Origin of the sequence: Massilia sp. IC2-476 (assembly GCF_020707295.1) — a bacterium.
Classification (GTDB): domain Bacteria; phylum Pseudomonadota; class Gammaproteobacteria; order Burkholderiales; family Burkholderiaceae_D; genus Telluria.
In genome coordinates, this window is record NZ_JAJFER010000001.1 from 735,024 (window position 1) to 790,568 (window position 55,545).

The 55,545-nt window shown below is 66.6% G+C and carries 53 protein-coding genes, 1 other RNA gene and 1 pseudogene (2 of these 55 running past the window's edge); 33 read left to right on the forward strand and 22 right to left on the reverse strand.

Annotated elements, in window-relative coordinates:
• A protein-coding gene (locus tag LK539_RS03380; protein WP_227799491.1) for an HlyD family secretion protein crosses the window boundary here: on the reverse strand, positions 1-996 show its 5' portion. Its footprint begins 144 nt before the window's first position; the window shows 996 of its 1,140 coding nt (coding positions 1-996); it begins with the start codon at positions 994-996; its stop codon lies off the left edge, out of view.
• A 117-nt stretch (positions 997-1,113) separates the two neighbouring features.
• On the opposite strand from LK539_RS03380, the gene LK539_RS03385 reads away from it, so the two are divergent.
• Positions 1,114-1,776 carry a TetR/AcrR family transcriptional regulator gene (locus LK539_RS03385; RefSeq protein ID WP_227799492.1) on the forward strand — a complete coding sequence of 221 codons (663 nt, stop codon included), beginning with the start codon at positions 1,114-1,116 and terminating at the stop codon, positions 1,774-1,776.
• Positions 1,777-1,909: 133 nt separating this feature from the next.
• Complete coding sequence (locus LK539_RS03390) at positions 1,910-2,095, forward strand: hypothetical protein (RefSeq protein ID WP_227799493.1); 186 nt, start codon at positions 1,910-1,912, stop codon at positions 2,093-2,095.
• Positions 2,096-2,174: 79 nt separating this feature from the next.
• On the opposite strand, the gene LK539_RS03395 is transcribed toward LK539_RS03390, so the two are convergent.
• Positions 2,175-2,492, reverse strand: coding sequence for a hypothetical protein (locus LK539_RS03395; protein WP_227799494.1), 318 nt, complete (start codon positions 2,490-2,492; stop codon positions 2,175-2,177).
• Between the two features lie 194 nt (positions 2,493-2,686).
• Between LK539_RS03395 and LK539_RS03400 the strand changes: the two genes are divergently transcribed.
• The 6 genes from LK539_RS03400 (at position 2,687) to LK539_RS03425 (ending at position 7,798) form a co-directional block, all read left to right on the forward strand.
• Positions 2,687-3,307, forward strand: coding sequence for a hypothetical protein (locus LK539_RS03400; protein WP_227799495.1), 621 nt, complete (start codon positions 2,687-2,689; stop codon positions 3,305-3,307).
• A gap of 7 nt (positions 3,308-3,314) precedes the next feature.
• Positions 3,315-3,890, forward strand: coding sequence for a hypothetical protein (locus LK539_RS03405; protein WP_227799496.1), 576 nt, complete (start codon positions 3,315-3,317; stop codon positions 3,888-3,890).
• 120 nt (positions 3,891-4,010) lie between these two features.
• Positions 4,011-4,424 (forward strand): DUF2141 domain-containing protein, encoded by a 414-nt coding sequence (locus LK539_RS03410; protein ID WP_227799497.1) that lies wholly within the window; start codon positions 4,011-4,013, stop codon positions 4,422-4,424.
• Between the two features lie 10 nt (positions 4,425-4,434).
• Positions 4,435-5,886: a carotenoid oxygenase family protein gene (locus tag LK539_RS03415; RefSeq protein WP_227799498.1), complete on the forward strand. Its 1,452-nt coding sequence runs from the start codon at positions 4,435-4,437 to the stop codon at positions 5,884-5,886.
• Positions 5,883-7,028: a sensor histidine kinase gene (locus LK539_RS03420; RefSeq protein WP_227799499.1), complete on the forward strand. Its 1,146-nt coding sequence runs from the start codon at positions 5,883-5,885 to the stop codon at positions 7,026-7,028. Before LK539_RS03415 ends, LK539_RS03420 begins: the two co-directional genes overlap by 4 nt.
• Complete coding sequence (locus LK539_RS03425) at positions 7,025-7,798, forward strand: LytTR family DNA-binding domain-containing protein (protein WP_227799500.1); 774 nt, start codon at positions 7,025-7,027, stop codon at positions 7,796-7,798. Before LK539_RS03420 ends, LK539_RS03425 begins: the two co-directional genes overlap by 4 nt.
• Before the next feature lie 51 nt (positions 7,799-7,849).
• Here the strand turns inward: LK539_RS03425 and lpdA are convergent, their stop codons facing one another.
• The 3 genes from lpdA to aceE all read right to left on the reverse strand — a co-directional run bounded on the left by lpdA (position 7,850) and on the right by aceE (position 14,151).
• A complete protein-coding gene (gene lpdA / locus LK539_RS03430) occupies positions 7,850-9,694 on the reverse strand; it encodes a dihydrolipoyl dehydrogenase (RefSeq protein ID WP_227799501.1) in 1,845 nt (614 codons plus the stop codon).
• Between the two features lie 12 nt (positions 9,695-9,706).
• A complete protein-coding gene (gene aceF, locus LK539_RS03435) occupies positions 9,707-11,359 on the reverse strand; it encodes a dihydrolipoyllysine-residue acetyltransferase (protein ID WP_227799502.1) in 1,653 nt (550 codons plus the stop codon).
• A gap of 80 nt (positions 11,360-11,439) precedes the next feature.
• Positions 11,440-14,151 (reverse strand): pyruvate dehydrogenase (acetyl-transferring), homodimeric type, encoded by a 2,712-nt coding sequence (gene aceE / locus LK539_RS03440; protein WP_227799503.1) that lies wholly within the window; start codon positions 14,149-14,151, stop codon positions 11,440-11,442.
• Positions 14,152-14,485: 334 nt separating this feature from the next.
• Between aceE and folD the strand changes: the two genes are divergently transcribed.
• The 8 genes from folD to LK539_RS03480 all read left to right on the forward strand — a co-directional run bounded on the left by folD (position 14,486) and on the right by LK539_RS03480 (position 24,363).
• Entirely contained in the window at positions 14,486-15,394 is a 909-nt protein-coding gene (gene folD, locus LK539_RS03445; protein ID WP_227799504.1) for a bifunctional methylenetetrahydrofolate dehydrogenase/methenyltetrahydrofolate cyclohydrolase FolD, read from the forward strand.
• Between the two features lie 18 nt (positions 15,395-15,412).
• Entirely contained in the window at positions 15,413-17,515 is a 2,103-nt protein-coding gene (locus tag LK539_RS03450) for a M3 family metallopeptidase (protein WP_227799505.1), read from the forward strand.
• Between the two features lie 46 nt (positions 17,516-17,561).
• Positions 17,562-17,987 (forward strand): DNA polymerase III subunit chi, encoded by a 426-nt coding sequence (locus tag LK539_RS03455; RefSeq protein WP_227799506.1) that lies wholly within the window; start codon positions 17,562-17,564, stop codon positions 17,985-17,987.
• Positions 17,984-18,358 carry a hypothetical protein gene (locus LK539_RS03460; RefSeq protein WP_227799507.1) on the forward strand — a complete coding sequence of 125 codons (375 nt, stop codon included), beginning with the start codon at positions 17,984-17,986 and terminating at the stop codon, positions 18,356-18,358. The genes LK539_RS03455 and LK539_RS03460 overlap by 4 nt, the downstream gene beginning before the upstream one ends.
• Positions 18,359-18,455: 97 nt before the next feature.
• Positions 18,456-20,618 carry a gluconolaconase gene (locus tag LK539_RS03465; protein ID WP_227799508.1) on the forward strand — a complete coding sequence of 721 codons (2,163 nt, stop codon included), beginning with the start codon at positions 18,456-18,458 and terminating at the stop codon, positions 20,616-20,618.
• A gap of 84 nt (positions 20,619-20,702) precedes the next feature.
• Positions 20,703-22,259, forward strand: coding sequence for an FAD-dependent monooxygenase (locus LK539_RS03470; RefSeq protein WP_227799509.1), 1,557 nt, complete (start codon positions 20,703-20,705; stop codon positions 22,257-22,259).
• 99 nt (positions 22,260-22,358) lie between these two features.
• Positions 22,359-23,081: an SIMPL domain-containing protein gene (locus tag LK539_RS03475; RefSeq protein WP_227799510.1), complete on the forward strand. Its 723-nt coding sequence runs from the start codon at positions 22,359-22,361 to the stop codon at positions 23,079-23,081.
• A gap of 148 nt (positions 23,082-23,229) precedes the next feature.
• Positions 23,230-24,363 carry a branched-chain amino acid ABC transporter substrate-binding protein gene (locus LK539_RS03480; RefSeq protein WP_227799511.1) on the forward strand — a complete coding sequence of 378 codons (1,134 nt, stop codon included), beginning with the start codon at positions 23,230-23,232 and terminating at the stop codon, positions 24,361-24,363.
• A gap of 64 nt (positions 24,364-24,427) precedes the next feature.
• Here the strand turns inward: LK539_RS03480 and LK539_RS03485 are convergent, their stop codons facing one another.
• Positions 24,428-24,736, reverse strand: a complete 309-nt coding sequence (locus LK539_RS03485) for a c-type cytochrome (protein ID WP_227799512.1) — start codon at positions 24,734-24,736, stop codon at positions 24,428-24,430.
• Positions 24,737-24,915: 179 nt separating this feature from the next.
• Between LK539_RS03485 and LK539_RS03490 the strand changes: the two genes are divergently transcribed.
• From LK539_RS03490 to lgt, 3 genes are all read left to right on the forward strand, one after another.
• Positions 24,916-25,146, forward strand: coding sequence for a TIGR04438 family Trp-rich protein (locus LK539_RS03490; RefSeq protein WP_227799513.1), 231 nt, complete (start codon positions 24,916-24,918; stop codon positions 25,144-25,146).
• Between the two features lie 75 nt (positions 25,147-25,221).
• Positions 25,222-26,115 carry a LysR family transcriptional regulator gene (locus tag LK539_RS03495; RefSeq protein WP_227799514.1) on the forward strand — a complete coding sequence of 298 codons (894 nt, stop codon included), beginning with the start codon at positions 25,222-25,224 and terminating at the stop codon, positions 26,113-26,115.
• Between the two features lie 2 nt (positions 26,116-26,117).
• The gene (gene lgt, locus LK539_RS03500; protein ID WP_227799515.1) at positions 26,118-26,927 is read left to right on the forward strand and encodes a prolipoprotein diacylglyceryl transferase; all 810 of its coding nucleotides are present in this window, start codon (positions 26,118-26,120) and stop codon (positions 26,925-26,927) included.
• A gap of 133 nt (positions 26,928-27,060) precedes the next feature.
• On the opposite strand, the gene LK539_RS03505 is transcribed toward lgt, so the two are convergent.
• The 3 genes from LK539_RS03505 to LK539_RS03515 all read right to left on the reverse strand — a co-directional run bounded on the left by LK539_RS03505 (position 27,061) and on the right by LK539_RS03515 (position 29,848).
• A complete protein-coding gene (locus tag LK539_RS03505) occupies positions 27,061-29,217 on the reverse strand; it encodes an ATP-binding protein (protein WP_227799516.1) in 2,157 nt (718 codons plus the stop codon).
• 62 nt (positions 29,218-29,279) lie between these two features.
• Positions 29,280-29,624, reverse strand: a complete 345-nt coding sequence (locus LK539_RS03510) for a hypothetical protein (RefSeq protein WP_227799517.1) — start codon at positions 29,622-29,624, stop codon at positions 29,280-29,282.
• Positions 29,621-29,848 (reverse strand): DUF4287 domain-containing protein, encoded by a 228-nt coding sequence (locus LK539_RS03515; RefSeq protein WP_227799518.1) that lies wholly within the window; start codon positions 29,846-29,848, stop codon positions 29,621-29,623. Before LK539_RS03515 ends, LK539_RS03510 begins: the two co-directional genes overlap by 4 nt.
• A 66-nt stretch (positions 29,849-29,914) precedes the next feature.
• Between LK539_RS03515 and LK539_RS03520 the strand changes: the two genes are divergently transcribed.
• The 3 genes from LK539_RS03520 to LK539_RS03530 are packed head-to-tail and all read left to right on the forward strand — an operon-like array spanning position 29,915 to position 33,890.
• Positions 29,915-31,198 carry a cytochrome c gene (locus tag LK539_RS03520; RefSeq protein WP_227799519.1) on the forward strand — a complete coding sequence of 428 codons (1,284 nt, stop codon included), beginning with the start codon at positions 29,915-29,917 and terminating at the stop codon, positions 31,196-31,198.
• Positions 31,195-31,683, forward strand: a complete 489-nt coding sequence (locus LK539_RS03525) for a 2Fe-2S iron-sulfur cluster-binding protein (RefSeq protein WP_227799520.1) — start codon at positions 31,195-31,197, stop codon at positions 31,681-31,683. Before LK539_RS03520 ends, LK539_RS03525 begins: the two co-directional genes overlap by 4 nt.
• Positions 31,683-33,890 carry a molybdopterin cofactor-binding domain-containing protein gene (locus LK539_RS03530; RefSeq protein WP_227799521.1) on the forward strand — a complete coding sequence of 736 codons (2,208 nt, stop codon included), beginning with the start codon at positions 31,683-31,685 and terminating at the stop codon, positions 33,888-33,890. Before LK539_RS03525 ends, LK539_RS03530 begins: the two co-directional genes overlap by 1 nt.
• 9 nt (positions 33,891-33,899) lie before the next feature.
• On the opposite strand, the gene LK539_RS03535 is transcribed toward LK539_RS03530, so the two are convergent.
• Entirely contained in the window at positions 33,900-35,066 is a 1,167-nt protein-coding gene (locus LK539_RS03535; RefSeq protein WP_227799522.1) for a hypothetical protein, read from the reverse strand.
• 181 nt (positions 35,067-35,247) lie between these two features.
• Here LK539_RS03535 and LK539_RS03540 point away from each other — a divergent pair.
• Positions 35,248-36,168 (forward strand): annotated as a pseudogene (locus tag LK539_RS03540) (DUF2167 domain-containing protein).
• A gap of 173 nt (positions 36,169-36,341) precedes the next feature.
• On the opposite strand, the gene LK539_RS03545 reads toward LK539_RS03540, so the two are convergent.
• The 5 genes from LK539_RS03545 to LK539_RS03565 form a co-directional block, all read right to left on the reverse strand.
• Positions 36,342-37,145 carry a sulfite exporter TauE/SafE family protein gene (locus LK539_RS03545; protein WP_227799523.1) on the reverse strand — a complete coding sequence of 268 codons (804 nt, stop codon included), beginning with the start codon at positions 37,143-37,145 and terminating at the stop codon, positions 36,342-36,344.
• Entirely contained in the window at positions 37,145-37,612 is a 468-nt protein-coding gene (locus LK539_RS03550) for an EVE domain-containing protein (RefSeq protein ID WP_227799524.1), read from the reverse strand. Before LK539_RS03550 ends, LK539_RS03545 begins: the two co-directional genes overlap by 1 nt.
• Positions 37,613-37,679: 67 nt before the next feature.
• Positions 37,680-37,860, reverse strand: a non-coding RNA gene (ssrS, locus tag LK539_RS03555) — 6S RNA.
• Positions 37,861-37,916: 56 nt separating this feature from the next.
• The gene (locus LK539_RS03560) at positions 37,917-38,228 is read right to left on the reverse strand and encodes a cell division protein ZapA (RefSeq protein ID WP_227799525.1); all 312 of its coding nucleotides are present in this window, start codon (positions 38,226-38,228) and stop codon (positions 37,917-37,919) included.
• Positions 38,225-38,470, reverse strand: coding sequence for a hypothetical protein (locus LK539_RS03565; RefSeq protein ID WP_227799526.1), 246 nt, complete (start codon positions 38,468-38,470; stop codon positions 38,225-38,227). The genes LK539_RS03560 and LK539_RS03565 overlap by 4 nt, the downstream gene beginning before the upstream one ends.
• Positions 38,471-38,852: 382 nt before the next feature.
• On the opposite strand from LK539_RS03565, the gene groES reads away from it, so the two are divergent.
• A complete protein-coding gene (gene groES, locus LK539_RS03570) occupies positions 38,853-39,143 on the forward strand; it encodes a co-chaperone GroES (protein WP_027865155.1) in 291 nt (96 codons plus the stop codon).
• Between the two features lie 47 nt (positions 39,144-39,190).
• On the forward strand, positions 39,191-40,837 hold the full coding sequence (groL, locus tag LK539_RS03575) for a chaperonin GroEL (protein ID WP_227799527.1): 1,647 nt from the start codon (positions 39,191-39,193) through the stop codon (positions 40,835-40,837).
• 160 nt (positions 40,838-40,997) lie between these two features.
• Here the strand turns inward: groL and LK539_RS03580 are convergent, their stop codons facing one another.
• Complete coding sequence (locus LK539_RS03580) at positions 40,998-41,435, reverse strand: DoxX family protein (RefSeq protein ID WP_227799528.1); 438 nt, start codon at positions 41,433-41,435, stop codon at positions 40,998-41,000.
• Positions 41,436-41,508: 73 nt separating this feature from the next.
• On the opposite strand from LK539_RS03580, the gene LK539_RS03585 reads away from it, so the two are divergent.
• The gene (locus LK539_RS03585; protein ID WP_227799529.1) at positions 41,509-42,405 is read left to right on the forward strand and encodes a LysR family transcriptional regulator; all 897 of its coding nucleotides are present in this window, start codon (positions 41,509-41,511) and stop codon (positions 42,403-42,405) included.
• Positions 42,402-42,971 carry a YdeI family protein gene (locus LK539_RS03590; RefSeq protein WP_227799530.1) on the forward strand — a complete coding sequence of 190 codons (570 nt, stop codon included), beginning with the start codon at positions 42,402-42,404 and terminating at the stop codon, positions 42,969-42,971. The genes LK539_RS03585 and LK539_RS03590 overlap by 4 nt, the downstream gene beginning before the upstream one ends.
• Here the strand turns inward: LK539_RS03590 and LK539_RS03595 are convergent.
• Together LK539_RS03595 and gstA are read right to left on the reverse strand one after the other, a co-directional pair.
• Positions 42,963-43,637, reverse strand: a complete 675-nt coding sequence (locus tag LK539_RS03595) for a glutathione S-transferase family protein (protein ID WP_227799775.1) — start codon at positions 43,635-43,637, stop codon at positions 42,963-42,965. The genes LK539_RS03590 and LK539_RS03595 overlap by 9 nt on opposite strands.
• Positions 43,637-44,248, reverse strand: a complete 612-nt coding sequence (gstA, locus tag LK539_RS03600; protein ID WP_227799531.1) for a glutathione transferase GstA — start codon at positions 44,246-44,248, stop codon at positions 43,637-43,639. Before gstA ends, LK539_RS03595 begins: the two co-directional genes overlap by 1 nt.
• A 71-nt stretch (positions 44,249-44,319) precedes the next feature.
• Here gstA and LK539_RS03605 point away from each other — a divergent pair, with 71 nt between their 5' ends.
• A complete protein-coding gene (locus tag LK539_RS03605; RefSeq protein WP_227799532.1) occupies positions 44,320-45,216 on the forward strand; it encodes a LysR family transcriptional regulator in 897 nt (298 codons plus the stop codon).
• Positions 45,217-45,228: 12 nt separating this feature from the next.
• On the opposite strand, the gene LK539_RS03610 is transcribed toward LK539_RS03605, so the two are convergent.
• Entirely contained in the window at positions 45,229-46,590 is a 1,362-nt protein-coding gene (locus LK539_RS03610) for a serine hydrolase (RefSeq protein ID WP_227799533.1), read from the reverse strand.
• Between the two features lie 215 nt (positions 46,591-46,805).
• Here LK539_RS03610 and LK539_RS03615 point away from each other — a divergent pair, with 215 nt between their 5' ends.
• Positions 46,806-47,267, forward strand: coding sequence for a hypothetical protein (locus LK539_RS03615; RefSeq protein WP_227799534.1), 462 nt, complete (start codon positions 46,806-46,808; stop codon positions 47,265-47,267).
• Positions 47,268-47,427: 160 nt separating this feature from the next.
• Here the strand turns inward: LK539_RS03615 and LK539_RS03620 are convergent, their stop codons facing one another.
• Entirely contained in the window at positions 47,428-48,336 is a 909-nt protein-coding gene (locus tag LK539_RS03620; RefSeq protein ID WP_227799535.1) for a LysR substrate-binding domain-containing protein, read from the reverse strand.
• Between the two features lie 96 nt (positions 48,337-48,432).
• On the opposite strand from LK539_RS03620, the gene LK539_RS03625 reads away from it, so the two are divergent.
• Positions 48,433-49,206 carry an SDR family NAD(P)-dependent oxidoreductase gene (locus LK539_RS03625; protein ID WP_227799776.1) on the forward strand — a complete coding sequence of 258 codons (774 nt, stop codon included), beginning with the start codon at positions 48,433-48,435 and terminating at the stop codon, positions 49,204-49,206.
• An 8-nt stretch (positions 49,207-49,214) separates the two neighbouring features.
• A complete protein-coding gene (locus tag LK539_RS03630; RefSeq protein WP_227799536.1) occupies positions 49,215-49,832 on the forward strand; it encodes a LysE family translocator in 618 nt (205 codons plus the stop codon).
• 10 nt (positions 49,833-49,842) lie between these two features.
• On the opposite strand, the gene LK539_RS03635 is transcribed toward LK539_RS03630, so the two are convergent.
• Complete coding sequence (locus LK539_RS03635; protein ID WP_227799537.1) at positions 49,843-51,720, reverse strand: glucokinase; 1,878 nt, start codon at positions 51,718-51,720, stop codon at positions 49,843-49,845.
• Entirely contained in the window at positions 51,720-53,363 is a 1,644-nt protein-coding gene (locus LK539_RS03640) for an alpha-amylase family glycosyl hydrolase (protein ID WP_227799538.1), read from the reverse strand. Before LK539_RS03640 ends, LK539_RS03635 begins: the two co-directional genes overlap by 1 nt.
• 261 nt (positions 53,364-53,624) lie before the next feature.
• On the opposite strand from LK539_RS03640, the gene LK539_RS03645 reads away from it, so the two are divergent.
• Positions 53,625-55,205 carry an oligopeptide:H+ symporter gene (locus LK539_RS03645; RefSeq protein WP_227799539.1) on the forward strand — a complete coding sequence of 527 codons (1,581 nt, stop codon included), beginning with the start codon at positions 53,625-53,627 and terminating at the stop codon, positions 55,203-55,205.
• Between the two features lie 66 nt (positions 55,206-55,271).
• Positions 55,272-55,545, forward strand: partial view of an alpha-1,6-glucosidase domain-containing protein gene (locus LK539_RS03650; protein WP_227799540.1) — the beginning only. 2,435 nt of this gene lie beyond the right edge of the window; only the first 274 of its 2,709 coding nucleotides appear in the window; it begins with the start codon at positions 55,272-55,274; the stop codon falls past the right edge of the window.

The window sequence follows — 55,545 nt, forward strand, 5'->3', positions numbered from 1 at the left end:
CACGATCTTGGTGAAGTTGCCGGTTGCGTTATCGGCCGGCAGCAGCGCGAACTGGGCGCCCGAGGCCGGCGAGAAGCTGTGCACGCGACCCATCAGGTGTTTGCCCGGCAGCGCATCGACTTCGAGCGAGACCTGCTGGCCCGGCTCCAGGCCGGCCAGCTGGGTTTCCTTGAAGTTGGCGGTGACCCAGACCTCGTCCTCGACCACGGCCAGCAACTGCTGGCCCGGCTGCACGCGGGCGCCGACTTCGACGCTGCGCTTGCCGACGCGGCCCGCCACCGGCGCCACGATCTGGTTGTAGGCCAGCTGCTGGCGCGCGTCCTTCAGCTGCGCCTGCAGCACCTTGACCTGGGCCTTGAGCACGTCGCGGCCGGCGCTGGCGGCGTTCACCTGGGCCAGCGCGGCGCTGGCGCTCTCGCGGCGCGCCGCCACGTCGGCGGTGGCGGCGGCGCGCGCGGCGCTCGAGGCATCCACTTCGGCCTTGGAGACGGCCTTCATGGTGTCGTTATACAGCTGGCCGAAGCGCTCGGCGTCCTGGCGCGCACGCACCAGCTGGGCTTCGGACTGCTTGACCTGGGCGCCGGCGGCCGCGGCCTGCGCCTTCACCTGCGCCACCTGGGCGTCGGCCTGGCCGATCTGCTGCTCCGCGCTGGCAATCTGCGCTTCGATCTGTTCGATGCGCACGCGGTGGTCGGCCGGGTCCAGCTCGGCGATCACGTCGCCGGCTTTCACGATCTGGTTATCGTCCACCAGCACGCGCGTCACCACGCCCGCCACCCGGCTCGACACCGGGTGCACGCGCCCCGTGACGTAGGCGTTCTCGGTCTCGACGAAGTGGCTGCTGCGGTACCACATGCGCCCGCCCGCCCCGAGGGCGACCAGGGCGATCAGCGCCACCACGCCCAGCACGCGCTTGTTGGGCGGGGTTTTAACCGGTGCTGCCGGTACTGGTGCGGATGCTGGCGACTGCTGGGCCGGGGTGTGCGATTCTGCCATGACGGTCAAACTCCGAAGAAAAATGAAATGGGTCCATCGCATTATTCGACACGCTGTCAGCGAAGTCAAGAAATGAAACGGTTGCATTTCATTTTTAGGTGAATTACTCTATCCACCATGCGTAATGCCCATTCCGACATCCCTGATACTGCCAAGTCCGCTTCCAAATCCGCCGGCCGCCCCAAGGCCTCGGAAGTCGAAGCGCGCACGCGCGAACTGATCGACGTCGCCGGCTGCCTGTTCCTGAAGCACGGCTATACCGGCGTCAGCCTGGACACGATCGCACGCGAGGCGCGGGTCGCGGTGCGGACCATTTACGTCAAATTCGGCGGCAAGGCGGGGCTGCTGAAGGCAGTGCTGGCTGCGCGCCGCGCGCGCTTCTTTCCGGTCGGGAAGATGGATGCCGACCAGCGTCCGCTGCGCGAAGTTATCGGCGAATTCGCCGGCCATTTCTACGACATGCTGTGCGAACCCGATGCGATGGCCCTGCAGCGGGTGGTGATCGCGGAAGCCGGCAGCAATCCGGAACTGGCCGACGCCTTCTATGACGCCGGGCCGCGCGCCACCCGCGAGATGCTGGAACGCTATTTCGCCCGGCCCGATGTGCGCGCCCAGCTGCGGCCGGATGCGCCCATCGCCCTCCTCCCCGGCCACCTGATTGCCTGCATCAATGGCGACCCCGTCATGCGTTTCCTGTTCCCGGAACGGGAACCGGTGCGCGAAGAAGCGCGCCGGCAGCTTGCCGAGCGTTTAGAACTGTTTTACCGCAGCATTCTTTGACCACATGGTAAAACCCCGGTCTGTGCGTGATCGCACCGACCTGGTGCGCCCAATGTGACAATCTGACACCCTTATTACAGGAGGATGTCATGAACAATAAAACGACAGCGGCCGTTCGCCGCGAGGAGGAAGCATGAGCAAGTCTTCCCGATACGAATGGCGCGACCAGCAGGCGGCCCTGCAGGAACGCATGAAGGGTTTCCTGCAGAATCCGAACAACGAACAGCTTGAAGCAGTCGTTGCAGAAATGCGTGCCTACGCGGCCGCTGCCCAGGCCGGGACCATCGATATCCCGCAACGGTTTATCGCTTTTACCTGAACGCCGCTACCTGAGCGAACACGCACGCAAACAGCCGCCCCGCACAAGCCGGGCGGCTTTTTTACGTCCCTGCTCCGCCTCAGGCCATGGCCGGCGTGCGATTGCCCTGCGGCGCGGTATCGAAATCGAACAGCCGGGTCAGGCAATACACCTTGCGCGGGGCGCGGTGGCGTTCGTGGATTTCGCGGGTCATCACTTCGACCCGGCGCGGCTGCAAGGCCACCTGGCGCGGGTCGATCGGATCGGCGGCGCCGTCGGCGAAGCGCGCCGCGAGCTGCTGGGAAATGGTGCCGGTCACAATCGCCGCTTCCCCATGGACCATGGTCCTGAGCTCGAAGGAGCGGGTTTCGGGCAGCACGAATACCGTGCCGACGTATTCATTGCCATGTTCGTACATCGCAGCCTCCCTGTCGCTGACTCCATGGCCTTCATCATAGCGTCAATACGACGCCATGGCCCCGCGGCACGATTGGAATCCGCCTGCCTGCCTCGTCCGCCGCCACAAGTGAGAAAGTGAGATTTTTCGAGAGCAACGATTTGTTAAGCTCGTCGCCGGCCGCATGGCCACTTTACCAATTACAAAGGGATGAAATGAACTTCATGATCGCGCCTGGGCGCGCGCTGATGCGCCACGCCGCCACTGCCCTGCTGCTCGCGGGCTCGGCCCTGCTGACCGGCTGCGCCAGCTTCTATGTCGACACCGCGACCAAGGAAGTCGCCGCCGCCCAGTACAAGAAGGTCGCCCAGCCGCGCCCGGTCCAGCTGACGTTTGAATTCCAGAGCGCCGGCGCCCCGAACGCCCGCGCCACCGAACTGCTGCGCGGCCAGGTGACCGACCAGGTCATGGCTAGCGGCCTGTTCTCCGGCATCGTCGCCGACGGCAAGGCCCCGCTGCTGAACGTGACCGTCAACAACCTCCCGGCCGACACCGGCAGCGCGGCCGCCAAGGGCTTTGTCACCGGCCTGACCTTCGGCCTGGCCGGCAATGTCGTCACCGACTACTACGAATGCAAAGTCACCTACCTGGCGCCGGGCCAGACCACCCCGGTCGTGACCACTGCTCGCCACGCGATCCACACCGCCATGGGCGTCACCAGCGACCCGCCCAACGCCACCAAGTCGGCCAGCGTCGAAGACGCCGTGCGCAGCATGACGCGCCAGATCGTCTCGAACGCGCTGAACGACCTGTCCCAACAATCCGTCCTGAACTGAGCCCAACATGAACATCTCCCGTCTCTTCGCCATCGCCGCCGCCGGCGCCGTCCTGCTGCTGACCGGCTGCGCTTCGACCCCGATGGGTGTGCCGCAAGCCACCATCGAGAACACCGCGCGCCTGCGCAGCGCCCAGCTGGCCCCGGCCCGCGTCGGCAGCTTCACGCTCGACACCAGCAAGCCGGCCGCGCTCGACCAGTCGGTCAGCATCCGCGCCGCCAGCCTGAATTCGCCGATCGGCGGCTCGTTCGCCCAGTACCTCGGCGAGACCCTGCGCGTGGAACTGGCGGCGGCCGGCCTGGCCGATCCGAACGCGCCGACCGTCATCAGCGGCACCCTGCTTGACAGCGAGCTCGATGCAGCGATCGGCACCGGCAGCGGCAAACTGTCGGCGCGCTTCGTGGTCAAGCGCAACGACACCGTCCGCTATGACCGTACCCTGAGCGCCAGCGCCACCTGGGAGTCGTCCTTCGTGGGCGCGGTCGCGATCCCGCTCGCGGCCGGACAGTACCAGGGTCTGTACCGCAAGCTGGCCGGCCAGCTGTTCGACGACCCGGAATTCCGCAAGGCGCTCGCGCCCTGATCTGCAACTCGCGCTGCCCGGCTGCAACTCGCGCCGGGCAGCCGGTCCCTCGTCGCATCCCTCTTCCTGCGCTCCCGCGCATCGCTACAGTGGCTCTATCGACAACCGAAGGAGACCACGATGAACCCGATCCGCAGCGCCTGCCTCGCCCTTTCCCTGCTCGGCTGCACTGCCAGCGCCGCCGACCTCACGGTGCGCGTCACCGACGTCAAGTCAAGCCAGGGCAACATCATGGTCGCCGTCTACGATTCGCCGGGCAGCTTCCTGCGCCGCCCAATGCAGGCCGCCCGCGTGGCGGCGGCAGCCGGCAGCGTCGACGTGGTCATCAAGGACCTGCCAGTCGGCGCCTATGGCATCGCCCTGTTCCACGACGCCAATGGCAATGGCAAGATGGACAGCAATCCCATGGGCATCCCGGTCGAGGACCACGCCTTCAGCAACAACGCCCTCGGCAACATGGGGCCGCCAAGCTTCGAGCAGGTGAAGTTCGCGCTGCCGGCTGACGGCGCCACCGCCACCATCAGCCTGCGCTGAGGAAGCGGACATGGACCGCCGCCGCTTCCTCGCCGCCGCCGGCAGCCTGGCCCTCGCCGGCACTGCCCGTGCCGACGAGCAGACCTACCGGCGCTTCCACGCCGCCCTGGCGCGCGACCCGGCGCTTGCCGTCTACGCCGACACGGTCGGCAGCCAGGCCGGCGCGGCGGTGGTCTCCGGACGCCTGCCACGCGACCTGGAAGGCAGCTTCTATCGCAATGGGCCCGGCCGTTTCGAGCTGGGCGGAGAACGCTATCACCACTGGTTCGACGGCGATGGTTTCGCCCAGCGCTGGACCATCGCCGGCGGACGAGTCACCCACCAGGGCCGCTTTGTGGAGACCCGCCGCTACCTGGACGAGTCGGCGGCCGGCCAGTTCCTCTATCCCGCCTTCGGCACCTGGGTGGCGCGGCGCGGCTTTCGCGACAACGACACCCTGAACGCGGCCAACACCAATCTGCTGCCCTTCAATGGCCGCGTGTATGCGCTGTGGGAAGGCGGCTCGGCGACCGAAGTGGATCCGGAAACGCTGGCCACCGTCAGCGTGAAGACCTGGCGCGAGGACCTGCGCGCCATGCCCTTCTCGGCCCACCCGAAAGTCGACCCGCAGGGCGGCCTGTGGAACTTCGGCGCCCTGCCCGGCTCCGGCGGCATCGCGCTGTACCAGATCGGCGCCGACGGCCAGGTCCTGCGCACGGCTTTAATCAAGGTGCCGCAGCAGGCCATGGTGCATGACTTCGTGGTGAGCAGCAAACACCTGATCTTCATGATCCCGCCCTACGACCTGCTGCCCGGGAAGGACAAGAGCTTTGCCGAGCGCCACGCCTGGGCCGAGCGGCCGATGCGCATCGTCGTGGTCGCGAAAGACAGCCTCACCGTGCGCAAGGTCTTCGAACTGCCGCCGCGCATGGTCTTCCACTTCGGGAACGCCTGGGAAGACGGCGACTGCACCCGCTTCGACGTGGTCCTGCACGAGGGCGACGTGCTGGCCGAGCTGGGCAGCCTGATGGCCGGCGAGCGCCGCGCGGCCCAGTCGCGCAGCGAAGCGGTCCAGGTCTGCCTCGACTATGGGAGCGGCCAGGCGCACGTCAGCCGTCTGTTCGGCGACAGCGAATTCCCGCGCGTGGCGCCACAGGTAGTCGGTGGCCGCCATCGCAAGCTGGTGCTGCTTGGAGGAGCGGGACGGCTGTCCTCGGTCAACCTGGTCGACACCGACAGCGGCAAGGTGGACGGCTACCGCTTCGATGAAGGCTGGCAGGTCGAGGAACACGTGCTGGTCCCGCGCCGCAACGCGCGCTCGGAGAGCGACGCTTACCTGGTCGGCGTGGCCCAGGACCTGCGCCGTGGCGTGGGCGTGATGACGGTGTTCGATGCGGCGCGTGTGTCCGCCGGGCCGCTGGCGCTGGCGCGACTGCCCTATCGCACACCGCACTGCTTTCATGGTAATTTCCTATCAGCATGACTATCACCCCCTTACCTGCCAAGCACTGCGACGCGGAACGCGAACGCGGCCATCCGCTGGAACTGATTCCCCTGTTCCGACGCTGGCCGCCTTCGCTCGTGCGCAACCTGCTCTACACGGCAATCTGGAGCAGCATGCTTGGGCTTGGCCTGACGGTGCTGCAAAAGCTCTTCGGCCGCGAGTTGCCGCTCTGGCGCCTGCTGTTCGCCACCCTGGTGGTCAGCAACCTGATCGGTTTCATGATCCACGGCGCGCTGCAACTGCTCGAACGCTATCTGTCGCGCGCAAACATGCACGTGTTCCGCAGTGCCCAGCTCATCGCCATCACGATGGCCAGCGTAATCGGCATCCCTGTCGGAAATGCCCTGGTCGCCGGCAGGAGTCCCCTGCGCTTCTTCCAGTACAGCACCACGGTGATGTTCCTGCTCGCTTTCGGCCTGATGACGGCGGTGATGATGGTGCTGCTGCTGGCAGCCGGTGAGCGCCGCATGCGGCGCGCAGCGGAAGCCGCGCGCCAGCAGGAGCAGATCGCGGCCGCCGGGCGCCTGGTGGCCGAGGCCCGCCTGCGCGCGCTGCAGGCCCAGATCGAGCCGCACTTCCTGTACAACACGCTGGCCAATGTGGTCAGCCTCATCGACAGCCAGCCGGCCAAGGCGCGCCGCATGCTGGAGCGCTTCATCGACTTCCTGCGCGCCAGCCTGTCGGCCAGCCGCGCGGAGCACGCGACGGTCGGCGGCGAGATCGAGCTCGCCGGCGCCTATCTCGACGTGCTGGGCGTGCGCATGGAGCAGCGCCTGCGCTGGCGCTTCGAGCTCGATCCCGCGGTCGGCGGACTGCCGATGGCCCCGATGCTGCTGCAGCCGCTGGTCGAGAACGCAATCATGCACGGCATCGAGCCCAAGCTCGCGGGCGGCGAGATCGTGGTGCGCGCGCGCCGCGAAGACGCCGTGCTGTGCATCGAAGTATGCGACAGCGGTCTCGGACTGCGTCCCGGTGCGCCGCGTCCCGGCGGCGGCGTCGGCCTGTCCAACCTGCGCGAGCGCCTGCGCCAGCTGTACGGCGCCGGCGCGCAACTGCAGCTCATCGAAAACCCCGCGGGCGGCGTCACCTCGCGCCTGCTGTTACCTCTCCTGGTGCCATGACCGACCATCCACGCGCCCTGATCGCCGACGACGAACCGCATCTGCTCGACTACATGGAAACCCAGCTCGCGGCTGCCTGGCCCGAGCTGCGCGTCAGCCGCGCCGCCAACGGCATCCAGGCGCTCGAGCTGATCGACGAGCTGGCGCCGCAGGTGGTCTTCCTCGACATCCAGATGCCGGGCCTGAACGGCATCGAACTGGCCGCGCGCCTGTGCCAGGGCGGCAATCCGCCACGTGTGGTGTTCACCACCGCCTATGACCACTACACGCTGCAGGCCTTCGAGCATGCGGCCTTCGATTACCTGCTCAAGCCGATCGGGCTGGAGCGACTATCGCGCACGGTGGCGCGCCTCAAGCAAGCCTTGGGCACTCCGGCGCCGGCCCAGGTCCCGGAGGCGCTGGCGGCGCTGCTGCGCCAGCTGGGCGTGGGCGCACCCGCGCCGGCGCCGCTGCAATGGATCCGCGCGGCCAAGGGCCAGGAGACGCGGCTGGTGGCGATCGACGAGGTGATCTACTTCCAGAGCAACGACAAGTACACCAGCGTGTATCTGGCCGACGGCGAATGCCTGATCCGCACCCCGCTCTCCAAGCTGAAGGAGCAGCTCGATACGCAGCAGTTCTGGCAGATCCACCGCGGCGTGATCGTCGCGGCGAAGCATGTGGCGGGCACGCGCACGGATTTCCGCGGGCGGCTGCATGTGCGCCTGAAAGGACGGGACGAGCAGCTGGTGGTGAGCCGGAATTACGTGGACCTGTTCAAGCAGATGTAAAAAAACGGGACCCCGCGGGGTCCCGTCTTCATTGCGTCGCGACAGCGACAATCACTTCTTGCGCGCCGGCGGCAGGTCGGTGCAGACGCCCTTGTAGGCTTCCGCCGCCATGCCGATCGATTCGCCCAGGGTCGGGTGCGGGTGGATGGTCTTGCCGATGTCCACGCCGTCCGCGCCCATCTCGATCGCCAGCGCCACTTCGCCGATCATGTCGCCGGCATTGGTGCCGACGATGGTGCCGCCGATGATGCGCTTGGTCTCGGCGTCGAACAGCAGCTTGGTGAAGCCCTCGTCGCGGCCATTGGCGACCGCGCGGCCGCTGGCGTTCCACGGGAAGTGGCCCTTCTCGACGGCGATGCCCTTCTGCTTGGCTTCTTCCTCGGTCAGGCCGACCCACGCGACTTCCGGATCGGTGTAGGCCACCGACGGGATCACCTTGGCATCGAAGAAGGCCTTCTCGCCATGCGCCGCTTCCGCTGCGACGTGGGCTTCGTGGACCGCCTTGTGCGCCAGCATCGGCTGGCCCACCAGGTCGCCGATGGCGAAGATGTGCGGCACATTGGTGCGCATCTGGCCGTCCACGCCGATGAAGCCGCGGTCGGTCACGGCCACGCCAGCCTTCTCGGCAGCGATCTTCTTGCCGTTCGGGCTGCGGCCCACGGCGACCAGCACCAGGTCGTAGACCTGTGCCGCCGGCGCCGGCTGGCCCGCTTCAGCCGACTCGAACGTGACCTTGATCCCTTCCGGCAGCGCTTCCACGCCGACGGTCTTGGTCTTCAACATGATGTTGTCGAAGCGGTGCGCGTTGTACTTCTGCCAGACCTTGACGGCCTCGCGGTCGGCGCCCTGCATCAGGCCATCCATCATCTCGACCACGTCGATGCGCGCACCCAGGGTCGAGTACACGGTTGCCATTTCCAGGCCGATGATGCCGCCGCCGATCACGAGCATGCGCTTCGGCACCTGGCGCAGTTCCAGCGCGCCGGTCGAATCGACGATGCGCGGATCTTCCGGCACGAAAGGCAGCTTCACCACCGAGGAACCGGCGGCGATGATCGCCTTGGCGAACTTCACGACCTTCTTCGAACCATCGGCTGCGGTGACTTCGATGTGGTTCGGGCTGAGGAACTGGCCCACGCCCTGCACCACGTTGACCTTGCGCGCCTTGGCCATGAAATTCAGGCCGCCGGTCATCTTCTTGATCACGCCATCCTTGTAGGCGCGCAGCTTGTCGATATCGACGTCGGGCCTGGCGAAGCTCACGCCCAGGTCGGCCATGTGCGCGGTCTCGTCCATGATGTGCGCCACGTGCAGCAGCGCCTTGGACGGGATGCAGCCCACGTTCAGGCAGACGCCGCCCAGGGTCGCATACTTCTCGACCAGCACGGTGTTCATGCCCAGGTCGGCCGCGCGGAAGGCGGCCGAGTAGCCGCCCGGGCCTGCACCCAGCACCATCATTTCGCATTCGATGTCGACCTGGCCGCTGTAGCTGGCCGCGCCCGGCGCCGGTGCGGCTGCCGGGGTGGCCGCCGGCGCCGGGTGCGCCGGTGCGTACGAGTCCGTCGGAGCGGCAGCGGCGGTCGGCGCCACTGCCTGCGCGCCGATCTGCGCGGCCGGCTTGGCCTCAGGCGCAGGGGCGGCAGGTGCCGCGCCGGCGCCGGATTCCTCGATCATCAACAGCAGCGAACCTTCGTTCACCTTGTCGCCGACCTTGACCTTCACTTCCTTGACCACGCCGGCGTTCGTCGACGGGATCTCCATGCTGGCCTTGTCCGATTCGACGGTGACCAGGGACTGGTCGACCTTGATGGTGTCGCCCGGCTTCACCAGCAGCTCGATGACTTCGACGTCCTTGAAGTCGCCGATGTTCGGTACTTTTACCTCAACAGTGCTCATACTCGGCGCTCCTTACAGAAGGGTCTTGCGCAGGTCGGCCAGCACGTCCGCCAGGTAGGCGGCGAAGCGCGCGGCGCCGGCGCCGTCGATGACGCGGTGGTCGTAGGACAGCGACAGCGGCAGCATCAGGCGCGGCTGGAAGCTCGAGCCATCCCACACCGGCTTCATCGCCGACTTCGACAGGCCCAGGATCGCCACTTCCGGCGCATTGATGATTGGCGTGAACGCCGTGCCACCGATGCCGCCCAGCGACGAGATGGTGAAGGTTGCACCCTGCATCGCGCTCGGGGACAGCTTGCCGTCGCGCGCCTGTGCGGAGAGTTCGCCCATTTCGACGGCGATCTGCGAGATGGTCTTCTTGTCCGCATCCTTCACGACCGGGACCACCAGGCCGTTCGGGGTATCGGCTGCGAAGCCGATGTTGTAGTACTGCTTGACGATCAGGCTGCCGCCGTCTTCCGACAGCGACGAATTAAACTGCGGGAACTTCTTCAGCGCGGCGACCGAGGCCTTGATGACGAAGGCCAGCATGGTCAGCTTGACGGTCGACTTCTGCTTGGCCAGCGCGGCATTCGAATCGACGCGGAACTGTTCCAGGTCGGTGACGTCGGCATCCTCGAAGTGCGTCACGTGCGGGATCATGACCCAGTTGCGGTGCAGGTTCGGACCCGAGATCTTCTTGATGCGCGGCAGGGCCACGGTTTCGGTCGGACCGAACTTCGAGAAGTCCAGCGACGGCCAGGCCAGCACTTCCATGCCGCCGCCAGAACCGCCCTTCGCCGGGGCGGCAGCCGTTGGGCCGGCAGCCATCACGCCCTTGACGAAGTTCTGCACGTCCTGCTGGGTGATGCGGCCTTTCGGACCGGTGCCCGGCACGCGCGCCAGGTCGACGCCCAGTTCGCGGGCGAACTTTCGGATCGACGGCGAAGCGTGGGCTTTGGAGCCGGTGACACCCTGGCTTGGCGCCGGGGCAGGTGCAGCAGCCGCAGGCGCCGGAGCGGCGGCGGCCGGTGCAGGAGCGGCAACAGCGGGCGCAGGCGCGGCTGCGGCAGGCGCAGCGGCAGGCGCACCGCCGGTCGACTCGACCAGCAGCACCAGCGAACCCTTGGCGACCTTGTCGCCGACCTTCACTTTGATTTCCTTGACGGTACCGGCGTGGCTGGACGGGATCTCCATGCTCGCCTTGTCCGATTCGACCGTGATCAGCGACTGGTCGACCTTGATCTGGTCGCCCGGCTTGACCATCAGTTCGATGACTTCGACTTCCTTGAAGTCGCCGATGTCCGGCACGGTGACTTCGACGATACCGCCAGCAGCTGCGGGAGCAGCAGCGGCAGGTGCCGGTGCGGCTTGCGGTGCCGGTGCGGCAGCGGCCGGCGCAGGTGCAGCGGCAGCAGCGGCAGGTGCAGATGCGGCGGCCGTGCCGCCGGCTTCCTCGACCAGCAGCACGAGCGAACCTTCGGCGACCTTGTCGCCGACCTTCACTTTGATTTCTTTCACGACGCCGGCGTGGCTGGAGGGGATCTCCATGCTGGCCTTGTCCGATTCGACGGTCACCAGCGACTGGTCGACCTTGATCGTGTCGCCCGGCTTGACCATCAGCTCGATGACTTCCACTTCCTTGAAGTCGCCGATATCAGGGACTTTGACTTCCACAATGCTCATAGTGTTAGCTCCGTTTGTTCTTTGAGTTAGCGCTTAAGCCGCTCCCGCAGTTGCAAGTGTGCGAGAGCGGCTTCGAGCATTTACTGGGTCACAGGATTCGGCTTGTTCTGGTCGATGCCGTACTTCCGGATCGCCTGGCCAACCAGGGCGCGGTCGATCTTGCCTTCGTCGGCCAGTGCGCGCAGCGATGCCACGGTGATGTAGTAGCGGTTCACCTCGAAGAACTCGCGCAGCTTGACGCGCGAATCCGAACGGCCGAAGCCGTCGGTGCCCAGCACCTTGTAGGTGCGGCCCTTCGGCATGAAGCCGCGGATCTGCTCGGCGAACATGCGCATGTAGTCGGTGGTTGCGACGATCGGACCGGCGGTGTTCTGCATCAGCGAGGTCACGTAGGGTACGCGCTGCTCGGCATCCGGGTTGACCATGTTCCAGCGCTCGGCGTCCTGGCCGTCACGCGCCAGCAGCGTGAGCGACGGCGCCGACCACACGTCCGCATCGACGCCCCAGTCGTTCTTCAGCAGTTCTGCCGCGAAGATCGACTCGCGCAGGATGGTGCCGCAGCCGATCAGCTGGACGCGCTTGGCGTCGTCCTTGCTGCCCTGGATCGGGGCGCCTTCCTGCAGCAGGTACATGCCCTTCAGGATGCCCTCTTCCTGGCCCGGCTTGAGGCCCGGATGCGCGTAGTTCTCGTTCATGATGGTGATGTAATAGAACACGTCTTCCTGTTCTTGCACCATCCGGCGCAGGCCGTCCTGGATGATCACCGCCACTTCATGGCCGAAGGTCGGGTCGTACGGAATGCAGTTCGGGACCGTGGCCGCGATGATGTGGCTGTGGCCGTCCTCGTGCTGCAGGCCTTCGCCGTTCAGCGTGGTGCGGCCGGCGGTGCCGCCCATCAGGAAGCCGCGCGCACGGATGTCGCCTGCCAGCCAGACCAGGTCGCCCACACGCTGCATCCCGAACATCGAGTAGAAGGTGTAGAACGGGATCATGGTGCGGTTGTTCGACGAGTACGAGGTCGCCGCGGCGATCCACGAGCTCATGCCGCCCGCTTCGTTGATACCCTCTTGCAGGATTTGGCCGGCCTTGTCTTCGCGGTAGTACATCACCTGGTCGCGGTCGACCGGCTCGTAGAGCTGGCCCTGCTGGTTGAAGATACCGATCTGGCGGAACAGGCCTTCCATGCCGAAGGTACGCGATTCGTCGACCAGGATCGGGACGATGCGCTGGCCGATGCTCGGGTCTTTCAGCAGGCTGGTGATCACGCGCACATACGATTGCGTGGTCGAGATCTCGCGGCCTTCCGCGGTCGGTTCCAGCACCGACTTGAAGGTCTCGAGCGCCGGCACCACCAGGTTCTCGTCCGCCTTGGCGCGGCGCTGCGGCAGGTAGCCGCCGAGGGCCTTGCGGCGCTCGTGCAGGTACTGCATCTCCGGCGAATCGTCGGAGGGCTTGAAGAACGGGATCTCGGACAGCTTGTCGTCCGGGATAGGAATGTTGAAACGGTCGCGCATCTCGCGGATCGCGGCGTCGTCGAGCTTCTTGGTCTGGTGCGCGGTGTTGCGCGCCTCGCCCGACTTGCCCATGCCGAAGCCCTTGACGGTCTTCACCAGCAGCACGGTCGGGGTGCCCTTGTTCTCCTGGGCGTTCTTGAACGCGGCGTAGATCTTGTGCGGATCGTGGCCGCCGCGGGTCAGGCGCCAGATGTCGTCGTCGCTCATGTTGGCGACCATCTTGAGCAGCTCCGGATGCTTGCCGAAGAAGTGCTTGCGCACGTAGGCGCCGTCCTTGGCCTTGTAGTTCTGGTATTCGCCGTCGACGGTTTCCATCATCACGCGCTGCAGGATGCCGTCCTTGTCTTTAGAGAGGAGCGCATCCCACTGCGAGCCCCAGATGACCTTGACGACGTTCCAACCGGCGCCGCGGAAGTCCGCTTCCAGCTCTTGAATGATCTTGCCGTTGCCGCGCACCGGACCGTCCAGGCGCTGCAGGTTGCAGTTGACGACCATGACCAGGTTGTCGAGACGCTCGCGCGCGGCCATGCCGATCGCGCCCATCGATTCCGGCTCGTCCATCTCGCCGTCGCCGCAGAAGACCCAGACCTTGCGGTTCTCGGTGTTGGCGATGCCGCGGGCGTGCAGGTACTTCAGGAAGCGCGCCTGGTAGATCGCCATCAGCGGGCCCAGGCCCATCGAGACGGTCGGGAACTGCCAGAAGTCCGGCATCAGTTTCGGGTGCGGGTAGGACGACAGGCCCTTGCCGTCGACTTCGCGGCGGAAGTTCAGCAGCTGCTCTTCCGAGATGCGGCCTTCCAGGTAAGCGCGTGCGTAGATGCCGGGCGAGGAGTGGCCCTGGATGTACAGCAGGTCGCCGCCGTGCTCTTCGGTCGGGGCGTGCCAGAAGTGGTTGAAGCCGATGCCCAGCATGTTAGCCAGCGAGGCGAAGGAGGAGATGTGGCCGCCCAGGTCGCCGTCGGCGCGGTTGGCCTTGACCACCATCGCCATCGCGTTCCAGCGCATCCACGAGCGCAGACGCTCTTCGTATTCGAGGTTGCCCGGGCAGTTCACGTTCAGGTGGGCCGGGATGGTGTTCACGTAGGCGGTATTGCTCGAGAACGGGATATGGGCGCCGCGGCGACGCGCCAGGTCGACCATGCGCTCCATCAGGTAGTGGGCGCGCTCGGTGCCTTCATGTTCGATCACCGCCTCCAGCGCATCCAGCCATTCCTGGGTTTCGAGGGTGTCCGGGTCGTTGGCAGCTTGTGCCGTCAACTGGTCGAGTTGAGCTGACATTAATGCGTCTCCTAAGAATTTGCGCCCCACCCGATCCCAATCATGGCTGGCGGCGATGGTGAATTTTCAAATGTCGGGAAATAAACCGTTCGATTCTATCAGTAGCGTTTGGCTTTTTCAAATTGCGATATGTCATTCCACATAATGAAATTCGATGCTGCGACCGCACATTTTTCACTCTGGAGCGGATTGGCAATCGTATAACGAAGCCGGCGGCGCACGCTCCCACCTTTGGCACAGGCGGCTATAAATATGAACATGCTTCGCCCCGCGCGGCGCGCGATAGTGGATGAAGACCTTATAATTTCATTTTTGCCTAGTCGTGAGCCCAAACATGCCAGCCCAGAACATCGACGGAGTCCTCCTTTCCCAACAACTGCGCGGCGAAATCGCCCAGCGCGCAGCAAAACTCACTGCCGCCGGCAAGCAGCCGGGCCTGGCCGTGATCCTGGTCGGCGAGGACCCGGCGAGCCACGTCTACGTGCGCAACAAGGTCAAGGCCTGCGGCGACGTGGGCTTTCATTCGGTGCTGGAAAAGTACGACGCCGACCTGTCCGAAGCCGCCCTGCTCGACCGTATCGCCGCCCTGAACGCCGACCCGGCGATCCACGGCATCCTGGTGCAGATGCCGCTGCCCAAGCACATCGACCCGAGCAAGGTGATCGAAGCGATCGCCACCAGCAAGGACGTCGATGGCTACTCGGTGCTGTCGGCCGGCGAACTGGTCGCCAACCTGCCGGGCTTCCGTCCCTGCACCCCCTACGGCTGCATGAAGCTGATCGAAACCACCGGCATCGACCTGCGCGGCAAGCACGCGGTCGTGATCGGCCGCTCGAACACGGTCGGCAAACCGATGGCCCTGCTGCTCTTGCAAGCCAACGCCACCGTCACCATCTGCCATAGCGCGACGCCGGACCTGGGCCTGTACACCCGCCAGGCCGACGTGGTGGTGGCTGCCGTCGGCCGCCGCAATACCCTCACGGCAGACATGGTGAAGCCGGGCGCGGTCGTGATCGACGTCGGCATGAACCGCGACGACGCGGGCAAGCTGTGCGGCGACGTGGATTACGCCGGTGTACGCGAAGTCGCCTCGCATATCACCCCGGTGCCGGGCGGCGTCGGCCCGATGACGATCACCATGCTGTTGATGAACACCGTGGAGTCCGCCGAACGCGTGCACTCCAGCAGCCAGAACTGCCCCAGCCAGGCAACGGGAATGGAACCGAAGCCGGGCGTGGCCTGAACCTTTTAAAGGAACACCATGACCATCGACACCAGCAATCCCCTCCTCGATTTCTCGGGCCTGACCCGGTTCGACCTGGTCAAGCCGGAGCACGTGACGCCGGCCATCGAGCAACTCATCAAGCAGGCTGCGGACGTGGTCACGCAGCTGGAAGCGCCGAGCGACAGCGTGACCTGGGACAGCTTCGTGATCCCGCTCGAGGAAGCCACCGAGCGCCTGGGCCGCGCCTGGGGCGTGGTCAACCACCTGAACCACGTGGCGGACACGCCCGAGCTGCGCGCTACCTATAACGAGAACCAGCCGAAGGTGACCGAGTTCTGGACCTCTCTGGGCCAGAACGAGGCCCTGTTCGCCAAGTACAAACAGCTGCGCGCCGGCAGCGAATACGAGAGCCTTTCCCCGGCGCGCAAGCGCATCGTCGAGAACGCGCTGCGCGACTTCCGCCTGGGCGGCGCCGAGCTGCCGGAGGATAAGAAGGAACGCTTCGCCGAGATCCAGGAACAGCAGGCTGCAACCTCGACCCGCTTCTCGCAGAACGTGCTGGACGCCACCAACGACTACAAGCTGCTGGTCGAGAACGAAGAAGAACTGTCGGGCATCCCGGACGACGTGAAGGCCGCGGCCCGCGCCAGCGCCGAGCAGGAAGGCAAGGCCGGCTGGCAGTTCACCCTGCACTTCCCGTCCTACTATCCGGTGCTGCAGTTCTGCGACAACCGCGCCCTGCGCGAAACCATCTACCGCGCGAGCAGCACCAAGGCCTCGGACACCGGCACCATGTTCAGCAAGGCCGCCGAGTGGGACAACACCGCCAACATCGTCAAGCTGCTGCAACTGCGCCACGAAGAAGCCCAGCTGCTGGAATACGCCAACTTCGCCGAGGTCTCGCTGGTGCCGAAGATGGCGGAAAGCCCGCAGCACGTGGTCGAGTTCCTCGAGGACCTCGCCAAGCGCGCCCGCCCGTTCGCCGAGAAGGACCTGGAAGAGCTGCGCGCCTTTGCCCGTGACGAACTGGGCATCGAGGACCTGCAATCCTGGGACGTGGCCTACGCCTCCGAAAAGCTGCGCGAGCAGCGCTACGCCTTCTCCGAGAAGGAAGTGAAGGAATACTTCCCCGAGCCGAAGGTCGTCGAAGGCCTGTTCACGGTCATCCAGGACCTGTTCGGGGTGCGCGTCAAGCAGGACGTGGCGCCCGTGTGGCACCCGGACGTGCGCTTCTTCCGTATCGAGCGCGATGGTCAACTCATCGGCCAGTTCTACCTCGACCTGTATGCGCGCGCCGGCAAGAACCAGGGCGCGTGGATGGACGATGCGCGCGGCCGCCGCGTCACCATTGGCGGCATCGTGCAGACCCCGATTGCCTACCTGACCTGCAACTTCACCCCGCCGGCAACCGTCGATGGCAAGCTGCAGCCGTCCCTGTTCACGCACGACGAAGTCATCACCCTGTTCCACGAATTCGGCCACGGCCTGCATCACATGCTGACCGAAGTCGAAGAGCTGTCGGTGTCGGGCATCTCGGGCGTCGAGTGGGATGCGGTGGAGCTGCCCTCGCAGTTCATGGAAAACTTCTGCTGGGAGTGGGACAAGCTGCAGCAGATGACCGCGCACGTGAAGACGGGCGAGCCGCTGCCGCGCCCGCTGTACGACAAGATGCTGGCGGCGAAGAATTTCCAGTCCGGGATGATGACGCTGCGCCAGGTCGAGTTCTCGCTGATCGACATGCACCTGCACTACGACTTCGACCCGAAAGCCGAGCGCACGGTGCAAGAGCTGATCGACGACATCCGCAAGCAGTTCGCGGTGATGATCCCGCCGGGCTTCAACCGTTTCCAGCATTCCTTCGGCCACATCTTCTCGGGCGGCTACGCGGCCGGCTACTACAGCTACAAGTGGGCCGAGGTGCTGTCCGCCGACGCCTATGCGGCCTTCGAAGAAGCACTGGAATCCGGCCAGCTGCAGGAAACCGGCAAGCGCTTCCAGCAGGAGATCCTGGCGGTGGGCGGCTCGCGTCCGGCGCTGGAATCGTTCAGGGCCTTCCGCGGCCGCGAGCCCTCGATCGACGCGCTGCTGCGCCACAGCGGCATGATCCAGGGCGGCGCGCAGAACAACGCCCGCGCCTGATGTTCCCAAGGGGCGGCTAGGTGCCGCCCCGTTTTACAATAGCACCATGACCCGCATCGACTTCCACACCAACATCCCCGACAAGCTGGCCTATGCCTGCCGCCTCGCCCGCAAGGCCTACGCATCGAAGGCCAAGGTCGTGGTGCTGGCCGAAGACGCCGCGCAGGCCGAAGCGCTGAACACCGCGCTGTGGACCGTCTCGGATACCGATTTCATTCCCCACGTGCTGGCCGACGACCCATTAGCGGATCAAACGCCGGTCATCGTCACCTTTGATGAGGCCGTGCCATTGCCGCATCACGAGATGCTGGTCAACCTCACCCGCCGCACGCCCGCTAAACTGGAGCAGTTCGCGCGCGTGTTCGAGATCATCTCGGTCGACGAAGACGATGCCGCGGCCGGGCGCCAGCGCTACGTCGCCTACAAGAAGCAGAACTATCCCCTGACCCACTTCGTCGCAGGACAGTCATGAGCCAAACGCCAGCCTTCGATCCGAGCATTCCTGTCCTCACCGAGGTCGTCACCGAGCCGCTCGCGCCGACGCCGGCTCCGAGCCAGGAGCCCGTGGCCGAACAGCTGGAACGCCGCGCCACCGAGCGCTGGACCGGCGAGGAATGGAGCGTGCTGGAACGCCGCGTGACCGAACGCGTACTGCAGCAATTGCAGGGCCGCGTCGACTTCGCGATCGAGCAGCGCGTGCGCGACGCCATGGCCGACGCCATGCAGCGCACCCTGGAAACCTTCACCGCCGACCTGCGCGAAGGCCTGAACCAGGCCCTGGGCGAGATCGTCAGCAACGCTGTCGCCAAAGAGATCGCCCACCTGCAAACGCTCGGCAAATAATCGTTTGCCCCGGGATCGGATCCCGTCCGCCCCACGTACGACACGGCACGCGAGCATCGGCTAAGATTGCTGCCTCAGCAATCATCCGGCAGCTCCAGTGAACCGAAAGATCCTCATCGCCGCGCTTGCGGGCGCAGGCGTCGCCATTGCCGGCGCCGTCCTCTATTTCACCGACACCATCGAGCGCCAGCCGGGCGCGCTGGCAGTGTTCACGCCGAAGGCGGCCAAGACGGTGCCGTTCTGGCCCGCGCGCGTGACCACACTGGCCGGCGACGGCATCCCGGGTGCAGTGGACGGCCCGGCCGCCTCGAGCCGCTTCGACGACCCGTTCGGCGTGGCGCTCGACGCCAAGGGCACGGTCTACGTGGCCGATGCCGGCGACACCAACCGCATCCGCAGCATCGCGCCGGATGGCACGGTGAGCACTTTTGCCGGCAGCAAGGAGGGCTTCCAGGACGGTGTCGGCACGGCGGCCGCGTTCCACACCCCGTCGGCGCTGGCCTTCGACCACGAGGGCAACCTGTTCGTGGCGGACACCGGCAACCATGCGATCAGGAAGATCACGAAGGATGGCGCCGTCACGACCATCGCCGGCGACGGCACGCCGGGAGACACGGACGGCATCGGACGTGCGGCCCAGTTCAACGGCCCGGTCGGCATCGCCGTGGACGACACCGGCGTCGTCTACGTGGCCGACACCTATAACGACCGCATCCGCCGCATCGGCCGCGACGGCAGCGTCACCACCATCGCCGGTGGCGCCAAGCCGGGCAACGCCGACGGCGTGGGTGCGGCGGCGAGTTTCGATACCCCGAGCGCGCTTGCGGTGACCACCAACGGCACGCTCTACGTGGCCGACACCGGCAACAACGCGATCCGCCGCATCGCCGCCGACGGCACGGTCAGCACCATCGCCGCGCCGGCCGAGGGTGAGCGCCGGGCCCCGCTGCGGCGCCCGGTCGGCCTGGCCCTGACCCGCGACGGCTACCTCTATATCGCCGCCAGCGCGGGCGGGCGCATCCTGCAGCTCACGCCGGAGGGTGAGGTGCGTCCCCTGCCGGACGCCGACGTGCCGGCGTCGACCGACGGCTTCGGCCCCGACGGCACCGTGCAGCTCTACGGTCCGCGCGGCATCGCGGTCGAGCGCGACGGCAGCCTGGTGGTGGCCGACGCCCAGGCCCACCGCCTGCACCGCCTGTCCAGCCCACGCGCCAACGAAGCGGCGCCGGCGCGCCCGCAGCCGGTCGCCGTCGCCCGCAAGGAGCCGATGCCCTGGCCGGTCGGTCCGCAGGACATGGTGCACGAGGTGGTGGGCGTGATGGGCGAAGTGCGCGGCAGCTACAGCGGCGAGAGCCGTGACCACTTCCACGCCGGCCTCGATGTGCGCGCCGACGTCGGCTCGAAGGTGCTGGCCGTGTTCCCCTCGAAGATCTCGGACCCCTACGCCAACTGGGGCTTCGATTCGCTCAGCGAGGGCATCAGCCTGGGGCCGCTCTCCTACATCCACATGCGGGTCGGCCGCGACACCCGCGGCAAGCCGCTCGACCCGCGCTTCGTGGTAATCACGGGCGAACGCGGCAAGGCCGAGCGCGTGCGCGTGCCGCGCGGCACCCGCTTCGCCGTCGGCGACCCGCTCGGCACCATCAATGCGATGGCCCACGTGCACCTCGACTACTACCAGGGCGGCGCGGTGGTCAATCCGCTCAGCCTGCCCTTCGTGGGCTTCATCGATACCGTGGCGCCGCGCATCAACAGCATCGCCCTGTTCGACAGCACGGGCAAGCGCCTGCGCCCGCCTACGGGCACCCGCAAGCGTCCGGTACTGGACAAGCGCCTGCGCGTGCCGCGTTCGCTGGGTGAGGTGAACATCGTGGTCGACGCCTATGACCAGGTGGACGGCAACCTGGCGCGCCGGCGCCTCGGCCTGTACAAGCTCGGCTACCAGCTGCTGCGCGCCGACGGCACGCCGGTGGCCGGCTACGAGCGTCCCTTGATTACCCAGGTCTACGACCGGCTGCCGCGCAACCCGGACGCAGTGAAGGCCGTCTACGCGCCCAACAGCGGCATCACCGTATATGGCAGCCAGGCCACCCGCTTCGCCTACGCGCTCCACAGCCGCCTGCAGGATGGCGAGGTGCAGACGGGCAGCTGGCAGCTCGGCGGCGTGGCGCCGGGCGAGTACATCCTGCGCATCTACGCGGCCGACTACGCCGGCCAGGTGGCGCTCGAAGGACGCGACCTGTCGCTTGTCATCGAGTGAGCCTACAATGAAGTTCGGATAACCGCGGAACATCCGTACCGCGGCGGCATCTGTGCAAGACGAAACTTGTAACAGGAGCTCATCATGGACCGATATGACGTACTCATCGCCGGTGCAGGCCCGACCGGCATGGTGCTGGCGCTGGCGCTGGCAAAGCAGGGCACCCGGGCCTGCATCGTCGACAAGGCCGACGGGCCGGGCACCACCTCGCGCGCGATGGCGGTGCAGGCGCGCACGCTGGAGCTGTACCGCCCGCTCGGGCTGACGGACGAAGTGGCCGGCGCCGGCCGGCCGAACCCCTGCATCAACCTGTGGGTGCGGGGCAAGCGCCGCGCCAAACTGTCGCTGCGCGACGCCGGCGCGCGCCTGACGCCCTACCCCTACGTGCTGATCTATCCGCAGGACGCGCACGAGCAGCTGCTCGAGCGCCACCTCGAGGCCGCCGGCGTGCGCATCCTGCGCCGCACCGAACTGACCGGCTTCGACGAAACCGCGGACGGCATTGCGGCCCAGCTGCGGCGCGCCGACGGCGACAACCAGCTGGTCGAAGCGCGCTACCTGTGCGGTTGCGACGGCGCCCGTTCCTTCGTGCGGCGCCAGCTCGGCACCGGCTTTGCCGGCGGCACCTACGACCACATCTTCTACGTCGCCGACGTGCAGTCGCGCGGCCAGGCGGCCAACGGCGAAATCCACCTGTCGCTCGAGACCTCGGACTTCGTGATCTTCCTCGGCTACGACGATGCCGGGCGCGGGCGCCTGGTCGGCACCATCCGCGACGAGCGCGACGAAGCGAGCATCCTCAGCTTCGACGACGTCAGTCACCGCGCCATGGCCAGCCTAGGCCTCGAAGTCGAGCAGGTGCACTGGTTCTCGACCTACCGTGTGCACCACCGCGTGACCGACCACTACCGCAAGGGACGCGCTTTCCTGCTGGGCGACGCGGCCCACGTGCACAGCCCGGCCGGCGGCCAGGGCATGAACACCGGCATCGGCGACGCCATCAACCTGGCCTGGAAGCTGGCCGCCGTGGTGCGCGGCGAGGCGCGCGACAGCCTGCTCGACACCTACGAGAAGGAGCGCATCGCCTTTGCCCGCAAGCTGGTCGACACCACCGACCGCCTGTTCAGCTTTGTCACGGCGGAGAGCAGTGTCGCCGACTTCGTGCGCACGCGCATCGCGCCGACCTTCGCCAGCGCTGCGTACGGCATCGGGCCGGTGCGCGAGTCGATCTTCCGGATCCTGTCGCAGACCACCATCAACTACCACGACAGCCCGCTGTCGAGTGGCGTGGCCGGCCGCGTGCATGGCGGGGACCGCCTGCCCTGGGTCGCGGCGGGCGACGACGGCCAGGACAACTACGCGCCGCCGGCACGGATCGACTGGCAGGTGCACGTCTACGGCCAGGCCTACCCCGACCTGCGCGCCTGGTGCGACCGCCATGGCATGATCCTGCGCGAGTTCGACTGGCGCCAGGAACACGAAGAGGCCGGCTTCGCGCGCAACGCCGGCTACCTGCTGCGGCCGGACGGCTACGTGGCCCTATGCGATCCGGGCGCCTCGGCGCAGGCGCTGGAAGACTATTTCTGCGATCTCGACTACGGGCGCTACCGTGTATGCATGCCTAGACCGGCTGTTCTATGAATTACGCATAAGTGCTCAGGGCGCCTGCGAAAACTGTAGACACATATGTCTAGATAATCTATTGTCGAGGCATTCCTCACCGACCACGGAGTGCCTCGCATGCTGAAACGATTCGCCGCCGCCCTGCTGCTGGCCGCCACTGCCTTGCCAGGCATGGCGGCCGACCTGCCCAACCATCCCTTCATCCACGTGAGCGCGAGCGCCGACCAGTACATCATGCCCGACGTCGGCGAAATCGATATCGACATCGTGTCGCTCGAACCGGATGCCGACGCCGCCTGGAAGATCGTCAACGACAGGCTCGAGGCCAGCCGCGCGCTGTTCGCCCAGCACGGCATCGCGCCGGAAGACGTCTTCGTGCAGGACATCGTGCGCCGTCCGCGCAAGGTCGACATCCTGCCCGAAGGCCAGCCGATGCCGATGGAGACGCGGGTCTCGATGCACGTGACCGTGCGCGACCTGGGCCAGTGGACGCCGGTGATGCGCGCCCTGATCGTGATGAAGGACATCGAGTCGCTGGCCGTCACCTACAACCGCAGCGACCGCGAGAAGATCGAATCCGACCTGCTCCAGCAGGCGCTTGCGTCGGCCAAGCTCAAGGCGCAGGAGATCGCGCGCGGCGTCGGCGCCAGGCTGGGGCCGGCGACCGGGGTATCGATCGCGCCGCTCAAGAACCTGTCGAACGCGATGGGCCTGGCCAGCGATTCGAACGCCCGCGGTGGCGGCGGCCGGCGCGTGCCGCCGAAGGCGGACATGGCGCTGGTGCAGGCGATGCGGCTGGCCCAGACGGCTGACGTGATCTACCGGATCGGCGGGAAATAAGCACCTCCTTGCGGCAGCCGCCATGCCACGCCGGTGCTTTGCGCACTGGACTGGTGCGGCGGCGCAAATGCTCGCAATAATTGCTTTTCGGCTGTAAAAAACTGATGTACCTTGTGCTGTGGAACGCGTCTTTACAAGGAGATTCCATATGCGCCTCGGTATCGGACTCATCGCATTCGCCTGCACGCTGGCTGCCGCCGGCGCCCAGGCCCAGCAGGTCGTCAAAATCGGCCATGTCGGCCCGGTCTCCGGCCCCAACGCCCACCTCGGCAAGGACAACGAGAACGCTGCCCGCATGGCGATCGACGAACTCAACGCCAGGGGCTTCACCCTGAATGGCCAGAAGGTGAAACTGCAGCTGCTGGCCGAGGACGACGGCAGCGACCCCAAGCAGGGAACGGCGGTGGCCCAGAAGCTGGTCGACGCCCGGGTCAACGGCATCGTCGGCCACCTAAACTCGGGCACCACGGTGCCGGCTTCGAAGATCTACCATGACGCCGGGCTGGTGCAGATCTCCCCCGCCACCACGGCCACCCAGTACACGAAGCAGAAGTTCCCGGGCGCCTTCCGGGTGGTCGCCAACGACGCCAAGCTGGGCGGCACGCTGGGCAGGTACGCGGTCGAGACCCTGAAGGCAAAGAACATCGCCATCATCGACGACCGCACCACCTACGGCCAGGGCGTGGCCCAGGAATTCGCCAAAGGCGTGAAGGGACCGGGCGTGCGCGTGGTGGCCAAGGAATTCACCACGGCGACCGCCACCGACTACACCGCCATCCTCACCAAGATCCGCGGCGCCAAACCCGACCTGGTCTTCTTCGGCGGCATGGATTCGGTGGCCGGCCCCATGCTCAAGCAGATGAAGACCCTCGGCATCACGGCGAAGTTCATGGGCGGCGACGGCATTTGCACCGAAGCGCTGGGACGGCTGGCGGGCGACGCGGTGGGCGAAAACAAGGTGGTCTGCGCCGAGGCCGGCGGCGTCAAGGGCGCCCAGGAGGGGGTGATGGCGGACTTCCGTACGCGCTTCAAACAGAAGACCGGCGCCGAGGTGCAGCTGTATGCGCCCTATGTCTACGATTCGGTGATGGTGATGGCGGCGGCGATGCAGAACGCGAAGTCGGCCGACCCGGCCAGGTACCTGCCGGAGCTGAAGCGCATCAAGTACGAGGGCGTGACCGGGACCATTCAGTTCGACCCCTCGGGCGACATCCAGAACGGCGCGCTGACCCTGTTCACCTACAAGGGCGGCAAGCGCTCGCGGATCGACGTGATCCGCTGATGCACCAAAAAACAAAAAGCGCGCTCTGCTCACGCAGGCGCGCTTGATTTATGCCGGGCGAGGATTACTTCTGCGCCAGCACCCATTTCACCAGGCTGCGGGCTTCGGCCTCGCTCACCTGCGGGTTGGCCGGCATCGGCACCGGGCCCCAGGTACCCGCGCCGCCCTTCAGCACTTTCTGCACCAGCTTGTCCTCGGCGCCTTTCTGGCCCTCGTACTTGGCGGCGACATCCTTGTAGGACGGGCCCACCAGCTTGTTGCCGACCGCGTGGCAAGCCATGCAATTCTTGGCCTTCGCCAGGTCGGCCTGGGCCAACGCGCCGCTGGACGCGAAGGCCGACATCACCACACACAACAACAACGAGCGTTTCATTTGTTTCTCCAGGTTTATGACGACTGCATTCTACCGTGTATTTCCCGGCGCTTCATAAGGGGATACACCCTGTTACGCTGGTAACACCGCTGCATTGTTGGCGAATCTTCACAAAGTGCGAGATTTTTCCACGCGGAAATAAATTTATGCGTAATATGCACAGGATAAGGAGCTATCCCATGCCGCTGATCCTCTTGATCGCCGCCCTGAGCGGCCTGCGCCTGTTCGAGGTCTGGCGCTTTGCCGAGCTGTCCTGGTGGGCCATCATCGGCCTGATGGTGTTCGCCTTCATCTGGTTCGAATTCATCGAAAAAGTCCTCGGGCTCGACAAGAAGAAGGAACACAATGTGCTGAACAAGCGCCGCGAAGAACGCGTTCAGAAAGCCTTCGACAAGCGCCGCAAGACCTGACAGCGCACACCGCGCGCCCTGTGATGTGATATGTTTAACGTATCACTGAGCATTTTCCATACACGGCGCGTATCAATGAATCTCGAACTCCGCCAGCTTCGGCACTTCGTTACAGTGGCCGAAGAACTCCATTTCGGGCGTGCGGCCGAACGCCTGCACATGACGCAGCCGCCGCTGTCGCAAAGCATCGCCGGGCTCGAAGAGCTGCTCGGCGCGCCGCTGTTCCTGCGCAACCGGCGCCAGGTAGCGCTCACCGCCGCCGGCAGCGCCCTGCTGCCTGAAGCGCGCCGCATCCTGCTGGAGGCCGGCGCCCTGCCCGAGCTGGTGCGCCGCGTCGCCGCCGGCGAAGCGGGCCGCCTCACCCTTGCTTTTGTTTCCACCGCCGACTACAGCGTGCTGCCTTCGATCCTGCAGCGCTACCGCGCCGCCTTCCCCGAGGTGCGCCTGGTGCTGCGCGAAGCCACTTCCGACGTGCAGGCCGAGGAGCTGCTGCAGGGCCGCGTCGACGCCGGCTTCGTGATCCCGCCGCTCCCTGGCGCGCTCGATGCGACGCTCGGCTACCGCAAGGTGCTCGCAGAGCCGCTGATCCTGTGCGCCCCCGCCGGGCTGGATGCGCTGCGCGGCAAGGGCCCGGTGCGGCTGCGCGACCTGCCGCCGCTGCCGCTGGTGATCTTCCCGCGCGCGGCGGCCCCGGCCCTGCACGACGCCATCCTCGCCACCTTCCGCGCCGCCGGCATCACGCCCGTCATCGGGCAGGAAGCGCTGCAGATGCAGACCATCGTCAGCCTGGTCTCCGGCGGCATGGGATTGGCACTTGTGCCACAATCCGTGTCGAACCTGATGCGCGCCGGCGTCGAGTACCGCGCCCTGCATGAGCCCACGCCGCTGACCGAGCTGGGGCTGGCCTGGCGCCGCGACAATGCCTCGCCCGTGCTCAGGAGCTTCCTGGATTTCATCGAGAGAGAATAACAATGCTAGTACACCCGCAGCCGGATCCCATCGCCTTTGCCATCGGACCGGTGCAGATCCACTGGTATGGCCTGATGTATGTCGTGGCCTTCGCCCTGTTCCTGATCCTGGGCCGCGTGCGCATCCGCCAGCCGCACATCGCCGCGCAAGGCTGGAAGGCCGAGGACCTCGACGACATGCTGTTCTACGGCATGCTGGGGGTGGTGCTGGGCGGGCGCCTGGGCGAAGTGCTGTTCTACCAGCCGCTCTACTTCCTGCAGCACCCGCTCGAGATCTTCATGGTCTGGCGCGGCGGCATGTCCTTCCACGGCGGCTTCCTGGGCGTGCTGATCGCGATGGCGCTGTGGGCCCGCAAATCGAAGCGCAACCTGCTCGATGTGTACGACTTCATCGCGCCGATGGTGCCGCTCGGGTATGCCGCCGGGCGCCTCGGCAACTTCATCAACGCCGAACTGCCGGGACGCCTGGCCGACCCCAGCCTGCCCTGGGCCATGCTGTGGCCAGGCGTCGAAGGCCCGCGCCATCCCTCGCCGATCTACCAGATGCTGCTGGACGGGATCGTCGTGTTCCTGATCCTGTGGCCCTATGCGCGCAAGCAGCGCCCGCGCCTGGCGGTGGGCGCCATGTTCACCCTGCTGTACGGCTGCGCGCGTTTCACCACCGAGTACTTCCGCGTGCCGGACTGGGAAACCACGGTGCTCGGGATGCCGATCACCTCGGGCCAGGTGCTGTCGCTGCCGATGATCGTCGCCGCCCTGGTGATGCTGGCCTGGGCCTACCGCCAGCCGAACGGGCGTCCGGCCACGGCCTGAGCTGCCTTTGATGGGTAGGGTGGTCGGCTGTGCCGACCGCGCGTTCGACAAGTGCGAACGCCTCCATCACGCTTGCCGCAGCTGAACGCGCGTTCGGCGGTCATTCAGTCCAGTGGACTGAATGACGAACACCCTACGCACAAACCGCCCGCTGCAGGTCTTCGAGCGAGGCCGGCTTGGTCAGGTGCAGGTCGAAGCCGGCGCCCAGCGCCTGGCTGACATCGGCGCGCTGGCCGTAGCCGGTCAGCGCCACCAGCCGCAACTCTGGTGCCTCCTTGCGCAGCAGCGTCGCCAGCGCATAGCCATCCATGTCGGGCAGGCCGATGTCCAGCACCGCGACATCGGGGATGCGGCGCCGCACCTGCTCCACGGCCGCCACCGCCGTTTCCGCCACCCGTACCGTGTGCCCCAGGTGGGCCAGCACCGCGGCCGTCGCTTCGGCCGCATCGAGGTTGTCGTCCACCAGCAGCACGTCACGCTGTTCCATTACAGGAGCAGGGTCCGCTTCCGGCGCCGGCAAGGCAGCCGCGGCCAGCGGCAGCCTCACTTCGAAGCGGCTGCCCTTGTCCAGTCCCTCGCTGTGGGCACTGACCGAGCCGCCGTGCAGCTCGACGATACGGCGCACGATCGCCAGGCCCAGTCCCAGCCCGCCGGTATGGCGCGCCAGCGGTTGCGGGGCCTGGAAGAAGGGTTCGAACACGCGCTCGAGCATCGCCCGGTCCATGCCCACGCCATCGTCGATGACCGCCAGGCGCGCATCCATGCCGTCGGCGGCCAGGGTGACGCGCGTGGCCCGCCTGCCGAAGCGCGCCGCATTCGACAGCAGGTTGTTCAGCACCTGGGTCAGGCGGCTTTCGTCGCCCTGCACCCACAGCGTTTGCGGCGTCTGCACCTCGACCCGGGTGCCCGGGAAGGAGGCCGCCACGTGGCGCACCAGTTCGGCCAGGTCGAGCGGGCGCCGTTCGATGCGCAGCTTGCCGCTGGTGACGCGCGAGACGTCGAGCAGGTCGTCGACCAGGCGCTTGAGGTGGTTGGCCTGGCGCCGCAGGATGGTGCGCTCGCGCTGGCTGGACGCTTCGCCGCGCAGGTCCATCAGGTCGAGTGCTGCAACGATGGGGCTGAGCGGATTGCGCAGCTCGTGGCCGAGCATGGCCAGGAATTCGTCCTTGACCTGGGCCGCGGCGCGGCTGTCGGCCAGCGCCCGTTCGAGCGAAGCGAGCAGGCGCGAACGCTCGGCCTCGTGCGCGTCGCGCAGGCCGGCGGCGGCCATCAGGGCGCAGCCGGTGTCGTCGATCTCGGTGATGCGCGAGGGCGGCACCGATACCGGCAGGCCGGCGCCGAGCGCCGCGCCGCCCTTCTGCAGGCTGCGGAAGGCGCGCACGATGCGGTTCGACAGCAGGGTTGCCAGCACCGCACACGCCAGCAGCGAAGCGACCAGGCCAGCCGCGTACAGCGCGATGCCCTGCAGTGGGCCCAGCGCCGAGGGCGGCACGCCGATCGCCACCTGCCAGCCGAAGCGGGTGCGGCTGAAGCCCGTTACCACTTGATCGCCTTCGAGCGTGGTGGTGGCGGCCACCGCTTCCTGTCCGGCACCGCGCATCAGCGCGACCAGCGAGGGGCTGGGCAGGCCGCCCACCAGGCGCTGTTGCCCTTTCGAGCGGGCGACGATAGCGCCGCCACTGTCCATGATCCCGATCACCGAGCTGGCCGGCACCTTCTGGCGCTCGAGCACACGCAGCATGCGGCCGGGCTGGACCACGGCGCTCAGCACATACCGGCGGCCGGCATGGTCGGTAACGGGAACCCGGATCGGGAAGGCGGCGCGGCCGCCCTTGCCGATCACGACGCGGCCGGCCAGGGGCTGGCGGCTGTCGATGGCGCGCTGCAGGCTGGCCGGGTCGGCGATGATGCCGGGCGGCCCGCCAAACGGGGCATTGGTGCGGAACAGGACGGCGCCCTTGTCGTCGGTGAGGATCACGGCCAGCCATTCCGGCTGGCTGGCCGCCTGCATGCGCGCGATCTCGTAAACTGGACGCAGCTCGCCGTTGGCCATGGCCGGGGTACGCGCCATGGCTTCAAGGGCTGCGGCGGCGCCATCGAGTTCGGCATCGACGGCGCTCGACAGCGCACGCGCCAGGTTGAGCAGGTGGCGCTCCTGTTCACGCTGCTGGTAGTCTCCCACCAGGTGCAGGCCCCACACGCCCAGCAGCGCCAGCGGCAGCAGGCCGAAGGCGGTGAGGAGCACCAGCAGGCGCCGGAGCGAAACGGTGAAGCCCTGGCGCAGCGGCATGGGGTGGCCTGTGTCGAAAAACACATTATAGGCACATTGCCGTGCCCGCCATTAAACCGGTGTTATTCGAAGTCTTCGGCCAGGTTCTTCCACCCGCGGCTCTTCGCAAAAGCCGTGAACTCTTCAGGGGCCTCGAGCACCACCAGGCGGCTTTCCTGCAGCCCCGGGTCGCTGTGCCCGAAATCCGGCCCCTTGTAGCCGAGCGCGCGCAGGCGGTCGACCAGCTGGCGCAGCAGCACCTCGTCCTTGTAGGCGCCGGGTTCGAGCCGGTCCTTGAAGTCCACGTACACGTCGATGATGCCGTAGCCTTCGTCGAAGATGCGGATCGCCTTGACGTCGAGGGTGCGGCCGTTGCCGTCCTTGGCCTGGAAAGGGCCGGACAGTTCGATGTCGGAATCGGTAGTCATGGCCCCAGCATACCACTGCCCGACGCCAGGTGGTGCGCGACCAGGGCATTGGCATGGCCATGCCCCAGCCCGTGCTCGGTTTTGAGCCAGCCGACCAGCTCCATGTGCTTCATGCCCGGCCTGGCGGCCAGCAGGCCGAGCCAGTGCGATATCGGCTGCCCGTATTTCTTTTCGATGGAAGGGAAGTACGAAGCGGGCCCTTGTGGCCTTGTCTTTTCCGTCATAATGCTCTCCGTGGTGGTTGAGGAAACTGTACATTCCCACGACGATCGGGACGAACGAACATCGACATGATAACAACGCGGCGACAACGATGGTGGCTGGCGCTGGCGGCGCTGGCCGTGCTGGCGCTCACCGCCTTCTTCCTCATGTGGCGTCCGGCGCTGGAACCGCAGGCTGCCGCGCCGCGTGTCGATGCGGCCCTGGTGGCGCGCGGCGCCAATCTGTCCCGGCTCGGCATGTGCGCCGCCTGCCACACGGTCGATCCATTGCGTCCCTTTGCCGGCGGCCTGGCCTTGACGACGCCGTTCGGCACCGTCCACAGCACCAACATCACGCCGGATGCGCAGACCGGGATCGGCGCCTGGAGCTTCGAAGCCTTCGAGCGCGCCATGCGCCAGGGTGTCTCGCGCGACGGCCACCTGCTCTACCCCGCTTTCCCCTACAACCACTACACCAGACTGGCGCAGGACGACATGCGCGCCTTGTACGCGTATTTGATGACGCGGCCGGCCCTGAGCGCCCCGGCGCGCGAGAACCGCATGACTTTCCCCTTCGGTTTCCGTCCGCTGCTCGCGTTCTGGAATCTGCTCTACCTCGACGAATCGCCCTGGCGCCCGGACCCGGGACAGTCCGCCGAATGGAACCGCGGGGCCTATGTGGCCGACACCCTGGCGCACTGCACGGCATGCCACACACCGCGCACGCTGCTGGGTGGTCCGGACCTGAAGCGGCAACTGGACGGCGGCGAGGCCGAAGACTGGTATGCCCCCGCACTGAACGCCAAGTCCCCATCGCCGACTCCCTGGACGCGCGAGCATCTCGCCACCTACCTGCGCACTGGCATCGCACCAGGACACGCGGTGGCGGGCGGCCCGATGCAGGACGTGGTGGTCAACCTTGGCCAGGCCGACGCCGGCGACGTCGGCGCCGTCGCCACCTACATCCACGGCTTCCTGAAGCATGCCCCGGCCCGCGCCATACCGGCGCCCGGCCCGCTCCCGGCGCCTGGCGACAAGGACCCCGACCTGGCCCGCATGCGCCTCGGCTACGAGACCTATGCAATGGCCTGCGCCAGCTGCCACGACGCGGGCCGCGGCGCCAGCTCCGGCGCCGCCCTGCAGCTGCAGGGGGCGGTGGCCCTGTACGATCCGGACCCGCGCAGCCTGGTCCACATCATCCGCGAGGGCATCACGCCGCCCGATGGCGCACCGGGACGCTGGATGCCGGGCTTCGCCACCGTCCTGAACGACGCCCAGACAACGGCGCTGGCGGCCTACCTGCGCCGCTACGGCGCCAACGCCGAGCCGTGGGAAGACCTGGACGAGGCGGTGCAGAAAGCGAGGACACAGTGAGTAAATTCCAGCTGCAGGTCAACGGCAAGGCACAGACGGTCGACGTCGACGCCGACACGCCCCTGCTCTACGTGCTGCGCAACGACCTGAAGCTCAACGGCGCCAAGTTCGGCTGCGGCCTGGGCCAGTGCGGCGCCTGCACCGTCATGCTCGACAAGCAGGCCGTGATGTCCTGCCTGGTGCCGGTATCGATGGTCGGCGCTCGCGCCGTGCGCACGGTGGAATCGGGCGGCACGCGCTGGGTCCCGAGCGCGGTGCTGCAGCAGGCCTTCGTCGACGAGCAGGCGGCCCAGTGCGGCTACTGCATCGCCGGCATGATCATGCGCGCCACCGCCCTGTTCGAGCAGGTGCCCTCGCCCACCGAGGCCCAGATCCGCAGCTGGATGCAGCCCAACCTGTGCCGCTGCGGCACCCACATGCGCATCCTGCGCGCCGTGCGCCGCGCCGCCGACGTGCTGGCGGCCCAGCCGATCCGGAACTACTGATGACAGCGCAAACCGCTCCGCGTCCAGGCCGGCGCCGCTTCCTTGCCGGCGGCGGCGCCCTGACCCTGTCCTTCGTGCTGCCGCTGCCGGCCAGCGCGGCGCTGCCGGGCAGCCTGGAAAACGAGCCCTGGCTCGACGCCTGGCTCCGCGTGGGCGCCGACAACCGCGTCACCCTCTTCACCGGCAAGGTGGAACTGGGCCAGGGCATCCGCACCGCACTGCTGCAGGTGGCGGCGCACGAGCTGCAGATCGACCCGGGGCGCATGGTATTGATCACGGCCGACACCGAACGCACGCCGGACGAAGGCTATACCGCGGGCAGCCATTCGATGCAGGACAGCGCCACCGCGATCCGTTACGCCGCCGGCCAGGTGCGCGCCCTGCTGCACGACAAGGCGGCCACCCACCTCAAGGTGCCGGCGGCCGCGCTGGCGCAGGACAACAGCGTGTTTCGCGCCCCCGACGGACGCCGGGTCAGCTTCAGCGACCTGGTGGCGGGCAGCGAGCTGCACGTGCGCGCCGGCGACACCCTGCCGCCGCGGCCGCCGAATGCGCGGCGCTGGATCGGCACGCACCTGCCGCGGGTCGACATCCCGAACAAGCTCAAGGGCTACCTCACCTATATCCAGGACATCCGTCTGCCGGCCATGGTGCACGCGCGCGTGGTGCGCCCGCCTGCTCCGGATGCGCGCCTGCTCGGCGTCGACACCAGCCAGGTCGCGCGCATGAGCGGCGTGCTGGAAGTGGTGCAGGATGGGCGCTTCCTGGCCGTGATCGCGGACGAGGAGTACCGCGCCATCAAGGCCGCCAGGGCGCTGGCGCAGGCGGCGCGCTGGGAAGTTCCGCCGCGGCCGCAAGTCACGCGCGACGTGGCGGCCTTCGTGCGCAGCCTGCCGGCCCAGCCGCAGCAGGTGCTGGCACGCGGCGTCCCGGCGGCTGCACGTGCGGCGGGCAAGACCCTGCGCGCCAGCTACACCCGCCCCTACCAGCTGCACGCCTCGATCGGCCCTTCCTGCGCAATCGCGCTGCGCGAGGGCAGCCGCTATACGGTGTGGACCCACGCCCAGGGCGTGTTCCCCCTGCGCCGCGCGCTGGCCGAGCTCCTGGACGTACCGGAAAGCGCGGTACGCTGCATCCACGCCGAGGGCCCCGGCTGCTATGGCCACAACGGCGCCGACGATGCGGCGGCCGACGCGGCGCTGCTGGCGCGCGTCTTCCCCGACGTCCCGGTGCGGGTGCAGTGGATGCGCGAGGACGAACATGGCTGGGAACCCTTCGGCCCGCCGATGGTGGCCGACGTCGCCGCCACGCTGGATGCCGACGGCCGCATCGTCGACTGGCAGTACGAGGTCTGGAGCCAGGCCCACGCGACCCGCCCGGGGCGCGCCGGCAACCTGCTCGGCGCGACCCTGCTGGCGCGGCCGTTCGCTCCGCCTGTCCCCAAGCCCCTGCCCCAGCCGGAAGGCGGTGGCGACCGCAATGCGATTCCGTATTACGCGCTGCCGAACGCGCGCGTGACCCACCGCTTCCAGCCAGCCGGCCCATGGCGCACCTCGGCCTTGCGCTCGCTCGGCGCCTACTGCAACGTGTTCGCGATCGAAAGCTTCATGGACGAGCTAGCGCGCGCTGCCCGCATCGATCCAGTGGCCTTCCGCTTGCGCCACCTGAATGACGCGCGCGCGATCGAGGTGGTGAAGCTGGCCGCGGCGAAGTTCGGCTGGAATGCCTACAAGCGCAGCCCGCGGCGCGGACGCGGCTTCGCATTTGCCCGCTATAAGAATTCCGCCGCCTACTGCGCCATCGCGCTGGAAGTCGAGGTGGCGCTCGATACCGGCTTCGTGCGCATCGTGCGCGCCGACGCCACTGTCGATTGCGGCGAAGTGGTGAGTCCGGACGGAGTGCGCAACCAGATCGAGGGCGGCCTGGTCCAGTCGAGTAGCTGGACCCTGATGGAACAGGTCCACTTCGAGGCCGGCAAGGTCGCGAGCCTGGACTGGGGCGGCTATCCGATCCTGCGCTTCAGCGGGGTGCCGCAGGGGGTGACGGTGCACCTGCTGGACCGTCCTGGCCAGCCCTTCCTGGGCACGGGAGAAGCGTCCCAGGGACCGGCCGCGGCGGCGCTGGCCAATGCCGTGGCGGACGCCTGCGGCGTGCGCGTGCGCGACCTGCCGCTGGACCGCGAGCGCCTGCGCCGGTTCGCGACCTGACCTAGGGGTTCAGGCTTGGCGGGTTTCCTGCGGCGCCGGGTGTTCTTCGGCTGCGGCGGTGCTGTCGCGCATGCTCATGCGCAGGCTGGCTTCGCGGTCGATCAGGAAGGCCACCAGCAGCACCAGGCCGGTGAAGGTCGTGCTCAGGTTACGCAGTTCGCCGGTAGCGCAGAAGGCCAGGAACAGCGGCAGGTTGACCAGGGCCGAGATGGCCAGGTGGCGGCGCACCACGCGCGGCGCCAGCGGCCAGGCGCGCCACAGCACGATGCCGAGCACCGCCAGGGTGCCGACGAAGGCGCGCGAGGGGCCGACCAGGCCATAGGTGGTCTCGAGGCGGAAATACGGGTTGCCCGACAGGTAGGCCTGGATGTTGGCCAGCAGGTGGAACTCGAGCGCGCCGCCGAAGGCTTCCAGGTAGGCCGCCTTCAGGGCCACGTTCATCAGGCCCGCGAACAGCACCAGCACGCCCACCGCCAGCCACGCGTTGCGGCGCGACTGGTGCCGGCGCAGCAGCGGATACAGGGCCGGCAGCACGAAGAAGAAGGTCTCCTTGTTCAGGGTCGCCACCAGCACCAGGGCCGCCAGCGCCACCAGGCGTCCGCGCAGCGCCAGCAGGAAGGCCAGGCTGGCGAACAGCAGTTCCGCCGTGTCATAGAAATAACCGCCGACGGTCTGCAGGTAGGGGAAGGCGAGCGCGAAGGCGGTCGGCGCCAGCACCGCCGCCAGCGGCGACACATTGAAATGCAACAGGATCCGGCGCAGCACGAACAAGCTGCCCAGCAGCGAGAGGAAGCTGGCATACCAGACGATCGCATAGCGGAAGCGCGCGCTGTCCGTGGTCCCCGGCTGGCTCTTGGCAAAGGTCTCGTCCGGACGGAAGCGCTTGGCGACGCGCTCCTTGAGGCGATCGGAGGCGACGGCGTCGAGCCGGCGCGCCAGGTCCGGCACCAGCTGGCGATACACGAAGGGCTTGTGCGCTTCCATCTCGAGCATGGCGGCCACCCCGAAGCGCGGATCGCCGTCGCGCAGTCCCCACTTGCCGGCAAAGCCGGAAAAAGCGGCGGCGGCCACGATCCAGAAGAAGGCGAACAGCAGGAAACCGCTGGCCGCGCGCGACATGGCGCCCTGGCTGGCGGGAGAGGTGACGGGAAGCAGGTGAACGGTATCGGATGGCATGCTGCAAGGACGTTATCGAAGCCGGGCCACGGCGTCAATATGCCGGGCGCGAAGGGCGCGCAATTGTATCCGTACAGCCTCACTTCGTCACTCCCTGCCCTCCCCCTGCCCGGCCGTGACAATGGGTGAGTTTGTATGTACGCCTTTTCGGTAGCATGGTCTGTTTTTCCCTGGACCCGCCATGCAACGATTCCTCATCGCCATCCTGCTGTGCCTGAGCCTGGGCGCCGCCGGCGCACAGGACGCCGCGCCTGCCCAGCGCACGGCCGAACAGTTCCTCGCCTCGCTCAGCTTCCAGCAGGGGCGGATCACCCTGCCCGGCGGGATCGCCACGCTCGACCTGCCACCCGCCTTCCGCTACCTGGCGCCCGGCGACAGCGCCCGCCTGCTGGAGCAGGGCTGGGGCAATCCGCCCGGCGCCGGCACGCTCGGCATGATCGTGCCGGCCGGCGTCAGCCCACTGAGCGAGCAAGGCTGGGGGGTCGTGATCACCTATGAAAAGGACGGCCACGTCAAGGACGACGACGCCGACAGCATCGACTACGACGAACTGCTCACCGAGATCAAGGACGGCATCGCCGAGGGCAACAAGTAGCGCAAGGAACAGGGCTATCCCGCGATGACCCTGGTCGGCTGGGCCGAGAAGCCGCATTACGACAAGGGCCAGCACAAGCTGTACTGGGCCAAGGAGCTGCGCACCGAGGGCGCGCAGGCGAATGGCCTGAACTACAACATCCGGGTGCTGGGCCGCGAGGGTGTACTGGTGCTGAACGCCGTGGCGAGCCTGAGCCAGCTGGACCAGATCCGCACCGAGATGCAGCAGGTGACCGCCTTCACCAACTTCAACGCCGGCCACCGCTACGCCGACTTCAACGCCAGCACCGACAAGGTCGCCGAATACGGCATCGCCGCCCTGGTGGCGGGCGGCGTGGCGGCCAAGCTGGGCTTCTTCGGCAAGCTGCTGGCGCTGCTGGTCGCCTTCAAGAAGCTGATCATCCTGGGCGTCGCCGCCCTCGCCTCCGTCCTGTGGAAGTTCCTGCGCCGCGAGAAGCCGGCGCCAGGCCTGCCGAAGGTCGACCTGAGCAAGGGGCCTGAGGCCTGATGGGTAGAGCCAGGGTCAGGTCTGACATCTGGACACGGCCTCTACAGTGCACATGCTGTCAAGGCAGGGCTCGTGTCCGAATGTCAGACCTGACCCTCATTGATCGTGACCCTCATTGATCGATGCGGCCTTCCTGCGCCGCGCCCTCGGCCCGGCGCAGGAACACTAGGTGCTCAGTTCACCGCTTTCCAGAACATGTAAGCCGCCAGCGCATACAGGATCACCGCAAACACCTTCTGCAGCTGCCGCACCGGCATCCGGTGCGCGGTGCGCGCGCCGAGCGGCGCCATGCTCACGCTGGCCAGCACGATGATGGCCAGCGCAGGCAGGTAGATGAAGCCCAGCGAATACGGCGGCAGGCCGGGTTCGCCCCAGCCGAAATAGATGTTCGAGATGGTGCCCGACAGCGCGATCGGGAAGCCCAGCGCCGCGCTGGTGGCGACCGCATTATGAATGCGCACACCGCACCAGGTCATGAAGGGCACCGACACGAAACCGCCGCCCGCGCCGACGATGCCCGACAGCGTGCCGATCAGGCCACCGGTCGCGAACATCCCCGGCGCTGCGGGCAGCTCACGCGCCGCGGCGGGCTTTTTCCCGATCAGCATCTGGGTGGCCGAAAAGGCGACGAACACGCCGAAGAAGGCGGCCAGCACGGTCGCATCCATCTGCTTGCCGATCCAGGGACCGATCCAGGAGCCGACCAGGATGCCCGGCGCCAGCAGCTTCACCACCGGCCACAGGACCGCGCCGTGCTTGTGGTGGGCGCGTACCGAGGACAGGGAGGTGAACAGGATGGTGGCGAGCGAGGTGGCGATGGCCATGTGGATGGTCAGTTCCGGCGCGAAGCCACGCGCGGTAAAGATCATGGTGATGAAAGGGACCAGCACCATGCCGCCGCCGATGCCGAGCAGGCCCGCCGCGAAGCCGCCGAAGGTGCCCATTGCCAGCAGGGCGAGGATCAGGCCGAGGTCCATCAGCGCTGCTCCCGCAGCAAAGCGACGATGGTGTTCCACTGTCCCGCCGTCACCGGCGACACCGACAGCCGGCTGCCCTTCTGCAGCAGCACCATGTCTTCCAGCGCGGGGATGCTGCGCATCTCGGTGAGTGGCAGGTAGCGCCCCGCCTCGATCGCACGCACGTCGACCGAGATCCAGCGCGGATTTTCCTGCGTGGCCTTCGGGTCGTGATAAGGAGAGGATGCATCGAACTGGGTCGCATCCGGATACGGGCTGCTCGCCACCTCGGCGATGCCGGCCACGCCGGGGACCGCGCAGCTGGAGTGGTAGAACAGGATGCCGTCGCCGACCGACATGGCGTCGCGCATGAAGTTGCGCGCCTGGTAGTTGCGCACGCCGTACCAGGCCACCGTCTGCTGTGGCGCCGCCAGCACGTCGTCGAAACTGACTTCGTCCGGCTCGGATTTCATCAACCAATAGCGCATCGAATCTCCATCGACAAGCACCAATAAAAAAAGCGGCTGCGTACCAAGGTGCGCAACCGCTCGTGTGTGTAGCCCCGCCTGTGTCGTTATTGCCGGCATCCCGAACCAAAAGGCTCAAGGTGGTCGCAGTCAGCTCGATTTCGGGTTCGTCAGACTAGTGACGCTCGCGCCCACCAGGCATGTCCCGCAACCTATGCGAAAGAATGGTTCAAGGAATATATGACAAATCTCGAACACCGCAGGGTAGAGCGCAGTTTACTCTGTTGACCGAGCATGTCAACCGAAACTGAATCCAATCCGACATTCAGGACAGATTTTCCTGCGTCGACAAAGCCTTGTCGAGGACGGTGTGCATCGCTTCCAGCTTCTGCTTCACTTCCAGGATCGACATGTCGGACAGGGGGCCCTGGGGCGATTTGACCGACAGGAACTCCGCCGCCACGCTGAGCGCCGCCATGACCGCGATGCGGTCGGTGCCCCGGACCTTGCCCGAGTCGCGTAGCGCGCACATCTTGCCGTCCAGGTAGCTGACCGCCTCGCGCAGGGTGCGCTCTTCGCCTTCGCGACAGGCCAGGCGGTAGGGCTGGCCCATGATGGTGCAATCGAGATGGATCATTGGGTAGCCTCGTTCGCTTCGTCGGCGTCATCCTCGGGCGCAGGGGCTTCCGGCAGGGGAAGCTCGGCGAGCAGCGCTTCGACACGGTACTGGGCCTGGACCAGCCGCTCCTTGAACTCCTGGTTCTCGGCGCTGAGCAGGCTGTTGGCCTGGCGCAGCAGGTGGTTCTCGGCGCGCAGCGACTGGGTCAGCTGGGCGAGCCGGTCGATCTTGTCGGAGAGGTCTTGAAATTCGGAAATCATTCGACACTATAGGACTGAGTTCGTTTTTCCGTCAACCGAATCGCGCCTCCATCAGGAGGAGGACGGCGTCCGGGCCGTGGCCATGGGGCGCCCGGGGGCGCGGCCATCCGTGTGGCCCCCCGGCGCGATTCCGGTGTACGCTGCCCGGCTATTGTCGCGGATGCCACAGGCGAGAGTGTACAACCCATCTATTGGATTGTGTTTTCGCAAAAAAGTCGGTTCGATCCCCCACATTCCCGCTTGAAATGGGAAGTTATGATCCCTATAATCATGTTGCGTTAGCACTCGTCGATTGAGAGTGCTAACAACCGTTTCCAGGCCGACGCCCTCTGGCGGCGGCATCGAATAGCTAGTCAAACCACTGAAAAATAAGGAGTTTTGCATGAACCTTCGTCCTCTGCACGATCGCGTAATCGTGAAGCGTCTCGACCAGGAAACCAAAACTGCATCCGGCCTGATCATCCCAGACGCGGCCGCCGAGAAGCCGGACCAGGGCGAGATCCTCGCCGTCGGCAACGGCAAGGTGCAGGAAAACGGCCAGGTTCGCCCGCTGGAAGTGAAGGTCGGTGACCGCGTCCTGTTCGGCAAGTACTCGGGCCAGGCCGTCAAGGTCGATGGCCAGGAACTGCTGGTCATGCGCGAAGAAGACATCATGGCCGTCGTGGCCCAGTAATCCTCCTCGTATAGAACATTCACGAATTCATTCGGAGAAATAAAAAAATGGCAGCTAAAGAAGTAGTGTTCGGCGACGCAGCGCGCGCCAAGATGGTCGAAGGCGTCAACATCCTCGCCAACGCAGTCAAAGTCACCCTGGGCCCGAAAGGCCGCAACGTGGTGCTGGAGCGCTCGTTCGGCGCCCCGACCGTCACCAAGGACGGCGTCTCGGTCGCGAAAGAGATCGAGCTGAAGGACAAGCTCATGAACATGGGCGCGCAGATGGTCAAGGAAGTCGCTTCGAAGACCAGCGACAACGCCGGTGACGGCACCACCACCGCGACCGTGCTGGCACAAGCCATCGTCCGCGAAGGCATGAAGTTCGTCGCCGCCGGCATGAACCCGATGGACCTGAAGCGCGGCATCGACAAGGCCGTCGCCGCCACCGTCGAAGAACTGAAGAAGATCGCCAAGCCGACCACCACCTCGAAAGAGATCGCGCAAGTCGGCGCCATCTCGGCCAACTCGGAAACCTCGATCGGCGAGCGTATCGCCGAGGCGATGGAAAAAGTCGGCAAGGAAGGCGTCATCACCGTCGAAGACGGCAAGTCGCTGAACGACGAGCTGGACATCGTGGAAGGCATGCAGTTCGACCGCGGCTACCTGTCGCCGTACTTCATCAACAACCCGGACAAGCAGGTCGCGGTTCACGAGAACCCGTTCATCCTGCTGTGCGACAAGAAGATCTCGAACATCCGTGATCTGCTGCCGGTGCTGGAGCAAGTTGCAAAAGCCGGCCGTCCGCTGGTGATCGTCGCCGAAGACATCGAAGGCGAAGCGCTGGCGACCCTGGTGGTCAACAACATCCGTGGCATCCTGAAGACCGTCGCCGTCAAGGCGCCTGGCTTCGGCGACCGCCGCAAGGCCATGCTGGAAGACATCGCCATCCTGACCGGCGGCCAGGTCATCGCCGAAGAAGTCGGCCTGACCCTGGAAAAGGTCACCCTGCAGGAGCTGGGCCAGGCCAAGCGCGTCGAAGTGGGCAAGGAAAACACCATCATCATCGACGGCGCCGGCGCCGCTGAATCGATCGAAGCACGCGTCAAAATGGTCCGCGTGCAGATCGAAGAAGCAACCTCGGACTACGACCGCGAAAAACTGCAGGAACGCGTGGCCAAGCTGGCCGGCGGCGTTGCCGTGATCCGCGTCGGTGCAGCCACCGAAGTCGAGATGAAAGAGAAGAAAGCACGCGTGGAAGACGCGCTGCACGCAACCCGCGCTGCCGTGGAAGAAGGCATCGTCCCGGGCGGCGGCGTGGCCCTGCTGCGCGCACGTTCGTCGCTGGACATCAAGGGTGACAACCCTGACCAGGACGCAGGCATCAAGATCGTCCTGCGCGCCATGGAAGAGCCGCTGCGCATGATCGTCCAGAACGCCGGCGACGAGCCGTCGGTCGTGGTGGCAGCCGTCATCGCCGGCACCGGCAACTACGGCTACAATGCCGCCAACGGCACCTATGGCGACATGGTTGAAATGGGCGTGCTGGATCCGGCCAAGGTCACCCGCTCGGCACTGCAGAATGCAGCGTCGATCGCCGGCCTGATGCTGACCACCGACTGCATGGTTTCGGAAGTCGTTGAAGACAAGCCGGCCGGCGGTATGGGCGGCATGGGTGGTATGGGCGGCATGGGCGGCATGGACGGCATGATGTAATTCGTCCCCGCACGAAAATAAAAGCCTGCAGGGTTCGCGCCCTGCAGGCTTTTTTCATTGCGACGTAGGGTGGTCGGCTTCGCCGACCGCGCGTTCAACTCCGGCGTGCATGACGACTATGCTTGCCCTTGTTGGACGCGCGGTCGGCAGAGCCGACACCCTACCGGCAGGCACTGATGGCCGCACCGGAAAGCCGGCGCACATCTGCCGGCGAGGACAGCGCGGCCGCCCCATCGCCGATGCGGGCATGCAGCAGCGTGGCCATCATCAGGATCGCCGGGTACAGCCAGCCGCCACCCGGGATGTTGTCGAACCAGCCGTTGCCGGTGTGGGCGACCAGGGCGCCGGCCAGCAGGGGCAGCAGCACTAGCGACGCGATCCGGCCGTGCAGGCCGAGGATGATCAGCGTGCCGCCGGCGAGTTCCAGCAGGGCTACCGGCCAGGCCATTGGCGTCGGCATGCCTTCGAGGGCCAGGAAGCTGCCGAGCGCCGGGATGCAGAAGGCGGCCAGCTTCAGGAAAGCGTGCGAGAGCCAGGCGGAGCCGAGGGCGAGGCGCAGCAGCAGGGCGGCGTAGGGAGTCAGGTTGTAGCGGGTCATGGTAGTCTCTTGCGCTGGTGGTTGAGGAGGACCCCACTCTATCGGCGCAACCGGACGAATAAAATAAGCAGCCATGAAAGCACCCTCTGCAAATCTGCAATCGAAGCTGGGCCTGCCGGACCTGGAGACCATCCTGGCCCTGCATCGCGGCCGCACGCTGGCCGGCGCGGCCGAGCGCCTGAAGGTCGATGCGTCCACGGTGTTCCGGGCGATCCGGCGCATCGAGAAGGACATCGGCGAGGTGCTGTTCGACCGCGGCCGCCACGGCTATGCGGCCACGACACTGGGACGCGCCCTCGCCGCCCACGCCGAGCGCATCGAGAAGCAGCTCGAGGAGGCGCGCGAGACCGCCTTCAACCAGGACACCGAGCCTTCGGGCCTGCTGCGCATCACGCTCACCGAAACCCTGTTCCACACCGTGCTGCTGCCGATACTGCCGCGTTTCGCCGCTGCCTATCCGCGCATCGAGCTGGAACTGGCGACCACCAATGCGATCGCCAACGTCGGGCAGCGCGAAGCCGACATCGCCATCCGCGTCACCAATGCGCCACCCGAGCACCTGGTCGGCATCCGGCTCGGCACCATGCGCTCGGCGCTCTGGGGCGGCCGCGATTACCTTGCCATGCAACCGCAGGGTCGGGATGTCAGCGAGATGGACTGGATCGCGCTCGACGACAGCCTGCCCGAGCACCCGTCGCACATCTGGCGCCGCACCGCCCTGCCCTCGGTGGCGCCGCGCTACAAGGTCGGCAACCTGCTGGCGGTGGCGGGGGCGGTGGTGAATGGCCTGGGGGTCGGCGTGGTGCCGCTGGCGGTCATGCGCGCGCATCCGCATGCCGTGATGCTGGGCGATCCGCTGCCGGAACTCGACATCGGCCTGTGGGCGCTGGCCCATCCCGACACCCGCTATCTTGGAAGGATGAAAGCGATGTTCGATTTCCTGCGCGCCGAGATCGCGCTGCCGGCATGAGCAAGACCGAACCGAGCTTCTTCGCCGACGCCGGGGCTTTCCGTGCCTGGCTGGAGGCCAATGCGGCGAGTGCAAGCGAGCTGCTGGTGGGCTTTCACAAGGTGGGTAGCGGCCGGCCCTGCATGAGCTGGTCCGAGTCTGTCGACGAGGCGCTGTGCTTCGGCTGGATCGACGGCGTGCGCAGGCGCATCGACGAGGACAGCTACTCGATCCGCTTCACGCCGCGCAAGCCATCGTCGATCTGGAGCGTCGTGAACATCGCGAAGATGGAGAAGCTGCGCGCGGAAGGGAAAATGAGGCCAGCGGGCGAGGCGGCTTTCGCCCAACGCTCGGAGGCCAGGTCCGGCGTCTATTCGCATGAACGCCTCGACGTCCCCGAGCTCACGCAGGCGGAGCTGGAGCGCTTCCGGCAGGAGGGAGCAGCATGGACCTACTTCGAGACCGTCCCGCCAGGCTACCGCAAGACGGTGCTGCATTGGATTACCAATGCGAAGAAGGACGAGACGCGCGCCGGCCGCCTGGACAAACTGATCCAGGCCTGCGCGGCCGGCACACGTTTACGCTAGCGCCGCTTCGCCGGAAAGGATTTGCGCAAGCACCCCGCCGCGACGCAGGATGAAGGCGCGCAGGCGCTCCGGATAATCGCCGGCCACCGCATCCACCACCGAGGGCCGCGCCGCCAGCGCACGGCGCCAGGTTGCCACCTTGCGCAACTCAGGGGGCACGCAATGGACGCCGTGCGCGTCGAACAGGTCGAGGTAGCGGAACACCGGCCCGAAGGCCGCGTCGACCAGCGAGAATTCAAGGCCGCCGAAATACGGCCCCTCCCCCAGTACCGTTTCCAGGAAGGCGAAGCGCTCGCGCAGCAAGCCGAGCGCCGTGTCGAAGGCCGCCCCGTCCTGCGCCGAATACAGGCTGCCGATCGTGTTCAGCACCGAGGACGCAAATTCGACCCAGCCGCGGTGGCGGGCGCGCGCCAGGTCATTTTCCGGGTGCAGGCGCGGCGCGACGGTGTCGTCGAGGTACTCGCAGATCACGCTCGATTCGAACACCGGCTGCCCGTCCACCAGCAGCACCGGCGTCTTGCCGAGCGGTGACACCGCGCTGAACCAGGCCGGCTTGTCGGCCAGGTCGATGTCGATCCGTTCGTAGCGCGCGCCTTTCTCCGCGAGCGCGATCACGGCCCGCTGCACGTAGGGGCACAGCGGATGGCTGATCAGCTTAAGCATCATCACGCTGCCTTCAGGCCTTCTGCCGCCAGCGCCGCCTGCACTGCCGGACGCGCCGCCACGCGGGCGCGGAAGGCGTTCAGCGCAGTCCAGCGATCGAGGCTGATGCCCAGGTACGCCGCCCAGTTGGTGGTGACGTACAGGTAGGCGTCGGCGATCGAATAGCGCTCGCCCACCAGGTAGTCGTTCTGCGCCAGGTGGCGCTCCAGCACGTCGAAGCGCTTGCCGAGCTGCTCGACAAACAGGGCCTTCGCTTCCGCCGGCATCTCCGGCTTGAACAGCGGCGAGAAGCCCTTGTGGATCTCGGAGGTGATGAAGTTCAGCCAGGACTGCAGCTGGTAGCGCGCCAATGTGCCGGCGCCTGGAGCCAGCTGCGCGCCGGGGGCCTTGTCAGCCAGGAGCTGCAGGATGGCCGGGCCTTCGGTCAGCACCAGGCCCGGTTCGATTTCCAGCGCCGGCACATAGCCGTGCGGGCTGATGGTAAGGAAATCCTTGCCCTCGGCCGTGCGTTTGCTGTTGGTGTCGACCTTGTCGAGCGTGAAGTCCAGGCCGGCCTCGCGCAGGACGATGTGGGAAGCCAGCGAGCATGCGCCCGGTGCATAGTACAGTTTCATGGTGACCTCAATGGATGGTGAGTGAGAGTCGCCACTCTAACTATGCGAAACTGCAATTAAAATAGGCGCCCATGAAACTTCCCTATGCAAAAACGCAATCGAAGCTCGATCTGCCCGATCTCGAGCTGATCCTGGCCCTGCACCGCGGCCGCACGCTGGCCGGCGCCGCCGAGCGCTTGCAGGTCGATGTCTCGACCGTGTTCCGCTCGATCAAGCGCATCGAGGAGGACCTGGGCGAACTGCTGTTCGAGCGCAGCCGCCAGGGTTACGCGGCCACGGAACTAGGCATCGCGCTGGCGGGATACGCCGAACGCATCGAGTCCCAGCTCGAACAGGCCAGGGAAGCCGCCCTCGACACCGGCGCCACACCGTCCGGAACGCTGCGCATCACCACCACCGACTCGGTGATGCATAGCCTGCTGCTGCCGGCGATGGCGGCTTTCAGCGGACGCTATCCGCAGATCGAACTGGAACTGATCGCCTCCAACGCCCTGGCCAACCTGAGCCACCGCGACGCCGACATCGCGATCCGCGCCACGAAGAACCCGCCCGAGCACCTGGTCGGCGTGCGGCTCGGCCGTCTGGAAGCGGCCGTGTATGCCAGCAAGGCTTACCTGGCCGCGCACCGCCACATCCCGGACTACCGCGACATGGACTGGATCGCGCTCGACGCCACCCTGCCCGACCATCCTTCGCAGCGCTGGCGCCGCCTGCACCATCCGAAGGTGATTCCCCGCTACCGCATGAACAGCGTGCTGTCGGTCGCCGGCGCCGTGGTGCACGGCATGGGCGTGGGTGTGGTGCCGCTGGCGCTGTTCAGGGACAACCCGCAGGTCGAGATTGTGGACGGCCCCATCGCTGAACTCGAGACCGAGCTGTGGGCGCTGGCCCATCCGGACACCCGCCACCTGCAACGCATGAAGCTCATGTTCGAGTTCCTGCATGGGGCGCTCGGCCTGCCGGACTGAGTCCGGCCTGGCTCATTCCGGCAGCAGCTCGACACCCTCGATCTCGTCGGCCTTGTTGATCACGAAGCGCATGGTGACGGTGTCGTTGTCGAACCGCGTGCGGTACACGTAAAGACGTAGCTCTCCCCTGGTCTTGCGCTCGAGGGGCTCGAGCCCGACCAGCTTGCCGAAGCCCTGCATGTCCTTGGCCACCCAGCCCATGAATTCCGGCGTGAGCACGCCTCTGGCGCGCGGCGACAGGCGAGGCGGCTGCACCCCGCGCTCGAAATGGGCAAGGATGTCGCGCGCACGCGCCGTTGCTTCGGGCTCGGTATCCGAGATCGGCTGCTGCACCAGGGCAGGCAAGTAATGGCGCGCGACCGCATTGCCGATCTTCTCCACCGGCGCGGACGAGGAGTTGGCCAGCACGATGACGCTCAAGCGGTCATCCACGAAGCGGCTGATCACGCTGCGGAAGCCCTGCCAGCTGCCGTTGTGCGCGATGCGGCGGTGACCGTTGAGCGGTGCGAGGTCCCAGCCGAAGCCATACGGATGGGTGGCGCCGCCCTTGAGCGTGACGGGCGTCCAGCTCGACTCCTTGACGCGCGCATTGAGCGGCGCGTCCTGGTACAGCGCCAGGTCCCACAGCGCCAGGTCATGTGCCGTCAGGTACAGGCTGCCGTCGGCGGTGGTGTTCATCGTCGGCGACACCCAGGCCTGGTTCTTGAGTTCTCCGTTCTCGACCTCGTAGCCGGCGGCGCGATGCGGCACGATGTCGCGTTCGCTGATGACGCGCGCCCCCATCCCGAGCGGACCGAAGATCCGCTCGCGCAACTGGTCGCCATAGAACTTGCCGCCGACCCTGTTGCAGATATAGCCCAGCAGGTGGTAGCCGGTATTGCTGTATTCCCAGCGCTCGCCCGGCTGGAAACGCAGGGGCATGCTCGCCGCGATGGCGATCATCTGGGCATCCGTATAGTCTTTGCGCAGGTCCACCTTCTTGCCCGGATCGCCGACACCCGAGGTATGCGTCAGCAGGTGGCGCACGGTGATGTTCTTCCACGCCTTCGGCGACTTCGGAAGATGGCGCGAGATCGGATCGTCCAGTTTCAGCTTTCCCTCCTCCACCAGCAGCATGACAAGCGCGGCAGTGAATTGCTTGCCGATCGAGCCCGACTGGAAAACGGTCGCGGCCGTCACCGGCACGCCGTGCTCGACATTCGCCAGTCCATACCCCTGCTCGCGCACGACGCGCCCGTCACGCACGACCGCCAGGCTGATTCCCGGGGTATTGGTACGCTTCATTTCCGCCTGCACCAGCTCGTCGATCGGATCGGCCTGCACCCAGCCGGCGCCAAGGAACAGGGGAACAAAGATAAGGGAAAACAGACGCATGGAGTCTCCATAGGGTTGTTATAAATACATGCTCGAATATAGCACTATTTTTTCTATCAAATGGCAAATCTTCTTCCATTGAATTCCCTGCGAGCGCTGTGATGACAAGTGCTTGCACAGTGCGAATGGCCTGTCTCTCGTCACCCTAACCCGGCGAATTATTGCTGCTGAAACACACAGGGTGTAGACTTCCCCCTCACCCTGTGAGGCTTCCCATGTCGATACGCGCTGCATTCCGTCCTTCCCTGCCCCTGCTGGCCAGCCTTGCCCTGGCGCTGGCGGCCGCGGGCTGCAAGCGTGCCGAGCGCGAGGAGCCGAAGCCGGCGCCCGCCGTCGTCAAGGAAGCGCCGGCGCGCACCAAAGAGCAGGCGATGGCCGCCCTGCTGGCGGTGCCGGAACTGAAGGCCTGGTCCGAGCAGATCGAGAAGCGCTCCAAGGGCAAGGCGCACGGCGCCGTCATCGAGGACGATCCGGCGCCGCGCGAGATCAACGGCAAGAAGTATTATCAGCTCACGTATGTGGAGAACCGCGCCGCCGACGTGCGCCGCCGCGAGAGCTTCCTGGTCGCCCAGCAGGGCGACGAAATCCTGGTGGAAGACGCCGAGACCGATACCCTGATGAGCTTGCAGGAATGGCGCCGCAACATCGAGCGGGTCGAGCTCAAGAGCGCCAACTGAATCCGGTTACACGAACACGATTGAGCTGCCGCAAACGGCGCCACCAGGCACCGTCTACCTTGATAGAGCCGCTGGTCGTGGCCGGTGCACGTGCCTCCACACGCATGCCGGCCGACCTTCTCCCTGGACCAGCGGCGCCTGCCTCCCGGTCGGCTCGGCGCTAGGCCGCCTGGAGCTCCCGCGCATCCTGCACGATGTGCTCGACGATGAGTTCGCGCAGCCGCGCCGCGGCCGGCGCAAGCTGCTCATGCGAGCGGTGCAAGGCCAATTCCACACGCGGCAATGCCGGCAAACCATGTTCTTCCGGCGCCAGCAAGACCAGGCTCCGCGGCAGGCCAAAGCCGGTGCGTACGCCGATGCCCAGGCCCGCGGCCACGGCGGCCCAGACCCCGCTCAGGCTCGGACTCGCATACACGATCCGCCATGGGATGGCTGCCGTATCCAGGGCGTCGGTGGCGGCCGAGCGCAAGCGGCATGGGGCTTCAATGCTGACCAGGGACAGCGGGCCGTCCTGCGGCGCGGGCCGGCCCGCAGCCAACAGGCTGGCGTCGGCGGGTCCCATCCAATGCAAAGGGTAGCTGCCCAGGATATCCATATGAGGCGTCGGCCCGCGAGTGTGCCAGGCCAGGGCCAGATCAAGCCTGCCGTCGCGCATGGCGTCGTGCAAGTCGGCGTTCCTGCCGACGGTTACCTCGATCTGCACGCCGCGGTGGCCACGGCTGAATTTTCCGAGCACATCGGGCAGCAGGTGATCGCTGAAGTCTTCCTGCAGTCCCAGGCGCACCTTTCCTTCCAGCGCGCTGCCGGCCAGCGCCAGCAGCGCTTCATCGTTCATCCTGAGCATGCGCCGCGCGTAGCCGAGCATGGTTTCACCTGCCGCAGTGAGCACCAGGCCGCGGCCCGACTTCTGCAGCAAGGGCATGCCGGCCTGCTCCTCGAGCTTCCTGAGCTGGGCGCTGACAGCAGACGCGGAGCGGCCGACCTGGTCGGCTGCGCGTGCAAAGCTGCCCAGGTCGGCGCCGGCGACGAAGGTCCGCAGCGCGTCCAGATCAAAATTCACCCTGCGCATATCGTTCGGATTTTCTGAAGTGTTGATCGCAAACTTTGCGATATTCAGCAGTATCTTCCCGAATTACCATGCTCGCGTCAACCAGGAGGAAACGTGATGCAACAGGAAAGCCAGGGAGGGGAAGCATCCGCCGCGCTCGCGGGCAGGGTGGCCATCGTCACCGGCGGCGGCACCGGGATCGGCCGTGCCGTCAGCCGGCTGTTGGCAGCGCAGGGCGCGACGGTGGCGGTCGTGTATTCGCGCAGCAGCGCCGACGCCGAAGAGACCGTCGCGCAGCTGCTGGCAAGCGGAGCACGCGCGCTGTCGCTCAAGGCCGATGTGGCCGACGCACAGGAAGTGGCGCGCATGACGGACGCGGTTGCGCAGCGCTTCGGGCAGATCGACTATCTGGTGAATAATGCGGGCAGCACGCGGCAGCTGCCCTTCGCCGACCTGGACGCCATCGACGACGCGGCCTGGGACGCGCTGTATGCGGTGAACGTCAAGGGTGCCTTCTATTGCGCACGCGCGGCCGCACCTTTCCTGCGCCGCAGCGCCGACGGCGCGATCGTCAACATCGGCAGTATCGCGGGCGAGACCGGCTACGGGTCCTCGCTGCCTTATGCCGTGTCCAAGGCTGCCCTGCACGGGCTGACCCGCTCGCTGGCACGCGCGCTGGCGCCGGCCATCCGCGTCAATTGCCTGGCGCCGGGCGCGGTCGGCACGCGCTGGTGGCAAGGCATGGAAGCGAAGATGCATGCGCTCGCCGGCGACGTGGCGCTGAACCGCGTCTCCACGCCGGAGGATATCGCCGCCACCGTCCTGATGCTGCTTGGCGCACGCTCGATGACGGGACAGGTGGTCCGGGCGGACAATGGACAAAGCCTGTAGGAGCCGCCATGGATTCCGAGTGCTGGAGCGCCTTCCTGCTGGCCTCCCTCGTCACTGCCTTCACGCCGGGCCAGGCCATCCTGCTCGCGGTCTCGAATACGCTGGAACGGGGACGGTCGCACGCACTGGTCAGCTCCAGCGGCAATATCGCCGGCCTGTTCATCGTGGCCGGCGCTGCGGCTGCAGGGCTCGGACTGCTGATGCAAGAGCTGCCCTGGACGCTGCAGGCACTCAGGATCGGCGGCGCGCTCTACCTCATCTACCTGGGACTGCAACCGTGGTGGCCGGCGCGGCCAACGCGGATCGCTTCCGTACCGCGGACTCCCGCGCCAACCAGGCGCGACCTGTTCATGCAAGGCTTGACGGTCGCGGCGACCAATCCGAAAGGCCTGCTGTTCTTCGGCGCGCTGTTCCCCCAATTCGTCGGGACCGGCCCTGGCCTGGCCGCGCGCTTCCTGGCGCTGACCCTGAGCTTCGCGGCCTGCACCCTGGTTGCCCACGCAGTCTACATCCTGGCCGCTCCCTGGGCCGGCGCGCGCCTGCGGGACCGGGTCAGTCCGGCATCGGGCAGGAAGCTGGCCGGCAGCCTGTTCGTCCTGCTCGGCCTGGGCCTGCTGCTGGCGTGACGGCTTCGGTTCAGCTGTCGAGGTGTGAGATCAGGAGCCGGCGCGCCTGCGCTCCCTCCGCATCGCCGTGCTGCCCATCCACCGACATGCCCACCGCCAGGATGTCGATCAGCAGCAGCTGCAGGATGCGCGAGATCATCGACAGGAAACTCGTACTGTCCTCGGCATGGTCGACCGCCAGGCACACGGTGGCCTTGCGCGCCAGCGGCGACTGGCTGTTGCTGATGGCGATCACGTCGGCGCCGGCATTGCGTGCGATGTCGACCGCCGTCAGGAGCTCGGCGATGCTGCCCGAGTTCGACACCGCGATCACGACGTCGCCCGGCTGCAGCAGCTCGGCCGCCAGCTTGAACAGGTGCGAGTCGCCGTAGAGCGAGGTCGGGATGCGGAAGCGGAAGAACTTGTGCTGGCCGTCGAGCGCCACCGCGCGCGAATTCCCCATGGCGAAGAACTCGACGCGGCGCGCCCGGCTCACCAGCTCGATGGCGCGGTCGAGCGCGCGCACGTCCAGCTGGTCGCGGAAACGCAGGATCGCCGACACCGTGTTGTCGATCACCTTGGCCGACAGGTCGTGGGTGCTGTCGCTGGTGCGCACCTGGCTGTGGCGCACGGGAATGGCGCCCGTCAGGCTGCTGGCGAACTTGAGCTTGAAGTCGGCCAGGCCCTGGAAGCCGAGCGAGCGGCAGAAACGGATCACGGTCGGCTGGCTGACGTCCGCCAGGCGCGCGATCTCGGCGATCGGCTCGTTCAGCACCAGGCGCGGCTGCTCCAGCACCAGGCTTGCCACGCGCTGCTCGGCGGGGCTCAGGCCATGGCGCAACTGGGTGATGCGGTCCATCAGGCTGTTGGCGCCACTGCGGCCGCGCAGGTGTTCGGCCAGGATGCTGGCCACGCCGTGCAGGGCGGGATTCGGCGTGGTGATGACGTAGGTCGGGATCTCGGCCAGGTAGCGCGAGAAGCGCCCCTTGGCCTCGAAGCGGGTGCGGAACGGGGAGCTGGCGAACCATTCGCCCATGCGCGGCACGATGCCGCCGCCGATGAAGATGCCGCCAAAGGCGCCCAGGGTCACCGCCAGGTTGGCTGCGGCGCCGCCCAGCATGCCGCAGAAGCATTCCAGGGTTTCCAGGCACAGCGGATCCCCGCTTTCCAGCGCGCCGTCAATGATCTCCGCCGCCCTGCGTGCGGGCGCATGGAAGCTATTCCTCGCCGCCAGCGCGCGGTAGATGATTTCCATGCCCGGGCCGGAGATCAGGCGCTCGTTGGAGACGTGCTGCCACTCTTGCCAGGCATGCTGCAGGATCGCGAACTCGCGCTCGTCGGCGGGGGCAAAGTTGACGTGGCCGCCCTCGCTACCGAGGGTGACGAAACCGTCCTCGGTCGGGATCACGCCCGACACGCCCAGGCCGGTGCCCGGCCCCAGCACGCCCACCACGGCGTTCGGGGCGGGCGTGCCGTGCCCCACCTGCATCAGGTCGTCCCTGGTGAAGCCCGGGATCGCCATCGCCAGCGCGGTGAAGTCGTTGACGATCAGGAGCGTGGCCAAGCCCAGTTCGCGACGCACCGCGTCGGTCGAGAATTCCCAGTCGCGGTTGGTCATGCGGACGAAGTCGCCGCTGATCGGATTGGCCACCGCCAGCGCCGCGTGGTGCAGGCGCAGGTTTGGATGAAACTGCGTGCTGTGGTCGCCCAGGTAGTAGCGCAGCAGCGGAACGATGCCTTCGAAGTCCTCGCATTTCAGCACCCGCACGGCGGTGAAGCTGCCGGGTGCGGTCTGCAACGCCAGGCGCGCGTGGGTGGCGCCGATGTCGGCCAGCAGGCGCGGGCCGTCCGCAAACGCGGTGGCTGCCGATCGTTCCGCCAGCTTTGCTGCGTCCCCGGCGCCGCCCATTATGCTGCGCCGCCCGGGACGCTGCCGAACCAGGCGCCATACGGCGGCAGGGTCACTTTGCCGCCGGCCGCCTGGCCCGGCAGGCCGTGCGACTCTAGCGATTGCGCGCCGCTGCTGGCGGGCCAGTCGAAGCTCACCTCGCGGTTCGACAGGTTGAAGGCGGCCAGCACGCTGTCGATGCCCGCGACGTCGCGGCGCAGGGCCAGCACCGGTTCCGGCGCATCGAAGAAGGCGATCTCGCCGCGGGTCAGCTGCGGCATGGTCTTGCGCCACGCGATGAAGCGGCGCTGGAAGTTCAGCATCGAATCGGGATCGGCATCCTGCTGGGCGACGTTGGCGGCCAGGTGCGGCTCGGCCACCGGCAGCCACGGGGTGCCGCTGGTGAAGCCGGCGTTCGGCGCTTCGTTCGTCCAGGGCATCGGGGTGCGGCAGCCGTCGCGGCCCTTGAACTCGGGCCAGAAGGTAATGCCGTAGGGGTCCTGCAGCAGCTCGAACGGGACGTCCGCTTCGGTCAAGGCCAGCTCGTCGCCCTGGTACAGGCAGGGCGTGCCCTTGAGCGAGAGCTGCATCGCCAGCACCAGCTTGGCCAGCGCCGGCGTCGGGTTCTCTCCGCCCCAGCGGGTCATGACGCGGATCGCATCATGGTTGCCGACCGACCAGGAGGCCCAGCCGTCCTTGACGCGCTCGTTGAATTCTTCGACCTGCTTGCGGATGTGGCCTGCCGTGAACACCGGCGTGAGCAGGTTGAAGCTGTAGGCCATGTGCAGCTTGTCGCCGCCTTCGGTGTACTCGGCCATCTGGGCCAGGGCGTCGTCCGAGCTGACTTCGCCGATCGAGACCGCGCCGAACTCGTTGAGCTGGGCGCGCACCCTGCGCAGGAACTCGACATTCTCCGGCTGGGTCTTGTCGTAGATATGGGCCTGCATGCCGTAGGGGTTGACGTCGGTGACGGTCGAGGTGTCCCGCACCAGCGCCGGCGGGTTGCTGCGCAGCTGGCGGTCGTGGAAGTGGAACACGCAGGCATCCATGCGTACGCCGTCGACGCCGCGCGCGAGCCAGAAGCGCTGGGCGTCGAGGTGGGCCTGCTGCACTTCCGGATTGTGGAAGTTCAGCTGCGGCTGGCTGGTGAGGAAGTTGTGCATGTAGTACTGCTTGCGGCGGGTGTCCCACTGCCAGGCCGAGCCGCCGAACACGGACAGCCAGTTGTTGGGCGGGCAGCCGTCGGGCTGCGGGTCGGCCCACACGTACCAGTCCGACTTCGGGTTGTCGCGGTTTTTCCTGCTCTCGACGAACCAGGGATGGGTGTCGGCCGTGTGCGACATCACCTGGTCGATCATGATTTTCAGGCCCAGGCTGTGCGCCTTCGCGATCAGTTTGTCGAAGTCGGCCAGGGTGCCGAACAGCGGGTCGACGTCGCAGTAGTCGGCGATGTCGTAGCCGAAGTCCTTCATCGGCGACTTGAAGAAGGGCGACAGCCACACGATGTCTACGCCCAGGCTTGCGATGTAGTCGAGCTTGTCGGTGATGCCGGGCAGGTCGCCCACGCCGTCGCCGTTGGTGTCGAGGAAGCTGCGCGGATAGACCTGGTAGATGATGGCTTCTTTCCACCAGTTCGGGTTGTCGGTCGTCGAAGTCGGGGTCATGGCTGCTGTCCGAAGAATGTCAGAAATTCTAGGTAATATACAGGACGATGGAAAAATTTACAATTAGCACAACTCATCCATAAATCCATCAATTCTCTTTATAGTCAATGACTTACAGAAGAATCTCCCACACTGGACACACAGTATAAGTAGCTAAACTACGGGTTATTAATAACTTCTTTGCATCTCAACGATATTTTTATTGCAAAGCTACTCAGCCTCGGCATAGGATCGCGTCTGTTTCGATTTTCCGAGGACGCCATGAATGCTCCAGCCACCAAAGAAGTGAGCAGCGCCGGCCGCATGCCGCGCCAGATCCCCTACATCATCGCCAACGAGGGCTGCGAGCGTTTCAGCTTCTACGGGATGCGCAACATCCTGACGCCCTTCCTGATCTCGACGCTGCTGCTGTTCGTGGCCCAGGACCAGCGCGCCAGCGAAGCCAAGCACGTGTTCCACACCTTCATGATGGGCGTGTACTTCTTCCCCCTGCTGGGCGGCTGGCTGGCCGACCGCTACTTCGGCAAGTACAACACCATCTTCTGGTTCAGCCTGATCTACTGCGCCGGCCACGCCTGCCTCGCCATCTTCGAGCACAGCGTCAGCGGCTTTTACTTCGGCCTGTTCCTGATCGCTTTCGGCTCGGGCGGCATCAAGCCGCTGGTGGCGTCCTTCGTCGGCGACCAGTTCGACAAGACCAACAAGAGCAAGGCAAAGGTGGTATTCGATGCCTTTTACTGGATCATCAATTTCGGCTCCTTCTTCGCCTCGATCTCCATGCCGATCCTGCTGCGCGACTACGGCCCCTCGGTCGCCTTTGGTGTTCCCGGCATCCTGATGTTCATCGCCACGATCGTCCTGTGGAGCGGCAAGAAGAAGTACGTGCACGTGCCGCCAAGCCCGGCCGATCCGCACTCCTTCCTGCGCGTGGTGCGCACCGCCGTGCTGGCGCGGCAGGCGGGCGCGGGCCGTCCTGGCCTGATCGTCGCGCTCGCCGGCGTGCTCGGCGCCCTGGCCGCGCTGACCATGTGGTCGAGCTGGGGCCCGGTGATCGCCATTTGCACGGCGCTCGTGCTGCTGATGGCCTTCATCGGCATCGGCGCCTCCATGCAGCTCGAGCGTGCCCGCGGCGCGCATCCGGACATCGCGGTCGACGGCGTGCGCGCCGTGCTGCGCATCCTGATCGTGTTCGGCCTGGTCACGCCCTTCTGGTCGCTGTTCGACCAGAAGGCCTCGACCTGGATCGTGCAGGCGAACGCCATGTCCACCGAAGTCAACCTGCTGGGCTGGACCTTCGACGTGATCCCGGCCCAGATGCAGGCGCTGAACCCGCTGCTGGTGATGCTGCTCATCCCCTTCAACAACCTGGTGCTGTTCCCGCTACTGAACAGGATCGGCCTGGTGCCGACCGCCCTGCGCCGCATGACCGCCGGCATCGCCTTCTCGGCCCTCGCCTGGATCGTGGTCGGCAACCTGCAGGTGCAGCTCGATGCCGGCGACGCCGTGTCGATCGCGTGGCAGATCCTGCCCTACGCCCTCCTGACGCTGGGCGAAGTGCTGGTCTCGGCTACCGGCCTCGAATTCGCCTACAGCCAGGCCCCGGCCTCGATGAAGGGCGTGATCATGGCCTTGTGGTACCTGGCGGTCACGGTCGGCAACCTGTGGGTGCTGATCGTGAATTCCGGCGTGAAGAACGAGGGCGTCATCGCCCACATCGAGAGCTCCGGCATGGGCGTGATCGCCTTCCAGATGTACTTCTTTGCCGGTTTCGCAATGCTGGCCGCCCTTGCCTTCGGCCTGTACGCAAGGCGCTACAAGATGGTCGACCACTACCGCGCCTGACTTTCAATCTTTTTGGTGGGTCACTGCTGCCTGAACGCGTGGGCGGGAGGACCCACCCACGCTACGATGACTCCACTTCGATACGCTGCACTGGCAGCCGCCGCTCTTGCCTCGTCCGCCCACGCCGCGGTTCCCCTCGCCACCTGCGACAACCCATCGTTCCAGGAAGTGCTGCAGGCTTCCAGCGCCACCTTGGACGCGCGCGCGGTCTGGCTCGACCGCCGCCTCCTGACCTGGCCCGGAGCCGACGCGGGCGCCAGCGTCCGCCTCTACCACTCGGCCAATGCTTCCATCGTGGCCAAGCCCGGCGCCAAGGTGGAAGGGGCCGACGGCGCACTGA

Coding starts and splice junctions, on each gene's coding strand:
- LK539_RS03385 (WP_227799492.1), top strand. CDS start 1,114: ATGCGTAATGCCCATTCCGACATCCCTGATACTGCCAAGTCCGCTTCC.
- LK539_RS03390 (WP_227799493.1), top strand. CDS start 1,910: ATGAGCAAGTCTTCCCGATACGAATGGCGCGACCAGCAGGCGGCCCTG.
- LK539_RS03395 (WP_227799494.1), bottom strand. CDS start 2,492: ATGTACGAACATGGCAATGAATACGTCGGCACGGTATTCGTGCTGCCC.
- LK539_RS03400 (WP_227799495.1), top strand. CDS start 2,687: ATGAACTTCATGATCGCGCCTGGGCGCGCGCTGATGCGCCACGCCGCC.
- LK539_RS03405 (WP_227799496.1), top strand. CDS start 3,315: ATGAACATCTCCCGTCTCTTCGCCATCGCCGCCGCCGGCGCCGTCCTG.
- LK539_RS03410 (WP_227799497.1), top strand. CDS start 4,011: ATGAACCCGATCCGCAGCGCCTGCCTCGCCCTTTCCCTGCTCGGCTGC.
- LK539_RS03415 (WP_227799498.1), top strand. CDS start 4,435: ATGGACCGCCGCCGCTTCCTCGCCGCCGCCGGCAGCCTGGCCCTCGCC.
- LK539_RS03420 (WP_227799499.1), top strand. CDS start 5,883: ATGACTATCACCCCCTTACCTGCCAAGCACTGCGACGCGGAACGCGAA.
- LK539_RS03425 (WP_227799500.1), top strand. CDS start 7,025: ATGACCGACCATCCACGCGCCCTGATCGCCGACGACGAACCGCATCTG.
- lpdA (WP_227799501.1), bottom strand. CDS start 9,694: ATGAGCACTGTTGAGGTAAAAGTACCGAACATCGGCGACTTCAAGGAC.
- aceF (WP_227799502.1), bottom strand. CDS start 11,359: ATGAGCATTGTGGAAGTCAAAGTCCCTGATATCGGCGACTTCAAGGAA.
- aceE (WP_227799503.1), bottom strand. CDS start 14,151: ATGTCAGCTCAACTCGACCAGTTGACGGCACAAGCTGCCAACGACCCG.
- folD (WP_227799504.1), top strand. CDS start 14,486: ATGCCAGCCCAGAACATCGACGGAGTCCTCCTTTCCCAACAACTGCGC.
- LK539_RS03450 (WP_227799505.1), top strand. CDS start 15,413: ATGACCATCGACACCAGCAATCCCCTCCTCGATTTCTCGGGCCTGACC.
- LK539_RS03455 (WP_227799506.1), top strand. CDS start 17,562: ATGACCCGCATCGACTTCCACACCAACATCCCCGACAAGCTGGCCTAT.
- LK539_RS03460 (WP_227799507.1), top strand. CDS start 17,984: ATGAGCCAAACGCCAGCCTTCGATCCGAGCATTCCTGTCCTCACCGAG.
- LK539_RS03470 (WP_227799509.1), top strand. CDS start 20,703: ATGGACCGATATGACGTACTCATCGCCGGTGCAGGCCCGACCGGCATG.
- LK539_RS03475 (WP_227799510.1), top strand. CDS start 22,359: ATGCTGAAACGATTCGCCGCCGCCCTGCTGCTGGCCGCCACTGCCTTG.
- LK539_RS03480 (WP_227799511.1), top strand. CDS start 23,230: ATGCGCCTCGGTATCGGACTCATCGCATTCGCCTGCACGCTGGCTGCC.
- LK539_RS03485 (WP_227799512.1), bottom strand. CDS start 24,736: ATGAAACGCTCGTTGTTGTTGTGTGTGGTGATGTCGGCCTTCGCGTCC.
- LK539_RS03490 (WP_227799513.1), top strand. CDS start 24,916: ATGCCGCTGATCCTCTTGATCGCCGCCCTGAGCGGCCTGCGCCTGTTC.
- LK539_RS03495 (WP_227799514.1), top strand. CDS start 25,222: ATGAATCTCGAACTCCGCCAGCTTCGGCACTTCGTTACAGTGGCCGAA.
- lgt (WP_227799515.1), top strand. CDS start 26,118: ATGCTAGTACACCCGCAGCCGGATCCCATCGCCTTTGCCATCGGACCG.
- LK539_RS03505 (WP_227799516.1), bottom strand. CDS start 29,217: ATGCCGCTGCGCCAGGGCTTCACCGTTTCGCTCCGGCGCCTGCTGGTG.
- LK539_RS03510 (WP_227799517.1), bottom strand. CDS start 29,624: ATGACTACCGATTCCGACATCGAACTGTCCGGCCCTTTCCAGGCCAAG.
- LK539_RS03515 (WP_227799518.1), bottom strand. CDS start 29,848: ATGACGGAAAAGACAAGGCCACAAGGGCCCGCTTCGTACTTCCCTTCC.
- LK539_RS03520 (WP_227799519.1), top strand. CDS start 29,915: ATGATAACAACGCGGCGACAACGATGGTGGCTGGCGCTGGCGGCGCTG.
- LK539_RS03530 (WP_227799521.1), top strand. CDS start 31,683: ATGACAGCGCAAACCGCTCCGCGTCCAGGCCGGCGCCGCTTCCTTGCC.
- LK539_RS03535 (WP_227799522.1), bottom strand. CDS start 35,066: ATGCCATCCGATACCGTTCACCTGCTTCCCGTCACCTCTCCCGCCAGC.
- LK539_RS03545 (WP_227799523.1), bottom strand. CDS start 37,145: ATGGACCTCGGCCTGATCCTCGCCCTGCTGGCAATGGGCACCTTCGGC.
- LK539_RS03550 (WP_227799524.1), bottom strand. CDS start 37,612: ATGCGCTATTGGTTGATGAAATCCGAGCCGGACGAAGTCAGTTTCGAC.
- LK539_RS03560 (WP_227799525.1), bottom strand. CDS start 38,228: ATGATCCATCTCGATTGCACCATCATGGGCCAGCCCTACCGCCTGGCC.
- LK539_RS03565 (WP_227799526.1), bottom strand. CDS start 38,470: ATGATTTCCGAATTTCAAGACCTCTCCGACAAGATCGACCGGCTCGCC.
- groES (WP_027865155.1), top strand. CDS start 38,853: ATGAACCTTCGTCCTCTGCACGATCGCGTAATCGTGAAGCGTCTCGAC.
- groL (WP_227799527.1), top strand. CDS start 39,191: ATGGCAGCTAAAGAAGTAGTGTTCGGCGACGCAGCGCGCGCCAAGATG.
- LK539_RS03580 (WP_227799528.1), bottom strand. CDS start 41,435: ATGACCCGCTACAACCTGACTCCCTACGCCGCCCTGCTGCTGCGCCTC.
- LK539_RS03585 (WP_227799529.1), top strand. CDS start 41,509: ATGAAAGCACCCTCTGCAAATCTGCAATCGAAGCTGGGCCTGCCGGAC.
- LK539_RS03590 (WP_227799530.1), top strand. CDS start 42,402: ATGAGCAAGACCGAACCGAGCTTCTTCGCCGACGCCGGGGCTTTCCGT.
- LK539_RS03595 (WP_227799775.1), bottom strand. CDS start 43,637: ATGATGCTTAAGCTGATCAGCCATCCGCTGTGCCCCTACGTGCAGCGG.
- gstA (WP_227799531.1), bottom strand. CDS start 44,248: ATGAAACTGTACTATGCACCGGGCGCATGCTCGCTGGCTTCCCACATC.
- LK539_RS03605 (WP_227799532.1), top strand. CDS start 44,320: ATGAAACTTCCCTATGCAAAAACGCAATCGAAGCTCGATCTGCCCGAT.
- LK539_RS03610 (WP_227799533.1), bottom strand. CDS start 46,590: ATGCGTCTGTTTTCCCTTATCTTTGTTCCCCTGTTCCTTGGCGCCGGC.
- LK539_RS03615 (WP_227799534.1), top strand. CDS start 46,806: ATGTCGATACGCGCTGCATTCCGTCCTTCCCTGCCCCTGCTGGCCAGC.
- LK539_RS03620 (WP_227799535.1), bottom strand. CDS start 48,336: ATGCGCAGGGTGAATTTTGATCTGGACGCGCTGCGGACCTTCGTCGCC.
- LK539_RS03625 (WP_227799776.1), top strand. CDS start 48,433: ATGCAACAGGAAAGCCAGGGAGGGGAAGCATCCGCCGCGCTCGCGGGC.
- LK539_RS03630 (WP_227799536.1), top strand. CDS start 49,215: ATGGATTCCGAGTGCTGGAGCGCCTTCCTGCTGGCCTCCCTCGTCACT.
- LK539_RS03635 (WP_227799537.1), bottom strand. CDS start 51,720: ATGGGCGGCGCCGGGGACGCAGCAAAGCTGGCGGAACGATCGGCAGCC.
- LK539_RS03640 (WP_227799538.1), bottom strand. CDS start 53,363: ATGACCCCGACTTCGACGACCGACAACCCGAACTGGTGGAAAGAAGCC.
- LK539_RS03645 (WP_227799539.1), top strand. CDS start 53,625: ATGAATGCTCCAGCCACCAAAGAAGTGAGCAGCGCCGGCCGCATGCCG.